The organism is Bradyrhizobium sp. (genome assembly GCF_004799405.1).
GTDB lineage: Bacteria > Pseudomonadota > Alphaproteobacteria > Rhizobiales > Xanthobacteraceae > Bradyrhizobium.
Map to the genome: position 1 here is coordinate 57,672 of NZ_SSMW01000130.1, position 56,174 is coordinate 113,845.

55 protein-coding genes and 1 tRNA gene are annotated in these 56,174 nt (G+C 62.8%); 32 read left to right on the forward strand and 24 right to left on the reverse strand.

Annotated elements, in window-relative coordinates:
• Positions 1-3: 3 nt before the first annotated feature.
• Positions 4-717, reverse strand: coding sequence for a peroxiredoxin (locus E7813_RS20280; protein WP_291576960.1), 714 nt, complete (start codon positions 715-717; stop codon positions 4-6).
• A 165-nt stretch (positions 718-882) separates the two neighbouring features.
• On the opposite strand from E7813_RS20280, the gene E7813_RS20285 reads away from it, so the two are divergent.
• Positions 883-4,626 (forward strand): DUF3971 domain-containing protein, encoded by a 3,744-nt coding sequence (locus E7813_RS20285; protein WP_291576961.1) that lies wholly within the window; start codon positions 883-885, stop codon positions 4,624-4,626.
• A 146-nt stretch (positions 4,627-4,772) separates the two neighbouring features.
• On the opposite strand, the gene E7813_RS20290 is transcribed toward E7813_RS20285, so the two are convergent.
• Positions 4,773-6,020 carry an MFS transporter gene (locus E7813_RS20290; RefSeq protein WP_291576962.1) on the reverse strand — a complete coding sequence of 416 codons (1,248 nt, stop codon included), beginning with the start codon at positions 6,018-6,020 and terminating at the stop codon, positions 4,773-4,775.
• A gap of 55 nt (positions 6,021-6,075) precedes the next feature.
• Positions 6,076-7,329 carry a tyrosine--tRNA ligase gene (gene tyrS, locus E7813_RS20295; RefSeq protein ID WP_291576963.1) on the reverse strand — a complete coding sequence of 418 codons (1,254 nt, stop codon included), beginning with the start codon at positions 7,327-7,329 and terminating at the stop codon, positions 6,076-6,078.
• A gap of 162 nt (positions 7,330-7,491) precedes the next feature.
• On the opposite strand from tyrS, the gene E7813_RS20300 reads away from it, so the two are divergent.
• Positions 7,492-8,595, forward strand: a complete 1,104-nt coding sequence (locus tag E7813_RS20300) for an anhydro-N-acetylmuramic acid kinase (protein WP_291576964.1) — start codon at positions 7,492-7,494, stop codon at positions 8,593-8,595.
• Positions 8,596-8,610: 15 nt separating this feature from the next.
• Here the strand turns inward: E7813_RS20300 and E7813_RS20305 are convergent, their stop codons facing one another.
• Positions 8,611-9,123, reverse strand: a complete 513-nt coding sequence (locus tag E7813_RS20305) for a DUF1697 domain-containing protein (RefSeq protein ID WP_291576965.1) — start codon at positions 9,121-9,123, stop codon at positions 8,611-8,613.
• A gap of 13 nt (positions 9,124-9,136) precedes the next feature.
• Positions 9,137-9,784: an alpha/beta hydrolase gene (locus tag E7813_RS20310; protein ID WP_291576966.1), complete on the reverse strand. Its 648-nt coding sequence runs from the start codon at positions 9,782-9,784 to the stop codon at positions 9,137-9,139.
• Between the two features lie 316 nt (positions 9,785-10,100).
• Between E7813_RS20310 and E7813_RS20315 the strand changes: the two genes are divergently transcribed.
• The 8 genes from E7813_RS20315 (at position 10,101) to E7813_RS20350 (ending at position 17,703) form a co-directional block, all read left to right on the forward strand.
• Entirely contained in the window at positions 10,101-11,267 is a 1,167-nt protein-coding gene (locus E7813_RS20315; RefSeq protein WP_291576967.1) for a cysteine desulfurase family protein, read from the forward strand.
• An 85-nt stretch (positions 11,268-11,352) separates the two neighbouring features.
• Positions 11,353-12,831 (forward strand): Fe-S cluster assembly protein SufB, encoded by a 1,479-nt coding sequence (sufB, locus tag E7813_RS20320; RefSeq protein ID WP_291576968.1) that lies wholly within the window; start codon positions 11,353-11,355, stop codon positions 12,829-12,831.
• Positions 12,832-12,958: 127 nt separating this feature from the next.
• A complete protein-coding gene (gene sufC / locus E7813_RS20325) occupies positions 12,959-13,711 on the forward strand; it encodes a Fe-S cluster assembly ATPase SufC (RefSeq protein WP_291576969.1) in 753 nt (250 codons plus the stop codon).
• A gap of 19 nt (positions 13,712-13,730) precedes the next feature.
• Positions 13,731-15,056 carry a Fe-S cluster assembly protein SufD gene (gene sufD / locus E7813_RS20330; protein ID WP_291576970.1) on the forward strand — a complete coding sequence of 442 codons (1,326 nt, stop codon included), beginning with the start codon at positions 13,731-13,733 and terminating at the stop codon, positions 15,054-15,056.
• On the forward strand, positions 15,053-16,300 hold the full coding sequence (locus E7813_RS20335) for a cysteine desulfurase (protein ID WP_291576971.1): 1,248 nt from the start codon (positions 15,053-15,055) through the stop codon (positions 16,298-16,300). The genes sufD and E7813_RS20335 overlap by 4 nt, the downstream gene beginning before the upstream one ends.
• Positions 16,297-16,668, forward strand: a complete 372-nt coding sequence (locus tag E7813_RS20340) for an SUF system Fe-S cluster assembly protein (RefSeq protein ID WP_291576972.1) — start codon at positions 16,297-16,299, stop codon at positions 16,666-16,668. The genes E7813_RS20335 and E7813_RS20340 overlap by 4 nt, the downstream gene beginning before the upstream one ends.
• Before the next feature lie 119 nt (positions 16,669-16,787).
• Positions 16,788-17,192, forward strand: coding sequence for an iron-sulfur cluster assembly accessory protein (locus tag E7813_RS20345; RefSeq protein WP_291576973.1), 405 nt, complete (start codon positions 16,788-16,790; stop codon positions 17,190-17,192).
• A gap of 115 nt (positions 17,193-17,307) precedes the next feature.
• Entirely contained in the window at positions 17,308-17,703 is a 396-nt protein-coding gene (locus tag E7813_RS20350; protein ID WP_291576974.1) for a TfoX/Sxy family protein, read from the forward strand.
• A gap of 170 nt (positions 17,704-17,873) precedes the next feature.
• Here the strand turns inward: E7813_RS20350 and E7813_RS20355 are convergent, their stop codons facing one another.
• A complete protein-coding gene (locus E7813_RS20355; protein WP_291577063.1) occupies positions 17,874-18,908 on the reverse strand; it encodes a GGDEF domain-containing protein in 1,035 nt (344 codons plus the stop codon).
• A gap of 202 nt (positions 18,909-19,110) precedes the next feature.
• Positions 19,111-20,601, reverse strand: coding sequence for a DEAD/DEAH box helicase (locus E7813_RS20360; protein ID WP_291576975.1), 1,491 nt, complete (start codon positions 20,599-20,601; stop codon positions 19,111-19,113).
• Positions 20,602-20,867: 266 nt separating this feature from the next.
• Between E7813_RS20360 and E7813_RS20365 the strand changes: the two genes are divergently transcribed.
• The 3 genes from E7813_RS20365 (at position 20,868) to E7813_RS20375 (ending at position 24,311) form a co-directional block, all read left to right on the forward strand.
• Positions 20,868-21,455: a TMEM175 family protein gene (locus E7813_RS20365; protein ID WP_291576976.1), complete on the forward strand. Its 588-nt coding sequence runs from the start codon at positions 20,868-20,870 to the stop codon at positions 21,453-21,455.
• A 75-nt stretch (positions 21,456-21,530) separates the two neighbouring features.
• Positions 21,531-23,033, forward strand: a complete 1,503-nt coding sequence (locus E7813_RS20370) for a caspase family protein (protein ID WP_291576977.1) — start codon at positions 21,531-21,533, stop codon at positions 23,031-23,033.
• Between the two features lie 24 nt (positions 23,034-23,057).
• The gene (locus E7813_RS20375; protein WP_291576978.1) at positions 23,058-24,311 is read left to right on the forward strand and encodes an FAD-dependent oxidoreductase; all 1,254 of its coding nucleotides are present in this window, start codon (positions 23,058-23,060) and stop codon (positions 24,309-24,311) included.
• A gap of 20 nt (positions 24,312-24,331) precedes the next feature.
• Here the strand turns inward: E7813_RS20375 and E7813_RS20380 are convergent, their stop codons facing one another.
• The 4 genes from E7813_RS20380 to parE form a co-directional block, all read right to left on the reverse strand.
• Positions 24,332-25,102, reverse strand: coding sequence for a glucose 1-dehydrogenase (locus E7813_RS20380; protein WP_291576979.1), 771 nt, complete (start codon positions 25,100-25,102; stop codon positions 24,332-24,334).
• The gene (locus E7813_RS20385) at positions 25,102-25,287 is read right to left on the reverse strand and encodes a hypothetical protein (RefSeq protein ID WP_291576980.1); all 186 of its coding nucleotides are present in this window, start codon (positions 25,285-25,287) and stop codon (positions 25,102-25,104) included. The genes E7813_RS20380 and E7813_RS20385 overlap by 1 nt, the downstream gene beginning before the upstream one ends.
• A gap of 177 nt (positions 25,288-25,464) precedes the next feature.
• On the reverse strand, positions 25,465-26,274 hold the full coding sequence (locus E7813_RS20390; protein ID WP_291576981.1) for a porin family protein: 810 nt from the start codon (positions 26,272-26,274) through the stop codon (positions 25,465-25,467).
• A gap of 219 nt (positions 26,275-26,493) precedes the next feature.
• A complete protein-coding gene (parE, locus tag E7813_RS20395) occupies positions 26,494-28,551 on the reverse strand; it encodes a DNA topoisomerase IV subunit B (protein ID WP_291576982.1) in 2,058 nt (685 codons plus the stop codon).
• Between the two features lie 220 nt (positions 28,552-28,771).
• On the opposite strand from parE, the gene E7813_RS20400 reads away from it, so the two are divergent.
• From E7813_RS20400 to argC, 3 genes are all read left to right on the forward strand, one after another.
• The gene (locus E7813_RS20400; protein WP_291576984.1) at positions 28,772-29,302 is read left to right on the forward strand and encodes a DedA family protein; all 531 of its coding nucleotides are present in this window, start codon (positions 28,772-28,774) and stop codon (positions 29,300-29,302) included.
• A 251-nt stretch (positions 29,303-29,553) separates the two neighbouring features.
• Positions 29,554-30,237 carry an FMN-binding negative transcriptional regulator gene (locus E7813_RS20405; RefSeq protein WP_291576985.1) on the forward strand — a complete coding sequence of 228 codons (684 nt, stop codon included), beginning with the start codon at positions 29,554-29,556 and terminating at the stop codon, positions 30,235-30,237.
• Entirely contained in the window at positions 30,234-31,241 is a 1,008-nt protein-coding gene (argC, locus tag E7813_RS20410; RefSeq protein WP_291576986.1) for an N-acetyl-gamma-glutamyl-phosphate reductase, read from the forward strand. The genes E7813_RS20405 and argC overlap by 4 nt, the downstream gene beginning before the upstream one ends.
• A gap of 65 nt (positions 31,242-31,306) precedes the next feature.
• On the opposite strand, the gene E7813_RS20415 is transcribed toward argC, so the two are convergent.
• Together E7813_RS20415 and phaC are read right to left on the reverse strand one after the other, a co-directional pair.
• The gene (locus tag E7813_RS20415) at positions 31,307-31,705 is read right to left on the reverse strand and encodes an MAPEG family protein (RefSeq protein ID WP_291576988.1); all 399 of its coding nucleotides are present in this window, start codon (positions 31,703-31,705) and stop codon (positions 31,307-31,309) included.
• 74 nt (positions 31,706-31,779) lie between these two features.
• Positions 31,780-33,585: a class I poly(R)-hydroxyalkanoic acid synthase gene (gene phaC / locus E7813_RS20420; RefSeq protein ID WP_291576989.1), complete on the reverse strand. Its 1,806-nt coding sequence runs from the start codon at positions 33,583-33,585 to the stop codon at positions 31,780-31,782.
• 303 nt (positions 33,586-33,888) lie between these two features.
• Here phaC and E7813_RS20425 point away from each other — a divergent pair, with 303 nt between their 5' ends.
• The 8 genes from E7813_RS20425 (at position 33,889) to E7813_RS20460 (ending at position 41,693) form a co-directional block, all read left to right on the forward strand.
• Positions 33,889-34,164 (forward strand): hypothetical protein, encoded by a 276-nt coding sequence (locus E7813_RS20425; RefSeq protein WP_363331196.1) that lies wholly within the window; start codon positions 33,889-33,891, stop codon positions 34,162-34,164.
• 201 nt (positions 34,165-34,365) lie between these two features.
• Positions 34,366-35,583: an LL-diaminopimelate aminotransferase gene (locus E7813_RS20430; RefSeq protein ID WP_291576992.1), complete on the forward strand. Its 1,218-nt coding sequence runs from the start codon at positions 34,366-34,368 to the stop codon at positions 35,581-35,583.
• Between the two features lie 79 nt (positions 35,584-35,662).
• Positions 35,663-36,982: a homoserine dehydrogenase gene (locus E7813_RS20435; protein WP_291576994.1), complete on the forward strand. Its 1,320-nt coding sequence runs from the start codon at positions 35,663-35,665 to the stop codon at positions 36,980-36,982.
• Positions 36,983-37,061: 79 nt separating this feature from the next.
• The gene (gene glpX / locus E7813_RS20440; protein WP_291576996.1) at positions 37,062-38,060 is read left to right on the forward strand and encodes a class II fructose-bisphosphatase; all 999 of its coding nucleotides are present in this window, start codon (positions 37,062-37,064) and stop codon (positions 38,058-38,060) included.
• A gap of 8 nt (positions 38,061-38,068) precedes the next feature.
• Positions 38,069-38,518 (forward strand): GNAT family N-acetyltransferase, encoded by a 450-nt coding sequence (locus E7813_RS20445; RefSeq protein ID WP_291576997.1) that lies wholly within the window; start codon positions 38,069-38,071, stop codon positions 38,516-38,518.
• Positions 38,519-38,583: 65 nt separating this feature from the next.
• Entirely contained in the window at positions 38,584-39,303 is a 720-nt protein-coding gene (locus tag E7813_RS20450) for a haloacid dehalogenase type II (protein WP_291576998.1), read from the forward strand.
• A 114-nt stretch (positions 39,304-39,417) separates the two neighbouring features.
• Complete coding sequence (gene recJ / locus E7813_RS20455; RefSeq protein WP_291577000.1) at positions 39,418-41,259, forward strand: single-stranded-DNA-specific exonuclease RecJ; 1,842 nt, start codon at positions 39,418-39,420, stop codon at positions 41,257-41,259.
• Between the two features lie 5 nt (positions 41,260-41,264).
• Positions 41,265-41,693: an NUDIX hydrolase gene (locus tag E7813_RS20460; RefSeq protein WP_291577002.1), complete on the forward strand. Its 429-nt coding sequence runs from the start codon at positions 41,265-41,267 to the stop codon at positions 41,691-41,693.
• Positions 41,694-41,704: 11 nt separating this feature from the next.
• On the opposite strand, the gene E7813_RS20465 is transcribed toward E7813_RS20460, so the two are convergent.
• Positions 41,705-42,952, reverse strand: coding sequence for a lytic murein transglycosylase (locus tag E7813_RS20465; RefSeq protein ID WP_291577003.1), 1,248 nt, complete (start codon positions 42,950-42,952; stop codon positions 41,705-41,707).
• 286 nt (positions 42,953-43,238) lie between these two features.
• On the opposite strand from E7813_RS20465, the gene E7813_RS20470 reads away from it, so the two are divergent.
• The gene (locus tag E7813_RS20470) at positions 43,239-44,204 is read left to right on the forward strand and encodes a dienelactone hydrolase family protein (protein ID WP_291577005.1); all 966 of its coding nucleotides are present in this window, start codon (positions 43,239-43,241) and stop codon (positions 44,202-44,204) included.
• A 71-nt stretch (positions 44,205-44,275) separates the two neighbouring features.
• On the opposite strand, the gene E7813_RS20475 is transcribed toward E7813_RS20470, so the two are convergent.
• On the reverse strand, positions 44,276-45,847 hold the full coding sequence (locus E7813_RS20475; protein WP_291577007.1) for a peptidoglycan DD-metalloendopeptidase family protein: 1,572 nt from the start codon (positions 45,845-45,847) through the stop codon (positions 44,276-44,278).
• Positions 45,848-45,925: 78 nt separating this feature from the next.
• A complete protein-coding gene (gene efp, locus E7813_RS20480) occupies positions 45,926-46,492 on the reverse strand; it encodes an elongation factor P (protein ID WP_291577008.1) in 567 nt (188 codons plus the stop codon).
• A gap of 198 nt (positions 46,493-46,690) precedes the next feature.
• Here efp and epmA point away from each other — a divergent pair, with 198 nt between their 5' ends.
• From epmA to E7813_RS20495, 3 genes are all read left to right on the forward strand, one after another.
• Entirely contained in the window at positions 46,691-47,755 is a 1,065-nt protein-coding gene (gene epmA, locus E7813_RS20485) for an EF-P lysine aminoacylase EpmA (RefSeq protein WP_291577009.1), read from the forward strand.
• Entirely contained in the window at positions 47,752-48,888 is a 1,137-nt protein-coding gene (locus tag E7813_RS20490) for a lysine-2,3-aminomutase-like protein (protein ID WP_291577010.1), read from the forward strand. Before epmA ends, E7813_RS20490 begins: the two co-directional genes overlap by 4 nt.
• Positions 48,889-48,966: 78 nt before the next feature.
• Positions 48,967-49,218, forward strand: a complete 252-nt coding sequence (locus E7813_RS20495; RefSeq protein WP_291577011.1) for a hypothetical protein — start codon at positions 48,967-48,969, stop codon at positions 49,216-49,218.
• A gap of 3 nt (positions 49,219-49,221) precedes the next feature.
• Here E7813_RS20495 and E7813_RS20500 read toward each other — a convergent pair whose 3' ends face one another.
• The 6 genes from E7813_RS20500 to E7813_RS20525 all read right to left on the reverse strand — a co-directional run bounded on the left by E7813_RS20500 (position 49,222) and on the right by E7813_RS20525 (position 53,117).
• The gene (locus E7813_RS20500) at positions 49,222-49,794 is read right to left on the reverse strand and encodes an HdeD family acid-resistance protein (RefSeq protein WP_291577012.1); all 573 of its coding nucleotides are present in this window, start codon (positions 49,792-49,794) and stop codon (positions 49,222-49,224) included.
• A gap of 67 nt (positions 49,795-49,861) precedes the next feature.
• Positions 49,862-50,893 (reverse strand): PrsW family glutamic-type intramembrane protease, encoded by a 1,032-nt coding sequence (locus E7813_RS20505; protein WP_291577014.1) that lies wholly within the window; start codon positions 50,891-50,893, stop codon positions 49,862-49,864.
• 110 nt (positions 50,894-51,003) lie between these two features.
• The gene (locus E7813_RS20510) at positions 51,004-51,270 is read right to left on the reverse strand and encodes a hypothetical protein (RefSeq protein WP_291577016.1); all 267 of its coding nucleotides are present in this window, start codon (positions 51,268-51,270) and stop codon (positions 51,004-51,006) included.
• A gap of 117 nt (positions 51,271-51,387) precedes the next feature.
• Entirely contained in the window at positions 51,388-52,620 is a 1,233-nt protein-coding gene (locus E7813_RS20515) for a Zn-dependent hydrolase (protein WP_291577018.1), read from the reverse strand.
• An 18-nt stretch (positions 52,621-52,638) separates the two neighbouring features.
• Positions 52,639-53,022, reverse strand: a complete 384-nt coding sequence (locus E7813_RS20520) for a nuclear transport factor 2 family protein (RefSeq protein WP_291577019.1) — start codon at positions 53,020-53,022, stop codon at positions 52,639-52,641.
• Positions 53,023-53,042: 20 nt separating this feature from the next.
• Positions 53,043-53,117, reverse strand: a tRNA-Glu gene (locus tag E7813_RS20525).
• A 318-nt stretch (positions 53,118-53,435) separates the two neighbouring features.
• On the opposite strand from E7813_RS20525, the gene E7813_RS20530 reads away from it, so the two are divergent.
• Together E7813_RS20530 and E7813_RS20535 are read left to right on the forward strand one after the other, a co-directional pair.
• Positions 53,436-53,690: a PilZ domain-containing protein gene (locus E7813_RS20530; RefSeq protein WP_291577020.1), complete on the forward strand. Its 255-nt coding sequence runs from the start codon at positions 53,436-53,438 to the stop codon at positions 53,688-53,690.
• A 31-nt stretch (positions 53,691-53,721) separates the two neighbouring features.
• Complete coding sequence (locus E7813_RS20535; protein ID WP_291577022.1) at positions 53,722-53,973, forward strand: porin; 252 nt, start codon at positions 53,722-53,724, stop codon at positions 53,971-53,973.
• A 6-nt stretch (positions 53,974-53,979) separates the two neighbouring features.
• Here E7813_RS20535 and E7813_RS20540 read toward each other — a convergent pair whose 3' ends face one another.
• Positions 53,980-54,627, reverse strand: coding sequence for a glutathione S-transferase (locus E7813_RS20540; RefSeq protein WP_291577024.1), 648 nt, complete (start codon positions 54,625-54,627; stop codon positions 53,980-53,982).
• Positions 54,628-54,999: 372 nt separating this feature from the next.
• On the reverse strand, positions 55,000-55,452 hold the full coding sequence (locus E7813_RS20545) for a VOC family protein (protein WP_291577026.1): 453 nt from the start codon (positions 55,450-55,452) through the stop codon (positions 55,000-55,002).
• 191 nt (positions 55,453-55,643) lie between these two features.
• On the opposite strand from E7813_RS20545, the gene E7813_RS20550 reads away from it, so the two are divergent.
• Complete coding sequence (locus E7813_RS20550; RefSeq protein WP_291577028.1) at positions 55,644-55,781, forward strand: peptide ABC transporter permease; 138 nt, start codon at positions 55,644-55,646, stop codon at positions 55,779-55,781.
• A 74-nt stretch (positions 55,782-55,855) separates the two neighbouring features.
• On the forward strand, positions 55,856-56,149 hold the full coding sequence (locus E7813_RS20555) for a hypothetical protein (protein ID WP_291577030.1): 294 nt from the start codon (positions 55,856-55,858) through the stop codon (positions 56,147-56,149).
• Positions 56,150-56,174: the final 25 nt, after the last annotated feature.

Here is a 56,174-nt window from a genome sequence, read left to right on the forward strand (position 1 = left end):
GGGCTATAGCGCGCGGGCGGCCGCCAACACCTCGTCGGCATGGCCGTCAACCCTCACATGGCGCCAGATCCTTGCGACCCGGCCATCCGCACCAACCAGAACCGTGGTGCGAATAATGCCCTGGAAGGTCCTCCCATACATGGATTTTTCGCCCCAGGCACCATAGGCCTCCAGCATCCCGTGCGTTTCATCCGACAGCAGGGGAATGGAGAGCCGATGCTTGTCCCGAAAGGCTTCCTGCGTCTTGGGCGGGTCGGCCGAAATGCCGAGTATCGCGGTCCGGCTTTCGGCAAACGCATCTCCCAACCGGGTAAAGTCGATGGCCTCCCTGGTGCAGCCCGGCGTATCCGCGCGAGGGTAGAAGAACAGCACCAGTTTTTCTCCCGCATAATCGGAAAGCGAGACGGTGTCGCCGCCGTCGCGCGGCAGATGGAAGGCCGGCGCCCTGGCGCCCTCGGCCAACCCCGATTTGCCGGCAGACGGCGCATGAGCTTTTCCGCCTAACGCGTTCCCTGCTGGCTGGTTTCTGGGCTTCGTCGGAGAGGACTTGGATTTGGTCGGGGAAGCGGACTTCGCGGGCCGGGCGGCCTTTGATTTACCTGCCGCTTTCCCGCCGGTTTTCGCGCGCGACGTTTTGACCGACGCCTTCCGTGCCGCCGCGGCGGGGGAGTTCCGAAGAGCTTTCCTGGGTGTTTTCTTGCGCGTTTTCTTGGACATACGCCTTCCTTTCGTCGCTTTCGGCGGGCCAATCATTGGCCATTCCGGGTCTTGTCCTGGCAAGGCCGAATCGAGCTGGCCGCTGGGCAAATCTGATGGCCTCGGAGTATGGTTACAAGATTCGACACATCACCGACCGCTCGTTGAACGTGCTCCTTGGGCCGCATGACGAGTAACGATACGAGTCAAGGATTGGCGGAGCCGGCACAGCAGCGCTCGTTAGGTGTCGACGGGCGAGGCCTTGGCGGCGACTTATCTTACAAACAGCGCCAGCACCGAGAGGCAATGGCAAGGAATACGTCGCCCCAGGGGTTGAATCCGCGTGCTGAAACCCAACTCCCGCAGTGGGACGATGACGCTTGGGATCACGCGCAGGACGAGGCGGCGGGCCATCGTGCGCGCCGGCTGCTGGCCCGGCCGAGCTCCGGCTTTCATCGGCTTGGCGATCGCTTCGAGGCTTGGCGCCGTTGGCTGGCCGGGGAGCGCTGGGTAAGACGCCTCGCCGTCACGGCCGCCGTTCTGATGGCGATCTTTGCCGTGTGCTTCGGCGGACTGTGGTGGCGGCTTGGCGCCGGTCCGATCAATCTCGATATGGCGACGCCATGGCTGGCTGCGGCGATCGAGGACAATATCGGCCACGGCAATACCGTCGAAGTGGGCGGCACGCAGATCGAGCGGGCGGGCCGGATCCGCATCGCGGTGCGCATCCGCGACATCATCGTCCGGGATCGCGATCACGCCATCGTGGCGAGTGCGCCGAAAGCCGAGGTAAGACTGTCCGGTGCCGCGCTGTTGATGGGCCGGCTTCGCGCCGAGAGCCTCAACCTGGTGGGTGCCGAACTGGCGGTGCGCATCACGCGAGAGGGCTACGTTACGGTTTCGACCGGCGACACCTCAAAACCCCTGGCCACCGGCGTCGCATCGAAAAAAGACGCCGGCCTTGCGCCGACATTTCCGCGCCAGGTGCCGTTAACGCCAATCCCCGGACCGGCTTCGCCGACTCCGCCCGCAGCCTTGTCTGGTGCTACTGCGACCGCCGCCGATAGCGCACAAAGCGGATTGCTTGCCGGCCTCGATTGGCTCGACAGCCTGAGCTTGACCGGCCTCGATGGCCAGAACCTCAACGAAATCGGCTTGAAGAACGGCAACCTGGTCGTCGACGATCAGCAACGCGGCAACAAATGGACGTTCGACAATGTCAGTTTGAGTCTTCGCCGGCCGAGCGGCGGCGGGGTGGCGCTCAGCGTTGGCGAAGATGGTGCCAATCCGTGGTCGCTTCGGGTCACGGTCGGTCCGCCCACCAATGGCGTGCGATCGGTCGATATCCGCGCCGACAAGGTCTCGACCACGAACATCCTGCTGGCGCTGCGGGTAAAGGACCTGACCTACAGTGCGGATTTGCCGCTCAGCGGCGAATTGAAGGGCGAACTGGGCCGGGACGGCTTGCCGACCTATTTCCGCGGCAAGATTACCGCCGGTGCCGGAACGATCATCGACAGCGATACGCCCGACTATCCGATGGCGATCGATTCGGCCGAAATGAACATCGAATGGGATTCCGGGCGGCGCGTACTGGTTGCGCCGTTCAAGATCGTTTCCGGCAAGAATCGCATCACGCTGCTGGCCCATCTTGAGCCGCCCAACGACAGCGTCGCCGATTGGCAGATGGGCTTGAGTGGCGGCACGATCGTGCTTGCCGCCGACGACGGCGAACCGGCGCTGATTTTCAATCGCATCGCTATCGGCTTTCGTTTCGACACCACAAGGCGGCGCGTGTTGCTGACCCAGGCCGACATCAGCAACGGCGACATTGGCATCGCCGGCACCGGCAGTGTCGATTATTCGGCGGAGCCGCGCCTGACCCTCGGTTTTGCCGGAACGCCGATGTCGGCATCCGCGCTCAAGCGGATGTGGCCGATCCTGATCGTTCCGGAGGTGCGCGAATGGGTGATTGAACGGGTCGAGCGCGGCTCGCTTCAGCGTATCGAGGTCGGCGTCAACTCGCCGGTTCACAACCTTTCGCGAAAAGGCCCGCCGATCCCCGACGACGGGCTTTCCGTCAATATCGTCGCCAGCGGCGTGACGTTGCGGCCGGTCGACGAATTGCCGTCGGTGCAGGATGCAGATTTGAAAGCCCATGTGACCGGCCGCACCGCGACGGTGACGATCGGGCAGGGGTCGGTCGAGACCAAGGGGCAGCGCAAACTCAACATTACCGATCTGGTGTTCGAGGTGCCGGACATGGCGCCAAAGCCGGCGCCTGCCCGCGTCAAGTTTCACATCGATGGCCCGGTGCCGGCGGCGGCCGAAATTCTTGCGTCGGATCGCCTCAGTGAATTTTCCGGAACCTTGATCGACCCGAATACGAGCAAGGGGACGCTTTCCGCCATGGTCATGCTCGGGATGCCGATCAAGCGCGAACTGACCAAGGCCGACACCAGCTATGCCATCACCGCCGACCTCGTCGGATTTGTCGCCGATCGGCTGGTGATGAATCAGAGGCTGGAAGCCAATACGCTGAAAGTCGTCGCCAACAACGCCGGCTATCAGGTCAAGGGCGACGTCCGGATCAATGGCCAGGCCGCTTCGCTGGATTATCGCAAGCCCAGCGACGGCGACGCCGACATCAAGGTACAGGCCACGCTTGATGACGCCAGCCGCGCCAAACTCGGATTGGATCTTGGCTCCGCCGTCAGCGGCGCCGTCCCGATCAAGCTCAGCGGCAAGATCGGAGGTCTCGATCAGGACAGCCACCTCGGCATCGATTGCGACCTGACCTCGCTGAAGCTCGACAATATCCTGCCCGGCTGGATCAAGCTGCCGGGCAAGTCGAGCCGGGCGGTTTTCAACGTGGTGCGGAAAGCACAGTCGACCCGTCTCGAAGACATCGTCATCGATGGCGGCGGCGTATCGATCAAGGGATCGCTCGAGGTCGATCAGAACAACGACCTGATGAACGTCAACTTCCCGACCTACTCGCCTTCCGAGGGCGACAAGGCCTCGCTGAGGGTCGATCGCGGCGCCGACGGCGTCTACAAGGTGACCATGCGCGGCGATGTGTTCGACGGCCGCGGCTTTCTCAAGTCCACCATTTCGGGCAAGGATCCCGACGCCAAGAGCAAGACCAAGAACCTCGATTACGATCTCGACGTGAAGCTCGGCGCGGTGGCCGGCTACAATGGCGAAGCGGCGCGCAGCGTCGATGTCAAGATGTCCAGGCGCAACGGAATCCTCAAGAATTTTGCGCTCGGCGGCAAGCTTGGACACGATACGCCGCTGACGGGCGATTTGCGGGGGCAGGCGCAAGGTCGCGAAGTGGTCTATCTCGAGACCAATGACGCCGGCGCGTTCTTCCGCTTCACCGACACCTACGCCAAGATGGTCGGAGGCCAGCTCGCTCTGGCGATGGATCCTCCGACGGTCGAGCCGCGCGCCAAAGAAGGCCTGATCAACATCAGCGATTTCTCGATCAAGGGAGAATCGCTCCCGACGGGTACCGCACCCGGCACGCAGAACAGCACGTACTTTTCGAAATTGCGGGCGGAATTCACCCGGCAGAACGGACAGCTCACGATCCACGAGGGCGTGGTGAAGGGACCGACGATCGGCGCGACCATCGAAGGTCGCATCGATTTCCCCGGCAACCAGGTGCGCATGCGCGGCACGTTTGTTCCGATGTACGGGCTGAACAATATGTTCGGCCAGATTCCGCTGTTCGGTCTCTTCCTCGGTGGGGGCAGCAATGAGGGCCTGATCGGGGTCACCTACGAGATCGTCGGGACGCCCGGCCAGCCGGTGCTGAACGTCAATCCGATTTCGGCGATCGCGCCGGGGGTGTTACGGAAAATCTTCGAGTTCGGCCCCAACAAGCAAGACAACCCGGTCGAGCTTCCGCCGAACAACAACTGACCGGCCGCCACGCAGCGCCTTCCCATTTCCCCGATGCAGGCAGGGCCGAACCAGAGCCTGATTGAACTGAGTTGAATCAGGCTCTGAGTCCTTTGTTTGGGCATGTTCTTTTCGGGAAACCGGCTGCCACTTTTCCGGATCATGCTCTAGCGCCGCAGCGCGGGCACCAGCAGGAACGGCAGCATCCCCAGCACCACCGCCACCAGCGAGAACACGATCAACGGATTGTAGCTGTGGGTCCAGTCGTGAATCAGTCCGCCGCTCCAGGAACCGAACGCCGATCCCAGTCCGCTGCCGATCGAAATGGTGCCGTAGATGGTGCCGACCCGTTCGCCGCGAAAGATCTTCATCGCGGTCGCGGTCAACAGCGGGCCGCGCGATCCGATCATGCTGCCGAAGCAAATCACGAAACCCGTCAGCAGCCAGTAGTTCGGGTACCTTTGTATCAGCCAGAGCTGGATGATGCCGATGATCGAAACCGCGTAGCTGAACAGCACCGACGGGCGCCGCCCGATGATGCCGTCGAGCGAGGTGATGCCGAGCATGCCGAACAAAAGCACCACGCCGCTGAAACCCCAGGCGGTCGCCGCCTGCAAGGGCGGGAAGCCTGCATCGATCAGGTAGGCGACGATCTGCGCCGAAATCGCGTACATCCCGATGGCGGTAAAGAAGAACGTGGCGAACAGGGCCCAGAAGGCGTGGTGACGCATCGCGGTGAACAGCGTCCAGCCCTCATCGACGAAATCCGGATCGGTCTTTTTGACGACATGCGGGGATCCGGTCGAGAACAGCCGCCATGGCAGCAGCAGCAGCGGCACCAGCAGGAACAGCGCGATGCCGCCGAACACCTGGTAGGCGCCGCGCCAGCCGATATGATCGATCAGGAGTTGCGAGGCCGGCAGCAGCAGCAGCACACCGGTGCCGGTCGCCGAATACACCACCGCCATCGCGGTCGGCAGTCGCGGGCCAAACCAGCGGCCGAGCAGGATTGAATTGGGCACGTTGCCGATCAACGCGATGCCGATGCCCACGCACAGGCCGATGCTCAACTGGAACTGCCAGAGGTACTGGGCATGGGAGGCGATCAGAAACGACCCGCCGAGCAGCAGCAGGCCAATCGAATAGACGGCGCGCGGGCCGGAATGGTCGAACAGCCGGCCGATCAGCGGCGCCGTCAGTCCGCCGGCCAGCCAGATCAGCGAATAGACCGAGACCACCTGGGCGCGGTCCCAGCCGAAATTCTCCGAAATGGGTTTGAGGAAAACCGTGAAGCTCTCGCCGAGCCCGCGGCCGATCACCGATAGTGCAAAGCACAATGCCAGCACTTTCAGCGCCACGCGCTGCGGTTTCAACGCTTGCGTCGCAGCGCTCTGGCTTGCGGCATTCGGGTCCATGACCACTAGGGAGCGCCTTTCCGCCGGAAGGAGCAGGGGTCTTGGGCGAATACGCCTATGCAGGCCTGAGCAGGACGTGGCGTTTCTTGCCCATCGACAATTTGATGACGCCTTCGGGCGTGAGGTCAGCCGGTTTCAGCACCATCTTCTCGTCGGTCACCGCGACATCGTTGACGCGCAAGCCGCCGCCCTTGATCTGGCGGCGCGCCTCGCCATTCGACGCGACGAGGCCCGCCTTGACGAACAGCGCCAGCACGCCGGCGCCGGCTTCCAGTTCGGCGCGGGAAATCTCTATCGCCGGAAGGTTTTCGGCGATCGCGCCTTCCTCAAACGTCTGCCGCGCGGTTTCGGCGGCGGTGCGGGCGGCCTCCGGTCCATGCAGCAGCGCGGTCGCGGCGTCCGCAAGGGCCTTCTTGGCTTCGTTGATCTCCGCACCGTGCAATTTGCCTAGCCGGGCGATCTCGCTCATCGGCAGGATCGTGAACAGCTTGAGAAACTTGACGACGTCGGCGTCTTCGACATTTCGCCAGTATTGCCAGAAGTCGTAAGGGCTGCATTGATCGGCGTTGAGCCAGATCGCGCCTTGCGCGGTCTTGCCCATCTTGGCGCCCGACGCCGTGGTGAGCAGCGCCGTGGTCAGCGCAAACAATTGCGGCGTTCCCATGCGCCGGCCGAGGTCAACGCCGTTGACGATATTGCCCCACTGGTCCGAGCCGCCCATCTGCAGCCGGCAGCCGACCCGCCGCGACAGTTCGACGAAGTCGTAGGCCTGGCAGACCATGTAGTTGAACTCGATGAAGCTCATCTCCTGCTCGCGCTCGAGGCGCAGGCGCACCGAGTCCATCGCCAGCATGCGGTTGACCGAGAAATGCCGGCCGACGTCGCGCAGCATTTCGATCCAGTTCAATTTGGTCAGCCATTCGGCATTGTCGAGCATCACCGCATCGCTGGCGCCGGAACCATAGCGCAGCACCTTGGCGAACACGCCGCGGATGCTGGCCTTGTTAGCCTCGATTTCCTCGAGGCTTCGCAGCGCGCGCGATTCGTCCTTGCCGGAGGGATCGCCGACCATGGTGGTGCCGCCGCCCATCAGCGTGATCGGCTTGTTGCCGCTGCGCTGCAGCCAGTACAGCATCATCATGGTCAGGTAGTTGCCGATGTGCAGCGACGGCGCCGTGCAGTCGTAGCCGACATAGGCCGTCGCCTGACCCTTGGCGGCGAGCGCGTCGAGGCCCTCAAAGTCGGAACATTGATGGATGAAGCCGCGTTCCTGCAGAATATTCAAAAAATCCGATTTAAAGGCGGTCATTTGTCTGCGACTCTGATCATTCTTATTTCACGCTATTTCTATCTAGTTGCGGAACCAAAGCGGATTTTGCTGCCGCTGCCCGGCATGTTGTGGCATTATAAGATGTGCTGGTTCGACACAAGCAGGGCGTCACGGGCAGGGCGTCGAGAAGGCACCATTTCGATGATGATGACGGCGATCGGTCTGATGAGCGGCACCTCGCTCGACGGGGTCGATGTCGCCTTGATCGAAACCGACGGCAAGCGGGTCCAGGCGTTTGGGCCTTCCGGCTATCGGCCGTACACGGAAACCGAGCGCAGCCTGCTGCGCCAGGCCCTGACGGAAGCCATCCATTTGCCGCAGCGCGATGCGCGGCCGGGCATCCTGCGCGAGGCCGAGCGGGCCGTCACCATTGCCCATGCCGAGGCGGTCGCCGCCTTTACCGCGCAGAACCATATTACATGCGAGGACGTCGATATCGTCGGCTTTCACGGCCAGACCGTGCTGCATCGTCCCGCGCAGAAAATGACCGTGCAGATCGGCGATGCGGCGGCGCTGGCGAAAGCCATCCATATCCCGGTCATGCATGATTTTCGCGCGGCCGATGTCGCCGCCGGCGGCCAGGGCGCGCCTTTCGTGCCGGTCTATCACCGCGCGCTGGCGCAATCGCTGGAGCGCGAAGGACCGGTGGTCGTGGTCAATATCGGCGGCGTTTCCAACATCACCTACATCGACGGCGCCGACACCTTGATCGCCTGCGATACCGGGCCCGGCAACGCGTTGCTCGACGATTTCATCTTCCGCAAGACCGGCCAACCGTTTGATTGCGAAGGCCGCATGGCCGCCCAGGGCGCCGCCGACGAGGCCTGGGTCGCCCGTGGCCTGCAGCATCCCTTCTTTGCGCTGCCGCCGCCGAAATCGCTGGACCGAAACGACTTTGCCTCGCTGGCATTGCCCGATGTTCCGCCGGCCGATGGCGCGGCGACCCTGACCGCTTTCACCGCGGCGGCCATCGCCCGAATCGTGCCATTGCTGCCGAAGGCGCCGCGGAGCTGGATCGTTGCCGGCGGTGGCGCCCGCAATCTCACCATGATCAGGATGCTGCGCGAGCGGCTACAGCCTGCCACCGTCGAATCCGCGGACTCGCTGGGATGGTCGGCCGATTCGATCGAGGCGCAGGCGTTTGGTTTTCTGGCGGCGCGCGGCCTGAAAGGCCTGCCGCTCAGCTATCCCGCAACCACCGGCGTTCCGATCCCGATGACGGGCGGGGTGATCGCACGGCCCTGATCGCGCGATCCGTTGTCAGGCCTCGGCAGCCATCCGGGCAAGCGTCGCAACCGTATTCATGTTACGCGCGGTTCCTGTCCTGGCCGCGGGGATGACGAGTTTCGACGTGCCCATGCCTTGGCCGTAGTGGATGTAGATCTCGCGACGCCCCAACTTGACCTGTTCGTCCCGCTGGCCGCGAATGCCTGCCAGCGTGTCCGCTGAAGGGGCGCGATCGAGAAACACCGCCATGGTGCGGTTGGGCGCTGCTTTCGGAAATGGATTGTCGGCGAATACTTTGGCCATTTCGGCGGCGGTGCGCACCAGCACGCCGAGCGGCTTGCCGGCATAGGCTTCCAGCCGCTTTTCAAGGGCGGCCTTGATGGCGGCTTCGGGCTTGCGGCTGGTGAAGACGACATTGCCGCTGGCGATGTAGGTCCGGACGGCGCCGAACCCCAGCTCCTCGCAGATGTCCTTGAGATCGCTCATCGGCAATTTGCCGGTGCCGCCGACATTGACCGCGCGCAGCAGCGCCACGAACGAGCCCATCGCCGTCCGACGCTCAGCGAACGTTGGCGAGGCGCATGTCGAGATAACCCGTCACCGTTTCCATCAGCGGCTCCAGTTTGCCGTCGAAGAAATGGTTGGCGCCGGGAATGATCTGCTGGTCGATCACGATGCCCTTTTGGGTCTTGAGTTTTTCGACCAGCGTGTTGACGTCCTTGGGCGGCACCACGGCATCCTTCTCGCCATGCACGATCAGCCCCGACGAAGGGCAGGGCGCGAGAAACGAGAAATCGTAGAGATTGGCCGGTGGCGCAATCGAGATAAAACCTTCTACCTCCGGACGGCGCATCAACAGCTGCATGCCGATCCAGGCGCCGAACGAAAAGCCGGCGACCCAGCAGGCGCGCGCTTCCGGATTGATGGTCTGCGCCCAGTCGAGCGCGGACGCCGCATCCGACAGTTCGCCGGTGCCGTGATCGAACGATCCCTGGCTGCGGCCGACGCCGCGAAAATTGAAGCGCAGCACCGAGAAGCCGCGATGCGCGAACGCGTAATAGCACTGGTAGATGATCTGGTGGTTCATCGTACCGTGAAACTGCGGGTGCGGATGCAGTATCATCGCAATCGGCGCATTCTTCTGCTTGGCCGGATGATAACGGCCTTCGAGGCGGCCTGCGGGGCCGGTGAAAATGACTTCAGGCATCGATGGTCCCTGGCAAAATCAACCGCCTTTGTGCCGGTTCGTCTGACGCTTTCGCGAGACGAACCCTTGAGCAGATAAAGGGGCGGATCAGGCGCCGCTGGCTTGAACGGACGGCGCCCGGTGAACTGGAGGCCGCGTTCTAGCATGAGGCAAGGGTCAAAAAGCAAGCGTCTTGAACATCCGGCAATGCGTTCAAGGCGTTAGCTGTCCGATTGCCCGCGGACGCGCGGATCGCCAATTGCCACAGCGTCTGAACAGGCCGACAAGATTGCCGACAAGTCTCACAAACCGTCTTTAAGGTATTATCATACTTCATATGCCCAACCGCGTTTATCTCGACTGGAATGCGACCACGCCGCTGCGCCCTGAGGCCAGGGAGGCGATGGCCGCGGCATGGGAGCTAAGCGGCAATCCCTCGTCGGTGCATGCCGAAGGCCGCCAGGCCCGCAGGCTGGTCGAGGAAGCGAGGACCCTGCTGGCGGACGCGATCGGTGCCCTGCCGCGAAACGTCATCTTTACGTCTGGCGGAACCGAGGCCAACGCGCTGGCGCTGACGCCCGGGTTGCGGCGGGGTTCCGCGCCTTCGGTCGGAAGGTTGCTGGTTTCGGCCATCGAGCACGCCTCGGTCCTCGCGGGCGGGCGATTTCCGGCCGAGGCGATTGGCACCATCGGTGTGACGCCCGCTGGCCTTGTGGATCTAGACAGCCTGCGCGCGATGCTCGATGGCGGCCCGCCGGCGCTGGTGTCGGTGATGCTGGCCAACAACGAAACCGGGGCGGTGCAGCCGGTCGCGGAGGTGGGCGAGATCGTCCATGCCGCCGGCGGATTGCTGCATGTCGATGCGATCCAGGCGTTTGGGAAAATTGCTTTCGATATCAATGCGATGAATGCCGATCTGATGACGCTATCGGCGCATAAGATCGGCGGGCCGAAAGGAATTGGCGCGGTGATTTTGGCCGAGGGGACGGCTGGACTTGAACCGCTGCTGCGCGGCGGCGGCCAGGAACTGGGACGCCGGGCGGGAACCGAGAACGTGGCGGGAATTGCGGGGTTTGGCGCCGCCGTCGGGGCTGCTATGGCCGCGTTATCGGTTGACGCGATCCGCGTCGAAAGCTTGCGAAACCGGCTGGAGCGGGGCCTGCGGCAGGCCCCCGAAGTCATCGTATTCGCCGAAAATGTGCCGCGGCTGCCGAATACCACGCTTTTCACAGTGCCCGGCCTCAAGGCGGAGACCGCGGTGATCGGATTTGACCTCGCGGGGATCGCGGTATCGTCCGGTTCGGCATGTTCCTCCGGAAAGGTGCAGCCATCCCACGTGCTGGAATCCATGGGATTTGGCCCGAAACTGGCTCAGGGAGCCGTGCGGCTCAGTCTGGGCTGGTCTACGTCCGAGGGGGACATCGATCGCTGCCTGCAGGCTTGGCGAAAGCTCCGTGGCACCTTACTTAAAGGGAGCGACGAAACACGGCTTGAACGATTCTAAGCAGGTGATTTCGTCCCGGAAACATCGTAATAGTCTTTCGGAATTGATCCACCGCGGTCCTTGAAACCGCGAGCGGAGGAATGGAATGTCGGCCGTACAAGAGACCGTCGATCGCGTCAGGCGTATCGACGTCGATCAGTATCGATATGGATTCGAGACGCTTATCGAGTCCGACAAGGCCCCAAAGGGGCTGTCGGAAGATACCGTCCGGTTCATTTCAGCGAAAAAGAACGAACCGGCCTGGATGCTGGAATGGCGGCTGGAAGCCTATCGCCGCTGGCTGACCATGACCGAGCCGAAGTGGGCGCGCGTCCACTATCCCAAGATCGACTACCAGGATCTCTATTACTATTCCGCGCCGAAGAAGAAGGAGATCGGCTCGCTCGACGAGGTCGATCCGGAGATCCTCAAGACCTACGAGAAGCTCGGCATTCCCTTGCGCGAAGTCGAGATGCTCGAAGGCGTGGTGCGCCCGGAAGGCGAACGCAGGATCGCGGTCGATGCGGTGTTCGATTCCGTCTCGGTTGCGACCACGTTCCAGAAGGAGCTCAAGCAGGCCGGCGTGATCTTCATGCCGATCTCCGAGGCGATCCGTGAGCATCCTGAACTGGTGAAGAAGTATCTCGGCACGGTGGTGCCGACCTCGGACAATTATTTTGCCACCTTGAACTCGGCGGTGTTCTCCGACGGCTCGTTCGTCTACGTGCCGCCGGGCGTGCGCTGTCCGATGGAACTGTCGACGTATTTCCGCATCAACGAGCGCAACACCGGCCAGTTCGAGCGCACCCTGATCATCGCCGACAAGGGCGCCTACGTCAGCTATCTCGAAGGCTGCACCGCGCCGCAGCGCGATGAAAACCAGTTGCACGCCGCCGTGGTCGAACTGGTGACGCTTGACGATGCCGAGATCAAGTATTCGACGGTGCAGAACTGGTATCCCGGCAACTCCGAAGGCAAGGGCGGCATCTACAATTTCGTCACCAAGCGCGGCGACTGCCGCGGCGACAATTCGAAGATTTCCTGGACCCAGGTCGAGACCGGTTCGGCCATCACCTGGAAATATCCGAGCTGCATCCTGCGCGGCGACAATTCGCGCGGCGAGTTCTACTCGATCGCGATCTCGAACGGTCACCAGCAGGTCGATTCCGGCACCAAGATGATTCACCTGGGCAAGAACACCACCTCCCGGATCATCTCCAAGGGCATCGCCGCCGGCGTGTCGCAAAACACCTATCGCGGCCTCGTCACCGCGCATCGCAAGGCGACCGGCGCGCGCAATTTCACCGCGTGCGACTCGCTCCTGATCGGCGACAAATGCGGCGCGCATACCGTGCCCTATATCGAGGCCAAGAATTCTTCGGCGCTGTTCGAGCACGAGGCGACGACGTCGAAGATTTCCGAGGACGTGCTGTTCTATTGCGTGCAGCGCGGGCTGTCGCAGGAAGAGGCCGTCGGCCTTGTGGTCAATGGCTTCGTCAAGGACGTGCTGCAGCAACTGCCGATGGAGTTTGCGGTCGAGGCGCAGAAGCTGATCTCGATCTCGCTCGAAGGATCAGTCGGATAAAGGGCATCATCCTGAGGTGCTTGCGAAGCAAGCCTCGAAGGATGGCGGCAGCGAAAACCAACGATCATCCTTCGAGGCTCGCCGAAGATGGCTCGCACCTCAGGATGACGGAGAAGGATAGACGAGAATGCCACTACTCGAAGTAAGAAATCTGCAGGTCCGTGTCGAGGAGCGTGAGATTCTCCACGGGCTTTCGCTTGTCGTGAACAAGGGCGAAGTCCACGCCATCATGGGGCCGAACGGCTCCGGCAAATCGACGCTGAGCCATGTCATCGCCGGCAAGCCGGGCTATGAAGTCACCGGCGGCGAAATCCTGTTCGAGGGCGAAGACCTGCTGGCAATGTCGCCGGAGGAGCGTTCCGCCAAGGGCGTATTCCTCGCGTTCCAGTATCCGGTGGAAATTCCCGGCGTGACGACGATGACCTTCCTGCGCACCGCGCTCAATGCCCAGCGCAAGGCACGGGGTCAAACCGAATTTCTGGTACCGGACTTTCTCAGGAAAGTGCGCAAGGTGGCGGACTCGCTCAATATTCCCATGGACATGCTCAAGCGCGGCGTCAATGTCGGGTTCTCCGGTGGCGAAAAGAAGCGCAACGAGATCTTGCAGATGGCGCTGTTCGAGCCGAGCCTGTGCATCCTGGACGAGATGGATTCCGGCCTCGATATCGACGCGCTGCGAGTTGCCGCCGACGGCGTCAACGCGCTGCGCTCGCCCGACCGGGCGGTGGTGGTGATCACGCATTACCAGCGGCTGTTGAACTACATCGTGCCCGACTTCGTGCATGTGATGTCGAAGGGACGGGTCGTCAAAAGCGGCGGCAAGGAACTGGCGCTGGAGCTCGAGGCTTCCGGCTACGCCAGGTTCGACGACGCGGCCTGAGCTTTGAAGCGGATTTGAAATGAACGTCGTACTGGCCAAAACCGACACCGGACGCGCGCTGAGCGACAGCTTTGCGCTAGCACGTGCGCGGCTGCCGGGCGCGGGCAAGGTCGCCGATCTCAGGCGGCAGGCGTTCGATGCCTACGAACGCGCAGGGCTGCCTCATCGCCGGATCGAGGACTGGAAATACACGGATTTACGCGTGCTGATGCGCGAGGTATTGCCGCTCGCGGCAGCACCGGATCGGGCCGCGTTGACGCGCGCGGATGCGGCCTTGAAGCTGCACGCGATCAAGAGTGTGCGCCGGCTGGTGCTGGTCGACGGCGTATTCGCGCCAAAGCTGTCCGATACGGCCGATCTTGAAAACGGCCTTGGCATTCGCACCCTGCGCGAGGTGCTGGAAGGCGGCGACGCGGCGCTGCAGGCGCAATTGTTCACCCCCGATAACTCCGATTCCATGGTGGCGCTGAACAGCGCGATGGTGACGGACGGACTCGTCATCGAGGTCGCCGATGGCGCCGTGCTCACGCAACCCCTGCATATCGTCCATATCGCCAGCGGCGGCACGCCCGCCGCGATGTTCACCCGCTCCTTGCTGCGTCTCGGCAAGGCCGCAGGCGCGACGCTGGTGGAAAGCTATATCGCCACTGAGGGCGCCAAAGCCTATCAGGTCCACGACTCGCTCGTGATCTCGATCGGCGACGATGCCCGGCTCCACCATGTGCGCCTGATCGAAGATGGCCGCGAGGCCTTCAACATTTCCTCGGCCGTGGTCACGCTGGGTGCCCATGCGCATTTCAATACCTTCGGCATGACCAGCGGCGCGAGTGTCAGCCGCTACCAGGCGGTCGTGGTGTTTGCCGGCAAGGGCTCGCGAGTCGAGACCAACGGCGTCAACCTGCTCAATGGCCGCCAGCATGCCGATACCACGCTGTTCCTGGACCATGCGGTGCCGAACTGCGCCAGCCGCGAGATCTTCCGCGCAGTGGTCGACGACCGCGGCCATTCGGTATTTCAGGGCCGCATCATCGTCCGCCCCGGGGCGCAGAAGACCGACGCCAAGATGATGACGCGGGCGCTGTTGTTGTCCGACGAGGCCGAGGCCGACAACAAGCCCGAACTGGAGATTTTCGCTGACGACGTCACCTGCGGCCACGGCGCCACCACCGGCGCGCTCGATGAGAGCCTGCTGTTTTATCTTCGCGCACGCGGTCTTTCGGAGACGGAAGCGCAGGCGCTGCTGATCCAGGCCTTTGTCGGCGAAGCCATCGAATCCATCGTCAATGACGACTTGCGCGAGCTTGCGATCGCAGCGGCGCAACGCTGGCTGGCGGCACGGGGTTGATCATGCATCCGGCGGTCTCAAACGGTTCCTATGACGTCACCCGGGTGCGGCAGGATTTCCCCGCACTGGCGCTGAAGGTCTATGGCAAGCAGCTGGTCTATCTCGACAATGCCGCATCGGCGCAGAAGCCCTATGCGGTGCTCGATCGCATGACCGAGGCCTACAAAAGCGAATACGCCAATGTGCATCGCGGGCTGCATTACCTGGCAAATGCTGCGACCGAGGCCTATGAGGGTGGCCGCGCCAAGGTCGCGAAATTCCTCAACGCCAGGCGAAACGAGGAGATCGTCTTCACCCGCAACGCCACCGAGGCGATCAACCTCGTGGCGTCGTCATGGGGCGAACCCAACATCGGGGCCGGCGACGAGATCGTGCTCTCGATCATGGAGCATCACTCCAATATCGTACCCTGGCATTTTCTCAGGGAACGTCATGGCGCCGTCATCAGGTGGGCGCCGGTCGACGACGAAGGCAACTTCCTGATCGAGGAATTCGAAAAGCTGCTGACCGATCGCACCAGGCTGGTCGCGATCACGCAGATGTCGAACGCGCTCGGCACCCTCGTTCCCGTCAAGGACGTGGTGAGACTGGCGCATGCCCGCGGCATTCCGGTGCTGATCGACGGCAGCCAGGCCGCCGTGCATCTGGCGATCGACGTGCAGGATATCGACTGCGACTTCTACGTCTTCACCGGCCACAAGCTCTACGGCCCGACCGGCATCGGCGCGCTCTATGCCAAGCACGAGCATCTGGTGGCGATGCGGCCCTACAATGGCGGCGGCGAGATGATCCGCGAAGTCGCCCAAGACTGGGTCACCTATGGCGATCCCCCGCACAAATTCGAGGCGGGCACGCCGGCGATCGTCGAGGCCATCGGGCTCGGCGCCGCCATCGATTACGTCAATTCGATCGGCAAGGAGCGCATTGCCGCACACGAGCATGGCCTGTTGACCTATGCCCAGGAGCGCCTGCGCGAGATCAACTCGCTGCGCCTGATCGGCACCGCCCGCGACAAGGGACCGGTGATCTCGTTCGAGATGAAGGGCGCACATCCCCACGATGTCGCGACCGTGATCGACCGGCAGGGCATCGCGGTGCGCGCCGGAACCCATTGCGTGATGCCGCTTTTAGAGCGGTTCAACGTGACGGCCACCTGCCGCGCCTCGTTCGGGATGTATAATACCCGCGAGGAAGTCGACCATCTGGCACAGGCGCTGATCAAGGCGCGGGAATTGTTTTCATGACCGACACAGCCGAAGTCAAAACCAGCAACATGCAGACCAATTCGGCGCTGCCGCCGGAGGAGACGGAACGGCTCGGCGGCGAGATCGTGGCTGCGCTGAAGACCGTGTTCGATCCGGAAATTCCGGCCGATATCTACGAACTCGGCCTGATCTACAAGGTCGATATCAAAGACGACCGCGCCGTCGACGTCGAGATGACGCTGACGACGCCGAACTGTCCGGCGGCCGGCGAGTTGCCGACGATGGTCGAGAACGCGGTCGCCAGCGTGCCCGGGGTCGGCGTGGTCAATGTCAATCTGGTCTGGGACCCGGCATGGACGCCGGACCGGATGAGCGATGAAGCGCGCCTCGTGCTCAATATGTGGTGAGGCAGCAGGGCGTTTTCGAGCGCAACGGATACCGGTTCGGGTAAAGAAAAAAGAGTGGATTAGCGGCTAACTTCTCACAATATAACGACCGGCATTGAATTGCTGTCAGGACTGAACACATGTCAGACATGACGCCCACTTCCAACACTCCCGCATCCAAGCCGAAGCCGCGGCCCCGTCCGCAGGTCATGAAGCTCACCGAAGCCGCCGCACAGCGGATTCAGGAGCTGACCAAGCGCGCCGATTCCGAGATCGTCGGCCTGCGCGTCGGCATCAAGAACGGCGGCTGCGCCGGGCAGTCCTACACCGTCGAATACGCCCACGACATCAAGCCGACCGATGAGGTCGTCGAGGACAAGGGCGTCAAGATCCTGGTCGATCCCAAGGCCGTGCTGTTCCTGCTCGGCACCGAGATGGACTACAAGGCTGACAAGATGCAGTCACAGTTCATCTTCAACAACCCCAACCAGACCGGCGCCTGCGGTTGCGGTGAATCGGTGCAACTGACCGCGGCGAAGATCTAACACGGCTGTCGTCCCGGCCTTACGAAGTCGTCGAACATCCCGCTAAACGTGAAGCCGCGGCGTATAGGTCCCGGCTCAAGACCGGGACGACGCGTTGAGGTGTGAGCGGAATCCGATGGACCGCGATTTCCTGATCGACCTGTTCGCCGATTTCGGCCCGGTGACGATCCGCCGGATGTTCTCCGGCTTCGGCATTTCCGCGGATGGCATTCACTTCGCGCTGGCGCTGCGTGGCGGTCTTTACCTGCGCGCCGACGACCAGACCATTCCGCGATTCGAGGCCGAAAGGTCGAAGCCGTTTCAATATCAAACCAGGGTCAAGACCGTCACCGTCGGTTCCTATTGGCAGTTGCCGGAACGCTTGTATGACGACCCCGAGGAACTGACCGATTGGGCGAGGGCGGCGTTGGCCGCCGCACAACGCGCGGCTTTGCGCAAGCGGCCGAAGAAGCGAAAGGCCGTGAAGAAGGCGGTCAGGAAGAAAGCGCCGAGGAAAAAGTCCGCATCCTGAGAGAGACTGGGTCTTTCACCTCTCCCCGCTCGCGGGGAGAGGTCGGATCGCGTAGCGATTCGGGTGAGGGGGACTCTCCGCGAGTCCGGTGGTTGAGAGAGCCCCTCACCCCAACCCTCTCCCCGCAAGAGCGGGGCAAGGGGGGAAGAACGTCCTCATCCTGCGTAACATCACGCCACCTGGCTGTGGGCCTCGGCGGCGTATTCGGGATCGGCTTCGCAGATGACGCGGTTGCGGCCGTTGCGCTTGGCGGCGTAGAGGCAGGCGTCCGCGCGCTCGATCAGCGAATCCGTATCGTCGTTCGGTTTCAGCATGGAAACCCCGACCGAGATGGTGACGCGGCCGAGAATTTCGCCGGTGGACTTTTTCTTCAGTTCCTTGGCCATCACGGCGCGGCGGATGTGATCGGCGACCGTGAGCGCCTGGCGTAGCGCAGTGTTGGGCAGCACCACCGCGAATTCCTCGCCGCCGTAGCGGGCGGTGATGTCCTGGCCCTTGATGGTCTGCTTCAGCGACATGCCGACCAGCCGCAGCACCTGGTCCCCGGTGAGATGGCCGTAGCTGTCGTTGAACGATTTGAAATGGTCGATATCGAACATCAGCAGTGAAAGCGGCTCGCCGTTGGCGAGCGCGTTCTGGACCGCCATGTCGATCGAGCGATCGAAATATTTGCGGTTGCCAAGGCCGGTCAAGGGGTCGGTGAGGCTTTCGGCCCGGATCGCTTCAAGGCTCCGCTGGAGGTTGCTGATTTCGGATTTCGACAGCGTCAGCCGGTCCTCGAGCGCCTTGTTGGTGTCGCGCATCTCCTGGGTGGATTTCACGAGCGTCTCCACGATCGCTTTGACCTGATCGCGGTTCTGGGCGACCGACAGCTTTTGGGTCGCTCCGCTCAGACTGTCGTCGTAGCTCGCCGACATTCCAAGCGCGTCCGTGATGAGCGTCATCACGTCGTCGATCTCGCCGATCACGCGCGCGCCGACCTTGTCGATGCGGTCGGTGGTCTTGACCTGGGAAAGATAGGTCTCGTAGATCTGCTCGAGATCGGCCTCGGTCAGCTTGCCGTTGCGGGCCAGCGTCTCGTTGATGATCTTGTTGAGAGGCGAGTTATATCCGGTGGCGTAGACGTACCAGATTTCAAAATTGCGGGGCACGGCGGTTTGCCGGAGCGATCTGATCTGGCCCAGTGCGACTTCGGCAAAGGCCATCGTGCGTTCGTATTCGTCGAGCACCTTCACTGATCGCGTCCCCAATAGCGAGCGTTCTGCCCGCGGTCCCCGCCGCAATGCCTAAAAATATCGCGGTCAAGCTAACGGACGAGAATGAACGACCGGTAAACGGGCTTCCGGGCCTCTTGGGTGTCAGCGCTTCTGATTCGGATTCTTGTAACGTTCAGACCCTTGCAAACGTTTAGACTCTTGCCCGAACAGGTCGCAACAGGAACGCCGGAAGGTGCGAGTGATCGGCAGGTTCCGCAGCCTGCTCGCGCGGGATCTGCGGCGCCTCGGCGCGGCCGATCGAAGGTGTCCGCGAGGCAATAGGTGCGGATGGCGGCGTGAATGCAGCCGGTACCTGCGGTTGCGGGCTGGAGTTGCGGCTACCACCCGACGCATGTCGCGGTCCGCGATCGCGGCGCGGCTTGCGTCCGTCGCGTGACCCCTCACGCGAAGCTTCTTTTGCTTCCCCGCGCCCACGCCGGTGGCGGGGTTGCTCGGTCTCGGTGCTGGACGCAGTCGCCGGATTATCGAGAGGCTCGTGATCGACCGACCTGCTCGCAATGCCGCTTTCGGCGCGGGGGATAGTCTGCCCGATCAGCTTTTCGATCGCGAGCATGGATTTCTGGTCGAGCGGTGTAACGAGGGAGATCGCGGTGCCGGCACGGCCGGCACGGCCGGTACGGCCGATGCGATGGACGTAGTCGTCGGCGTGATGCGGCACATCGAAATTGAAGACGTGGCTGGTCTCGGGAATGTCGAGGCCGCGGGCGGCGACGTCGGAGGCGACCAGCAGCGGAATCTCGCCCGTGCGGAATTGATCGAGAGAAGCGGTACGGGCCGATTGATCCATGTCGCCGTGCAGCGCGCCGACGCTGAAACCGTGCTTCTGCAGCGATTTGTATATCAGCGCGACCTCGCGCTTGCGGTTGCAGAAGATGATCGCGTTCTTGAGATCCTTGGCGTCGCGCAGCAGCCGGCGCAGGGTCTCGCGTTTTTCGTGCGGCTCGCGGCCGACCGAAACCTGAAACTGCGACACGCCGACGGCGGTCGTTGCGGGTCTCGAAACTTCGATCTTCTCGGGATTGTGCAGGAAGGTTTCGGTGATGCGGCGGATTTCGGGCGGCATGGTCGCGGTGAAGAACAGCGTCTGCCTGGTAAAGGGGATCATCTTGCAGATGCGCTCGATGTCGGGAATGAAACCCATATCGAGCATGCGATCGGCTTCATCAATCACCAGCAACTCGACGCCGGTGAGCAGAAGCCCGCCGCGCTCGGTATGGTCGAGCAGCCGGCCGGGGGTTGCGATCAGCACGTCGACGCCGCGCGTCAATTTGGTGTCCTGGTCGCCGAACGAAACGCCGCCGATCAACAGCGCCACGTTGAGTTTCTGGCCGGCGCCGTATTTGTCGAAACTCTCCTTGACCTGGGCTGCGAGTTCGCGGGTTGGCTCGAGGATGAGGGTGCGGGGCATTCGGGCGCGGGCGCGGCCCTTTTCCAGCATGGTGAGCATCGGCAGGACGAAGGCGGCGGTCTTGCCGGTGCCGGTCTGGGCGATGCCGAGAACGTCCCGGCGGGCCAGCACGTGAGGAATCGCCTGTTCCTGAATGGGGGTGGGGGTGGTGTAACCGGTGGCCGCGACGGCGGCGAGCACCTTGTCGGACAGGCCGAGATGGGAAAAAGACATTGAGCTTCTGGGAGCCTCTGATCGAAACCGCCGCTTGGATTCTCGAAAAATGACTGTCGCGCTCAACCCCGGAACGGCACGCAGATTTGCACGGGATTCTTGGATACGCAGACAGGCGGCTTATTCGGGGCATCGCGTTTCGATACCGGGCCGCGTCGAGCCGGAACATAGGGACGAATTGGACAAAGTCAATGGAGCACATGCGGGAAGCGTTGAAAAAGCTTAATGTTTTTGCATGAATGCCGTGAAAGCGGACAGGAATCACCATGTTCTCGAAAGCGCGCCTCGATACCCTCAGCGATGGAATTTTCGGCGTCGCCATGACGCTGCTGGTTCTCGACGTACGGCTGCCGGATGATTTTCATCCCCAAAACAACGGTGAGTTGCTGCAGGGCCTTGCCGATCTGTGGCCGAAATTCCTGCCCTATGTGATTAGCTTCGGCGTGCTGGGATTGCGCTGGCTTTCCAATATCGAACTGCGGTCGCGCGCCGAATACGTCGAGCGCGAATACACCAATTGGTGGTTGCTTTATCTGTTGCTGATCACCTGCGTGCCGTTCTCGACCATCGTGGTCGGTCGCTTTGCGCATTTCGCGCCGGCGATCTGGCTTTATGCCGGTCATACGCTGCTGATTGCCGCGGTCGGATTGCGGCTGTTTTCCATCACGCCGCACCTGGAGGCAGGCGACCATCTGCGTCACCGACAGTTGTCGGCGGTGCTGCTGATCGTTACCTCGGTGCTGGCGATTGTGCTCAGCTTCGTCAATTCGAGGGTGGCGCTTTGGGCGCTCGCCCTGAATTTCGCCGCACCGCTGCTTCGGAAATGGCGCCGCCGGGCCGGCGCGTCCGATTGAACCATCGGCCCGGCTTTGCCGACTACGGCATAGGCGGAGCCGCGCCAGCGGCGGGCCGTGCAAGCGGGGAATTCGATGAAGATATGGCTTTCCAGACTGGCCGCGGTGGTCGGCGCCATTGCCGCGTCGGTGGCGCTTGCTGCGCCTGCCTATGCGGAGAAGCGCGTCGCACTGGTGATCGGCAACAATGATTACAAGAACGTTCCCAAGCTGCAGAAGGCCGTCAACGACGCCCGCACCATGGGCGACACCTTGAAGCAACTGGGTTTCAGTGTGATGCTGGCGGAGAACCAGACGCGCCAGGCGTTCAGCCAGACCCTGCTGGCGTTCGACGCGGCCGTGGAGCCCGGCGACACCGCGTTCTTCTTCTATGCCGGCCACGGCTTTGAAATCGCGGGACAGAATTTCCTGCTGCCGACCGACGTGCCGGCGGCAAGCGAGGGCCAGGAAGAACTGGTGCGCGACGCCTCCGTGCTGGCCGACCGAATCATCGAGCGCCTGCAGAACAAGAAAGTGCGCACCGCCATCCTGGTGTTCGACGCCTGCCGCAACAATCCGTTCGAACGCTCAGGCACCCGCGCGGTGGCCGGCGGCGGCGGCCTCGCGCCGATGACGCAACTGCCGGAAGGCGTCTTCTCGGTGTTTTCAGCCGGGCCGCGGCAGACCGCGCTCGATCGTCTCTCCAACAATGACGACAATCCCAATTCGGTGTTCACGCGAACCTTCGCCAGGGAACTGCTGCAACCCGGCGAAAACCTCGTTCAGGTGGCCCAGCACACGCGCCGGCTGGTCAGCGAGATGGCGGAGACGGTCAGCCACAAGCAGATTCCGGTTTATTTCGACCAGATGGTCGACGACGTGTTCCTCAATGGCGTGGCCAAGGGAGAACCCGAACCCGCAAAATCTGCCGAGCCTGCGCAAAAGGTCGTGGCGTTGCCGCCGGTGTCGGTGCCGCGCACGGCGCCCTCGAACGATTCCGTCAACGCCCCGATCGCGATGTTCTCGCGCCACAATGGCGGGTGGACCGTGGTGTTCTCGATCGCCGATCCGACCCTGGGAATTTCGTGGCGCATGGGTGACGCCGGCGAATTCCGCGAAACCGGGTTCATGGACACGCTGGATCCGCGTACGCGCAAGCGGATGCCCAACCCGTCGATCGAACTTGCCGCCGACGCCCCGGCGGCCACCATCGAGGTCCGTTATGTCGATGCGTCCGGCGAATTGCAGGGCCCGTTCCCGATAAAGTTCGATCCGGAGGCCGCACTCATCCACGATCAGCGCAAAATCCTTGACATGACCGCGACGAGCTGGCTGTCGTTTCGCGAGTTCAACGGGCTGCTGGTCTACTACACCCAGCTGATGTCGTATCGCTGCGCGATTCGCGAAGCGCGCGTCGGCATCGACACCGCGGTGCCGGACAAGGTCCTGAAAATGCCGCCGTGCGACCCCAGGGATCCCTCGGCCATCCCGCACGAGGCTTTGCCCTATCTCAAGCTGCCGCCTGAAACCAAATCGGTCTCGGTGGAGTTGACCTATCGCGACGGCAGCGTCTCGGAAATCAAGAGCTTCCGGCGCTGAACCTCGATCAACGAAAGCCGGATCATGGACGCGGGTACTTCTTCGGAACGGTCATCCCGGCTCGATACGCGATGCTGCATTGTCGGCGGCGGGCCCGCCGGCATGATGCTGGGATACCTGTTGGGGCGCGCCGGGATCGACACCGTCGTGCTGGAAAAGCATGCCGACTTCTTCCGGGATTTCCGCGGCGATACCGTGCACCCCTCGACGCTGCAGGTGATGGACGAACTCGGCCTGATCGACGGCCTCCTGAAGCTTCCGCACCAGCGTGTGCAAAAGATGGACGGCAAATTCGGTGACACCTCGATTCGGGTCGCCGACCTCAGCCGTGTGCCAACCAAATACCCGTTCATCGCGCTGATGCCGCAATGGGATTTTCTTAATTTTCTGCGCGAGAGCGGCAAACAGTTCGCCTCGCTCAAGGTCATGATGAATGCCGAGGCGGCCGATCTGGTCTGGTCGGGCGACACCGTCGCAGGCGTCAAAGTGAACACGCCGGATGGACCGGTCGAAATCCATGCCGATCTCACGATCGGCTGCGATGGGCGGCATTCGGTCGTTCGTCAGCGGGCCAACCTCGAACTGACGGAGATCGGCGCGCCGATGGATGTGTTGTGGTTTCGCGCCGGCAAACGCCTGGGCGAAACCGAAAACCTGTTTGCCCGGGTTGAGACCGGCAAGATGATGGTGACTTTCGACCGCGGCGATTATTGGCAATGCGCCTATGTGATCGCGAAGGGACAATATGAAGCGGTGAAGGCGCGCGGCCTCGAGGCATTTTTGGATGACGTCAAGCGCATGGCGCCGATCCTGAAGGAGGGGGTCGCCGAGGTCAAAACCTGGGACGACGTGAAACTGTTGACGGTGGCGATCGACCGGCTCAAGCACTGGACGCGGCCCGGGTTGCTTTGCATCGGCGACGCCGCGCATGCGATGTCGCCGATCGGCGGCGTCGGCGTCAACCTGGCGGTTCAGGACGCGGTCGCGACCGCGAACCTGCTGGCCGCGCGATTGACCAAAGGGCGTCCTTCGGAGGATGAACTCGATGCGGTGCGGCGGCGCCGGGAATTTCCGGTGCGGATGACGCAGGCGATGCAAGTCATGGTCCAGAATAATCTGATCAGTGCCGCGCTCAGCCCCGGCGATCGGCCGCTCAGCGCTCCGGTATTTTTGCGTATCATAAGTGCGGTGCCGTGGCTGCAGGGTCTCACCGCGCGATTCGTCGCCGTCGGCGTGCGGCCCGAGCATGTGCAATCGCCGGAAGCTGCGCGATCGTAACGCGGCGGGGTTTTTCGCGTCTAACCCATCACCGAGAAACCGCCGTCAACGGGAATCGCAGTCCCCGTGACAAAATCCGATGCGCTCGAGGAGAGAAACACCGCGATCCCCGCGAAGTCGGCGATCTCGCCCCAGCGTGCCGCCGGCGTGCGGGCCAAAACCTTGTCATGGAGGCCCGCGATCTCCTGACGGGCGCGCTTGGTCAAGTCGGTATCGATCCAGCCCGGCAGCACCGCATTGACCTGGATGTTGTCGCCGGCCCACGCCACCGCGCAGGAGCGGGTGAACTGCACGATGCCGCCTTTGCTGGCGGCATAGGCCGGCGCGAAGCCGGCGCCGAAGATCGACATCATCGAGCCGATATTGATGATCTTGCCGCCGCCTGCCGCCTTCATGGCCGGATAGACCGCCTGCGAGCACAGGAAGGCGCTGGTGAGGTTGGTCCTGATCACGCTGTCCCATTCGGCGATATCGAGGCTGTGCGGGGGTTTGCGGATGTTGATGCCGGCATTGTTGACGAGGATGTCGATCCGCCCGAATTCGCGCACCGTGCGCTCGACCATGGCGGCGACGGCGGATTTGTCGGTGACGTCGGCGACGACCGAGATCGCCTTGGCGCCGCTTTGCCTTAGGTCCGCGGCCGCGGCGTTCGACTTGGCTTCGTTGCGGCCGGCGATGACGACCGCAGCACCCGCTGCCGCCAATCCGCGCGCCATGCCAAGGCCGATGCCGCCATTGCCGCCGGTGACAACAGCGACCTTGCCGGCGAGATCGAATAGCAGGCCCGCCATCAGCGCTTGCTCTGCCAGATCAAAACGAGGCCGAACATGGCCAATGCTGCGCCGTATCCCGCCCACTGGATCTGGCTGATCATGAAACTCGATTCCGGCCATTTGACCGCGCCGGTACCCTGGCCGATCCAGAGCAGCCCGATAGCGAGCGCAATCAAGCCGACGACCAGAAGCAATGTGCGCATGGGATTTTTCCTCGTTCGCCTTGGCAGCGCCGGTGCTCCCGCGCCACGAGCGACACAGTGGCGCGCCCGCTGCCGCGGAGCAAGGGCGGGATTTTGCTGGATTGCCGTTCGTCCAGACACAAAAAAGCCCCGGACGATGCCGGGGCTTTTGAGTTATCTGATTTCAGCTCGGACGTTTTAGTGCCACATATTGAACTTGTAGATCAGCGACGTCGTGGCTGCTTGCACGTCTACCTTGGAATGTTCCGAGAGGAAAACCGGAACTCCCGTGAAGGTGTTTATGCCCGTTCGATCGGCCCCGTTGAAACGGGAGTAGCGATATTCGTTGCGCCAGTACAGGCCCGGAATGCTGGGTACCGCAAATTCGGTACCGCTGCCGAGGAACCAGCCATGGAACGTGGTGGCGGCCAGTGACGACCCCAAAGGCCCGAGTCCACCGCTCACGTTCAGATCAACTTGACCGAAGTGGGTTTCGGTGTAGCCCCCGTTGAAATAAGTCAGCAGCGACGGCGTGACCAGAATGCCGATCCGCGGGCCCACTGCCCACGACCAGTTCTGCTTGTCAGATCCAAAAACGGTGGCAACTCCAAATGGGGGAGCGGCAGTGAAGAGCGGCACAGAGCCTTCGAAGTTGCCCTTGGCACCCCCAAAATCATAGTCGCCCATAACGCCGAAAACGACACCGTAGCCTAACGCTGTAAACTGGTAGTCGCAGCCAGCGCCAACCATGCCGAGCCAGCCTCTTCCGCCGGTGGTGGTCGTGTCGGTGAGCGGGGTGTTGGTGGGATCGCCAGTTAATACTCCATAGTGATCGTCATAGGACATGCTGTAGCCGCCGCCGCCGCTAATATAGCAGCCAGTCCATGTCGCGACCGGCGGCGCTACCACAGGAGCCTTGGTGTAGCGGGGGGCCGGGGCCATGTCGGCTGCGAACGCTGATCCCGTCAGGGCGGCCAAGGCGGACAAAGTCATCGCTAACTTTTTCATTTTCAATTCCTCGCTGAAAGCGCTCGGACCCATTCGCGGGCAAAAGGACGCTGGACTTCAAAACCTGTCGCGATTTATAACCAGCTCTGGCCAAAATGCTGTTGCACAAGCGCAACAATCGCCAGGGAAAGAACAAGGTATTGTTTTTATTGTAGTTTTTATGTGGAAATAAAGTGAAATAGTCCGTGCGGGGCGATTAGCGTCGGCTAAGCGGCGCCTTCATACGTCCAGCAGGTCCTCGCGGGCGAATTCGGCCTTGTCGGAAATGAAGGCGAATCGGGCCTCGGCCTTGGCGCCCATCAGCCGCTCCACGGAATCGGCGGTGCCTTCGCGATCGTCCGCCAGCAGCACCACGCGCAGCATGGTGCGCTTGGCCGGGTCCATGGTGGTTTCCTTCAATTGCGCCGGCATCATTTCGCCCAAGCCCTTGAAACGGCCGACCTCGACCTTGGCGTTGGCGTTGAACTCGCTTTTGAGCAGCGCGTCCTTGTGGGCGTCGTCGCGGGCGTAAACCGTCTTGCCGCCGTGGGCGAGGCGATAGAGCGGCGGCACCGCGAGATAAAGATGCCCCTCATCAATCAGGCGCGGCGTCTGCCGGTAGAAAAACGTGATCAGCAGCGAAGCGATATGCGCGCCGTCGACGTCGGCATCGGTCATGATGATGATGCGCGAATAGCGCAGGTCCTCTTCGCGGTAATGGGCGCCGGCGCCGCAGCCGATCGCCTGCATCAGGTCGGCGAGCTGCGTGTTGGCGGTCAGCTTGTCCTTGGTGGCGGATGCGACATTGAGGATCTTGCCCCGCAACGGCAGGATGGCCTGGGTTTTGCGGTCGCGCGCCTGCTTGGCGCTGCCGCCGGCGCTGTCACCCTCGACGATGAACAGCTCGGAGCCTTCGGCAGCGGTGTTGGAGCAGTCGGAGAGCTTGCCGGGCAGGCGCGCTCTCTTGGTCGCGGTCTTGCGGGAAATTTCCTTTTCCGCGCGGCGGCGCAGCCGCTCGTCGGCCCGCTCGATGACGAAATCCAGCAGCTTGTTGGCCTGCACCGGATTGCCCGACAGCCAATGGTCGAACGGATCCTTGATGGCCTGCTCGACGATGCGCTGGGCTTCGGTGGTTGCCAGGCGGTCCTTGGTCTGGCCCTGGAATTCCGGCTCGCGCACGAACACGCTGAGCATCACGGCTGCACCCACCATGACGTCTTCGGAAACGATGGAGGCGGCACGCTTGCTTTGGCCGACGCGTTCGGCGTGATCCTTCAGGCCGCGCAGCAGCGCGCTGCGCATGCCCGATTCATGGGTGCCGCCATCCTGGGTCGGCACGGTGTTGCAATAGGACGACAGGAAACCATCGGCGTCGGCGGTCCAGGCGACGGCCCATTCGCAGGCGCCATGGGCGCCGACGCGGCCCGATCGGCCGGAGAAGATATCTGGATGCACCAGAGTGTCGGCGTGAACCGCGGCGCTGAGATAATCCTTTAACCCGCCGGCGAAGTGAAACCTGGCTTCGGCGGGAACGTCTTCGACGCCCTTCAGCAAGCTTGCGTCGCAGCGCCAGCGGATTTCGACGCCGCCGAACAGATAGGCCTTCGAACGCGCCATCTTGAACAGGCGCTGCGGCTTGAAGGTGGCCCTGGCGCCGAAAATGTCGGTATCGGGCTTGAACCGGATGGTCGTGCCGCGGCGGTTGTTGATCTTGCCGAGTTCTTCGAGCTTGCCCTTGGGATGGCCGCGCTCGAAGCTCATGCGATAGAGTTTCTGGCTGCGCGCGACCTCGACTTCGAGCCGCGAGGACAGCGCGTTGACCACGGAGACGCCGACGCCGTGCAGGCCGCCGGAGGTCTCATAGACCTTGGAGTCGAATTTGCCGCCGGAATGCAGCGTGCACATGATGACTTCGAGCGCGGATTTCTTCGGAAACTTCGGATGCGGATCGACGGGGATGCCGCGGCCATTGTCGATGACGGTCAGAAACCCGTCTGCGCCGAGTTCGACTTCGATGAAATCCGCGTGCCCCGCCAGCGCCTCGTCCATGGCGTTGTCGATGACTTCGGCGAACAGGTGATGCAGCGCCTTCTCGTCGGTGCCGCCGATATACATCCCGGGGCGGCGGCGCACCGGCTCGAGGCCTTCCAGCACCTCGATATCGCGTGCGGTGTAGCCGGCCTCGGCGCTGGAGGCGCGGGAGGCGACCTTGAGCGGAGCCCGGGCCTTCGGCCCCGGGGCGCCAAACAGGTCGTCCGTGGTTTTGTTTTTTGCAGCGGATTTCAAGGGTTTCGGCATGGTTCTTTATGTGTTTTGCGCGCCGTGGGCGCCGCGAATCGGCTCCCATGACTATGCCACGGATGGGCTGCAAATGTGACTGTGGTCCGCGCGCAGGCACGGGCTCGCCTTTGTGACTTGATGTCACGCCGGTGGCTGGCTTACCTGTTCGGGACATTGGGCGAGCAGAAGGTTCACGCCTCGTTAAGGGCGAGCGAAGGGCCGCAAAGGGCGTGTTGGGATGGAAGATGCGTTTCGCGGCGTGGCCGATTTTGTCCGCGACCATGAGGTGTGGGCCGCGCCCATCGTTCTGGCGCTGGCGTTCGGGGAGTCGCTGGCTTTCATCTCGCTGCTGATTCCGGCCTGGGGAGCGCTGGTCGCGATCGGCGCCCTGATCGGCGTCAGCGGCATCAGCTTCTGGCCGGTCTGGATCGCCGGCGGCATTGGCGCCGCGCTGGGCGACTGGGTCTCCTACTGGTTCGGCTTCAAGTACAAGGAACACGTCGCGCAGATGTGGCCGCTGTCGCGCTACCCCGCGCTGCTGCCGCGCGGCGAAGCCTTCGTGAAAAGTTGGGGCGTCCCCTCGATTTTCATCGGACGGTTTTTCGGACCCCTGCGCGCCTCGGTGCCGCTGGCGGCAGGGATTTTCGAAATGCCGTATTGGAGTTTTCAGGCGGCGAATTTCATCTCCGCGCTGGTGTGGTCGGCGGCGCTGCTGCTGTTCGGCGACGTGATTTCACAAATCCTCGAATGGATCTGGCGCACGGTCTAGGGTCGCCGTTTTTTGATCCGGGGCGTGACGCTGGTTTGTCTTGACGAAAACCGGGCGCGGCCTTATAGCCCGCTCCATGATCGACGCCGCGACCATTCTCATCGCTCGCCGCCGCCGCAGCATCTCTGCGGTACGGGCGGACATCTGCGTTTAGATATCAGCCCCTGCCGCCGGATCCGGTCCGCGGCACTTCATTTCCAAAACAGCGCGATCTGAACCGGCGGCTCCCCTCAACGAAGCAGGAGCAAGCCATGTTTACCCGACCTTTTTTCGAGCCCGATCGAGCCGCGAGCCTGGCGTTTGCCGACGCGCGCGGATTCGGCACGGTCTGCGCCTGCGACGGCGGCAAGCCGGTCGCGTCCGCGCTGCCGTTCTGCCTCGAATATTCAAGCGACGGCACGCCCCGCGTCTCGTTCCACGTCGCTCGCGGCAATACGCTGGCGACGCTCGCCGACGGCCGGTCAAGCTGGTTGTTTGCGGTGAACGGCGCCGATGCCTATGTCTCGCCGCATTGGTACGCCTCGCCGGACCAAGTGCCGACCTGGCTGTATCAGGCCGTGCATCTGTCGGGCCCGGTTCGCACCATGACGGCACAGGAATTGGCCGGCCATCTGGATGCGCTCAGCGCCAAATTCGAAAGCTGGCTGGCGCCGAAACCGTCATGGACGACAGGCGAAATGACGGCGGGGCGGCGTGAAGCGATGATGCAGGCGATCGTGGGTCTTGTCATGACGGTCGAAGGGATCGAGGGCAGCTTCAAGCTCAACCAGCACAAGTCCGACGTCGATCACGCGGCGATCAGCGATGCACTGGCGCAGCAAGCCGATCCCGCCGCGCAGGCGATCGGCAAACAACTGGTCGCGCTGCGGCCGCAGTTGGATTACAAACAACCGCTGTCTGTCAGCGGTCTCGCCGATTCAAGGAACGCACCATGACCCTCTCCGACACCAAGCAGCCGGGAGTCCCGGCACCGACCTTGCACACCAAGGCGGCGAAGCCCGCCGTGTTCGTCGATGGCGCCGCCGGAACAACGGGGCTGGGCATCCGTCAGCGTCTTGACGCGCAGAACGACGTCGCGGTGCGAAGCATCGCTGCGGAAATGCGCAAGGATCCAGGCGCCAAGCGCGCGCTGATGGAGGAAGTCGACCTTGTCATCCTCTGCCTGCCGGATGATGCCGCAAGGGAGACCGTCGCGCTGATCGACGGCATGGGAGCCGCGGCGCCCAAGGTGCTGGACGCTTCCACGGCCTTTCGAGTCGCGTCCGACTGGACTTACGGATTTCCGGAGCTTGCGCCGGATCAGGCCGACAAGATCCGCTCGGCGCGAAAAGTCTCGAATCCCGGCTGCTATCCGACCGGCGCGCTGGCGTTGCTGCGGCCGCTGGTCGATGCCGGCCTGGTGCCGGTTGACTACCCCGTGACGATCAACGCGGTGAGCGGCTATTCGGGCGGTGGCAAGTCGATGATCGAAAATTTCGAATCCGGCACCGCGCCGGCCTTCGAACTCTATGGCCTCGGCTTCGAGCACAAGCATATTCCGGAGACGCAGCGTTACGCCAATCTGACGCGGCGGCCGATCTTCGTGCCTTCGGTTGGCAATTTCCGGCAGGGCATGCTGGTGTCGGTGCCGCTGCATCTCGACACCTTGCCGGGAAAGCCCGACGCCGCCGATCTGCAAGCCGCGCTGGCGAAGCGCTACGCCGGAGCCATCTACGTTTCGGTGATGCCGCCGGGCGATGCCGCAATACAGAGCGGCCGGCTCGAGCCCGAGGCACTCAACGAAACCAACCGGCTGGAACTCTATGTCTTTGGCAGCGACAAGCACCGCCAGGCGGTGCTGGTCGCGCGACTAGACAATCTGGGCAAAGGCGCTTCCGGCGCGGCGATCCAGAACATGCGGCTGATGCTCGGATTCCCCGAGCCCACCGGGCTGCGCTAGGTCGCGGTTTCCATGGAAGCAGCGCATCGTGAAGACGATGCGCTGCTTCCGGGACGAGCCAAACGTCAAAGCACCTTGAAAATCGCCAAGGCCAGCACGGCTTGCGCGAGGAAACCGACGGTGAAGGCCAGCGTGCGAAACACCGGCAGGCCCATGGTGTAGACGACCACATGCGCGACGCGAGCCCAGAAATACACCGCGCAGGCATAGGCGGTCCACTTCGTCGAATAATCGATCTGGGCCAGGATCAGCACCAACGGCGCGAAGATGACGAGGTTCTCGACCGCGTTGTCATGCGCGAACATCAGGCGGGTGGCCCATTCCGCATGCGGCTTGTCGTTGCGCGACGGGTTGGCCATGGCGCCGCCGAGACCGCGAACCTGACGGCGATTGAGGATGTAGGGCACCCACAGCAGCCCGGTCAGAATAACCGTCAGTGTCAGCCAGAAGAGTTCGCGTGTCATGGTTTCCCCCTTGGGTCATTTTCGAATCCCGTCCCGGCGGGACGGCCTGTTATATTCAAACCCGCATCGTTGCGCTACGCGCGGACTCGCACATAGCTGCCGGGCGCGTCCTCGATCGGGGGCAACGCTTCGGTTCCGACCGCGCGCGCCGGCACTTCTTCCGCGTCGATGCTGCCGAGCCACTCGCGCCAGTCCGGCCACCACGATCCCTTGTGTTCCTGCGCGCCCTTGAGCCATTCCTCAAGGGTCCCGGTCGGCGGGTGATCGTTGGTCCAGTACTGATATTTGCCCGACGCCGGCGGGTTGACCACGCCGGCGATATGGCCGGACCCGGCCAGCACGTATTTCACCGGCCCCCCGAAAAACTGCGAGCCGTACAGCACCGATTCCGCCGGCGCAATATGATCCTCGCGGGTCGCCATGTTGTAGACCGGCACCTTTACTTTCGACAGGTCGAGCAGGGTGTTGTCGAGCACCATGCTGCCGGTGGAGAGCCGGTTCTCCAGGTAGCAGTTGCGCAGGTAGTAGGAATGGTTCGCCGCCGGCATCCTTGTCGCGTCCGAATTCCAGTGCAGCAGGTCGAACGAGGAGGGCGGCTTGCCCTTCAGGTAATTGCTGACGACATAGGACCAGATCAGGTCGTTCGAGCGCAGCATGTTGAAGGCCATCGCCATCTTGCCGCCTTCGAGCACGCCGGTTTCCTGCATGTCGCGCTCCAGCGCCGAAATCTGGTCTTCATCGACGAACACCAGGAGATCGCCGGCATGGGTGAAGTCGACTTGCGCCGCAAAGAAGGTCGCCGACGTCACCCGCACCCGCCGGTTTTCCGCAAGCCACGCCAGCGTCGAAGCCAGCAGCGTGCCGCCGACGCAGTAACCGGCGGTGTGAACCTTCATCTCGCCGGTGGCCTGCTCGATGACATCCATCGCCGTCAGCGGGCCCTCTATCATGTAATCCTCGAAGGTTTTCTTGCCGAGTTGCTTGTCCGGATTGACCCAGGAAATCACGAACACCGTGATGCCCTGATCGACGCACCACTTGATGTAGGATTTCTCCGGCTTGAGATCGAGGATGTAGAACTTGTTGATCCACGGCGGGACGATCAGAAGTGGCGTACGCAGCACGTTCGGGGTCGACGGCTGATACTGGATCAGTTGCATCAACTCGTTCTGAAAGATGACCTTGCCCGGCGTCGTCGCCATGTTGACGCCGACCTCAAGATTGGAAGGGTCGGACTGGCGAATCCGCAAGCTGCCATGTCCGGCCTCGATATCCTCCGCCAGCATTTTCATGCCGCGAACGAGGTTGTCGCCGCTCGATGCCAGCGTCTCGCGCAGGACTTCCGGATTGGTGAGCACAAAATTCGACGGCGCCAGCGCGTTGGTGATTTGCTGGACGTAGAACTCGGCCTTCTTGCGGGTGTGCGGATCGAGGCCTTCGGCGTTGACGACCAGATCCCGCGCCCATTGCGCGGTGAGCAGGTAGCCCTGCATCACAAAATCGAAAAACTGGTTCGATTTCCACTCGGGATCCTTGAAGCGTTTGTCGCGCGGCGATGGCTCGATCGCAGGCGGGGCCTGTTCGCCGGCGAGCCGGCGCATCGATGAGCCCCAGAGATCGAGATAGGCCTTGCCCATCTTGGTCTGCAGTTCTGCCGCCCGCGTTTTGTCCGACAGCCAATATTCGGCCACCGCGGTGAGGGTCTTGATCACCTCGCCGAGTTCGCTGGGCGGTTTATCCTTGAATTCGCCGCTCTCGCGCGGCTTGAGATAGGCCGCGAGCGCCTGGCCGCTGCTTTCCATCGCCCGGGCGAGGTTCATCGCAAAGGCTTCGGGGTCGAATTTCTTCGCGACCTGGGTTTCGGTGGTAACGTCGTTCATAACTGGACACTATAGCTTCGTTGGGAGTTCGTCACCGCGCAGTTGGCAACGGCATTTTCGGTGTTAATCTCGGTAGTCGTGCGTGCTGCACTGCGATAGGGTAGCTCGGTTCCGTCACATTGAAGCCTCAACGGTCCGATCTGTTGTTCAGGCTTTAATCGTTTCGGACGACAATGGTTTGAACGATTGCAATGGAATCTGACAACGTAGTGTCGCTGCAAGGCTCATACCAGCGACGGTAGGATTACCTGGCGGATGTCGGTGGATCGAAGAATAAGCATTCTGTCTGCGGCAGCGCTGTTGGTGGCGGCGCTGGCGCTTGGCGGCTGTTCGACGTCGATTGCGGATATGCCGCTGGCCGGCACGCCAGCCGATGCGCCGGAGCGCCCAACGGAAACCGGCGTCTTTCTTCCGATTCATGACCTGCCGCCGCCCCGTGACGAGGCCACCATGGAGCCGGCGGAACGGGCGAAGATGCGGTCCGAATTGGTGGCCGCGCGCGACCGCCAGGCCGCCTTGGCGGCGACCCAAAATCCGGCGACCCAAAATCCGCCCTCGCAAAACCCGGCCGCGAAATGACCTGACGGCGCTGTTACGGGTGGCGCTGCGGTTCGTCCGTGATAAAAGAACCCAATTCAACCGCAGATCGGGACGAAGCCGTCAATTATCCCCGAATTCGCGCTAAATCATTGATTGAGCGTGATTTCCGGACGAGGCCGAATGCGGCTTCGTTACCAAATGTGTCGGCGATTCCTCTCCCGGTTGCCGGAGCAAGGTTCCATGGAAGATTTCTACCGCATCCGCCGTCTACCTCCTTACGTGTTCGAACAGGTCAATCGGGCCAAGGCGGCTGCACGCAATGCCGGCGCCGACATCATCGATCTCGGCATGGGTAATCCGGACCTGCCGGCGCCGCCCCATGTCATCGAAAAACTCAAGGAAACGCTGGGCAAGCCGCGGACCGACCGCTATTCCGCCTCGCGTGGCATTACGGGGCTGCGCAAGGCGCAGGCGGCCTATTACGCCCGGCGTTTTGGCGTGAAGCTCAATCCCGAAACTCAGGTGGTGGCGACGCTGGGCTCGAAGGAGGGCTTTGCCAACGTGGCCCAGGCGATCACCGCGCCCGGCGACGTCGTGCTGTGTCCGAATCCGAGCTATCCAATTCACGCCTTCGGATTTCTGATGGCCGGCGGCGTGATCCGTTCGGTGCCCTCGGAGCCGACGCCGCAATTCTTCGAGGCGGTGGAGCGCGCGATCGTTCATTCGATCCCGAAGCCGCTGGCGCTCGTGGTCTGTTATCCCTCCAATCCGACCGCCTATGTCGCAAGCCTGGATTTTTACAAGGATCTGGTGGCGTTCGCGAAGAAGCACGAGATCTTCATCCTGTCGGATCTGGCCTATGCCGAAGTCTATTTCGACGGCCACCCGCCGCCCTCGGTGCTGGAGGTGCCCGGCGCGATCGATGTAACCGTGGAATTCACCTCGATGTCGAAGACGTTTTCGATGGCCGGCTGGCGGATGGGATTTGCCGTCGGCAACGACCGCATCATCGCCGCGCTGGCGCGGGTGAAATCCTATCTCGACTATGGCGCGTTCACGCCGATCCAGGTTGCCGCGACCGCGGCGCTGAATGGTCCTGAGGATTGCATTCGCGAGATGCGCGATAACTACCGCAAACGCAGGGACGCGCTGGTGGAATCATTCGGCCGGGCGGGGTGGGAGATTCCGCCGCCCAGCGCCTCGATGTTCGCCTGGGCGCCGCTGCCGCCGGCCTTCAAGGATGTCGGCAGCATGCAGTTTGCCACCCTGATGGTCGAGAAATCAGGCGTCGTGGTCTCCCCGGGGGTCGCCTTCGGCGAGCACGGCGAGGGCTATGTTCGCATCGCCATGGTGGAAAACGAGCAGCGTATCCGCCAGGCCGCCCGTGGCGTGCGCCGCTTCCTTGAAAGCGGCATTGAAACGTTGCACAACGTGGTTCCTCTCGCCAACCGGCGGTAGGCATGATCCCGAAAAGTGGAATCCGGTTTTCGGACCAGATCATGCCTGGTTATGGTCTTTCCAGTAGGCTCTTCGCGTCATGGTCGCACCCCTGAAAGTGGGTATTGCGGGGCTCGGCACTGTTGGCGCCGAAGTCGTCCGCCTCATCGAGCAGCAAGGCCGGATTTTGTCGGCGCGCTGCGGACGCGGCGTGCGCGTCGTCGCCGTCACCGCGCGTTCGAAAGTGAAGAAGCGCAGCATCGACCTGCGCGGCATCGCCTGGGCCAGGAATCCGCTGGATTTGGCCAACGATCCCGGCATCGATTGCTTCGTCGAACTGATGGGCGGGGCCGGCGAGCCCGCGCTGTCGGCGATCGAGGCGGCGCTGAAATCCGGAAAATCGGTGGTCACCGCCAACAAGGCCCTGATCGCCAGGCATGGATTGCGGCTGGCGAAGTTCGCCGAAAAGCACGGCGGCGCGCTGAATTTCGAGGCGGCGGTGGGTGCTGCCATCCCCGTCATCAAAACCTTGCGCGAAGGCCTGGCGGGCACCGAAGTCAATCGCGTTTACGGCATCCTCAACGGCACCTGCAATTACATCCTGACCCGGATGGAACAGGAAGGCTTGTCGTTCGCCGAATGCCTGAAGGATGCGCAGCGCCTCGGTTACGCCGAGGCCAATCCGTCGTTCGACGTCGACGGCCACGACACCGCGCAGAAACTGGCCATTCTCGCCAGCCTCGCCTTCGGCACCAGGGTGGCGCAGAGCGCGGTTTATGTCGAAGGCATTTCCTCGATCAAGCCGGAAGACCTGCGCGCCGCGGAACAGCTCGGCTTTCGCGTCAAGCTGCTCGGGGTGGCGGTGCGGACCGCCAAAGGCATCGAACAACGCGTGCATCCGACCATGGTACCGAAATCGTCCTCGATCGCTCAAGTTATGGGCGTCACCAATGCGGTCACCATCGATGGCGAGGGCATCCCGCCGATTACGCTGGTCGGGCCAGGCGCGGGCGGCGCGGCAACAGCATCGGCCGTGGTCGCCGACATCGCCGATGTGGCGCGCGGCATCCGCGCCGAGCCGTTCGGGCGTCCGGTGGCACGGCTGCGCGCGATCAAAAAGGCGCCGATGGAGCGTCATGAGGGCGGCTACTACATCCGCCTGATGGCGCGCGACCTCGCGGGCACTGCGGCCGCGATCGCCACGCGGCTGGCCGAACAGAAGATTTCCATCGAATCCATTGTGCAGCGCCACCCCGACGGCGTTGACGTTACGGGTGCCACAGGGAAAACTTCCCCAGTGCCGGTCATCCTGATTACCTATGCGACCAGCGAGGATGCGGTTCATCGTGCGCTGCAGGCCGTGCAGCACGACAAGGTGATCAGCGGCCGGCCGCAGGTAATACGGATCGAAAAAAACTAGCGTAAGGTCCGAACCGACGATGCGCGAAACCACTATTTGCGGGCCGAAAGACCCGCGGTGACGTCCCAGGGAGTTTACGATGTCGACCCATATTTCCGTTCCCCCGCAGCTGTTGCTGGAGCGCATTCTGACGCTCGAAATCGTGCGGGTGACGGAGCGCGCCGCGGTTTCGGCCGCGCGGCTGCGCGGCCACGGCAACGAGAAAGCGGCCGACCAGGCCGCGGTCGACGCGATGCGCCGCGAGCTCAACAAGCTGCCGATCGAAGGCACTGTGGTGATCGGCGAGGGCGAGCGCGACGAGGCGCCGATGCTGTTCATCGGTGAAAAGGTCGGGATCAATGCCGGCCCGCAGGTCGATATCGCCGTCGATCCGCTGGAGGGCACCACGCTGTGCGCCAAGAACATGCCGGGCGCGATCGCGACCATGGCGATGGCGGATGCCGGCACGCTGCTGCACGCACCCGATGTCTACATGCAGAAGATCGCCGTCGGCCCGGGTTACGCCAAGGGCGTCGTCGAGCTCGATGCTTCGCCTGCCGATAATGTTCGCCGCCTGGCCAAGGCAAAAGGTGTCGACGCTTCAGCGATTACGGTCCTGGTGCTCGATCGTCCGCGCCACTCCGATATCATCAATGGCGTGCGCGGCACCGGTGCCGCGGTTCGCCTCATCACCGACGGCGACGTGGCCGGCGTGATTCATTGTGCCGATCCTGACAACACGGGTGTCGATATGTATATCGGCACCGGCGGCGCGCCGGAGGGCGTGCTGGCGGCGGTGGCGCTGCGCTGTATCGGCGGTCAGATGCAATGCCGGCTGATTCTCGACACCGAGGAAAAACGCGAGCGCGCCCGCAAGATGGGTGTCACCGATCCCCGGATGATCTACGGCATCGAGGATCTTGCGAAGGGCGACTGCCTGTTCGCTGCAACCGGCGTCACGACCGGCTCGCTGTTGTCGGGCGTCAAGTTCCGCAAGGACGTCATCGAAACCGAGACCGTGGTGATGCGCTCGGTCACCGGCACGGTGCGCTATATCAAGGCCGAACACCGGCAACTCGACAAATTTCACCTCGATTGAGCAAAGCGATGGATACCGATGTGGTGATACGGCCGGTCGGCGAAGACGAGCGGGAAGCCTGGAATCCGCTGTGGGCCGGCTATCTCGCCTTCTACAAGACGGCGCTGCCGCAGGATATCAGCGATCTCACATGGACCCGGTTTCACGATCCGGAGGAGCCGATCTTTGCGCTGGGCGGTTATGTCGACGGCGAACTCGCGGGGTTCGCGCATTATCTGTTCCATCGCTCGACCTGGGCGACCCACCGCTATTGCTACCTGGAAGATCTGTTCGTGGCGGAGACGGCGCGGGGCTGTGGGCTCGGTCGGGCCTTGATCGATGCGGTCTGCGCCAAAGCGCTGGCGGCGAATGCGAGCCGGGTTTACTGGCTGACGCAATCCGGCAACGCGCAGGCGCGCGCGCTTTACGACAAGATGGCCGACAATCTCGGCTTCATCCAGTATCGCAAGGTGCTCTGAACAATAGGCGTCATTACGGGATGCCAACGCTTCATCCCGCAAATGACGAAAGAACAGGGAGTGGTATGTCCGATATTTTCGCAGTGAAGGCGCTGGTGTTCGATGTGTTCGGCACCGTGGTCGACTGGCGCTCGAGCCTGATCGCGGATTTCACCAAATGGTCGCAGATACGCGGCATCAAGGCCGACTGGACCGCCCTGGTCGATGGCTGGCGCGCTGCCTATACCGCGTCGATGGATGAGGTGAGAAAGCATCCGGAACGCGGTTATATCATACTGGACAGACTGCATCGGCAGTCGCTGGAAAAGCTGGTCGCGCAGTTCTCGATCCAGGGATTGACCGACGCCGACCTGGATTACCTCACCCGTGGCTGGCATCGGCTTCATGCATGGCCGGACAGCGTGGCCGGACTGGCCCGGCTGAAGACGAAATACATCATCAGTCCGCTCTCCAACGGCAATGTCGCGCTGCTCACGAACATAGCTAAATTCGCCGGCCTGCCGTGGGACCTGATCCTGTCGGCCGAACTGTTCGAACACTACAAGCCCGACCCCGAAACCTATCTCGGCGCGGCGCGGTTGCTTTGCCTGCCGCCGGAGCAGGTGATGATGGTGGCCGCGCATAACAGCGACTTGAAGGCCGCGCAAGAATGGGGATTGAAGACCGCCTTCGTGGCACGACCGACCGAATACGGCCCGTTGCAGAAACGCGATTCCAAGGCTGATGGCGATTGGGACATCGTTGCCAAGGATTTTGGCGGGATCGCCGACCGGATGGGGTGTTAGGCTGCGGCCGCGCCCAAGCGCCCGGCCGTCGTGCGGGGATGACGGGTATAAGTCAGGACCGGCGCGCACGAATCATTGAACCTGCGCCGATCTCGCCTATCTGCTGCAGGTATCATGACGCTTCCCGCATCCGTACTTCCCGTTGAAACGCCGCCGGCGTTTCTCGGCGTTTCGCATTCGGCGACGGGCAAGGTGTGGCGCGACCGGCTCGATGCGCGCGGCACGGCGCGGGCGCTGGCGATCGCGCAACGCTACCGGTTGCCGGAAATGCTGGCGAGGGTGCTGGCCGGGCGCGATGTCGAGATCGACGCGGTGGAGGACTTCCTCAATCCGACCATCCGCAAGTTGATGCCCGATCCCCATACCGTGACCCAGATGGAAACCGCCGCCAGACGCATCGCGGATGCGGCCACCCGAAACGAGAAGGTTGCAATCTTCGGCGACTACGATGTCGACGGCGCGACCTCGGCGGCGCTGCTGGCGTGGCACCTGCGGCATTGCGGGCTCGATCCGCTGATCCACATCCCCGACCGGATTTTCGAAGGCTACGGTCCCAACGTCGAAGCCGTTCGCATGCTGGCGGGGAAGGGCGCGACGCTGCTGGTGACCGTCGATTGCGGCACCACCAGTTTCGAGCCGCTGGCTGAAGCCAAGCGTCTCGGCATGTCGGTCGTCGTCATCGACCATCATCAAAGCGGCGACGAATTGCCCGAGGTCGAGGCGCTGGTGAATCCGAACCGGCCCGACGACCTGTCGGGCCTCGGTCATCTCGCCGCGGTCGGCCTCGTCCTGGTGACGCTGGTCGCGGTGAACCGTGAACTTCGCGCGCGGGGCTTCTGGACCGGCGAGATGCCGGAGCCGGATCTGCTCGGCATGCTGCATCACGTGGCACTCGGCACCGTCGCCGATGTCGCACCATTGATCGGGCTGAACCGCGCCTTTGTCGCCAAAGGCCTGATCGCGATGCGCCGCCGCGATCATGTCGGCCATACCGCGCTGATGGATGTATCGCGGCTGAACGGGCCGCCGGAGGCCTGGCATCTCGGCTTCATGCTGGGGCCGCGCATCAATGCCGGCGGCCGCATCGGGCGTGCCGATCTCGGCGTGCGGCTATTGCTGGAGGGCGACGTCTCCGAAGCCGCGCGGATTGCGGCCGAACTCGACCGGCTCAACACCGAGCGTCGCCTGATCGAACAAATGGCGGAAGCACAGGCCGAGGCCGAGGCGCTGGCTTCGCTCGGGCTTGAGGACAAGGGCTCTGTCATTGTTACAGCCTCCGAAGGCTGGCATCCCGGCGTGGTCGGTCTCGTCGCATCGCGCCTGAAGGAGAAATTCTCCCGTCCCGCGTTCGCCATTGCGCTGGAGCCGGGCGGCATCGGCACCGGCTCGGGCCGTTCGATCTCCGGCGTCGATCTCGGCAAGGCCGTGCGTCAGGCGGTAAAGGATGGATTGCTGATGAAGGGCGGCGGGCATGCCATGGCGGCCGGCGTGACCTTGCGCAAGGAACGTCTGGCCGAATTCCGCGCCTATATGGAAAGCGCGCTGGCGGACGATGTCGCCAAATCGCGCCACGAAAATGAACTGTTCATCGACGGGGCGGTCAGCGCCCGCGCAGTCACGCCGGAACTGGCCGCAACCCTCAATCGCGCCGGGCCGTTCGGGTCCGGCAATCCTGAGCCGGTGGTGGCGTTGCCGTCGCATCAACTGGTCTACGCCGATGAAGTGGGGCAGTCGCATTTGCGGGTGCGGTTCAAGTCCGGCGACGGCGCTATCGTCAACGGCATCGCGTTCCGTTCGATCGGCCAGAAGCTCGGCAATGCCTTGACGCAGCATCGCGGCCAACCGCTTCATGTGGCCGGATCGCTTGCCGTCGACCGCTGGCAGGGCACCGAGCGGGTGCAGTTGCGGGTGATGGATGTTGCCGTCCCGGATCAGGGACCGGCGGTGATCAGGTAAGACAAATGCCGGAAGAGATCGCGAGAACCGTGGGAGCGCTGTTTATCGGCCGAGACGGTAAAGTGCTTCTTGGCTTGCGAGCGCCATCGAAGAAATCATGGCCGCTGCATTGGGACACAATCGGTGGGCGCGTTGAGGACGGCGAGAGCCTCGAAGACGCGCTGGTCCGCGAGGCCCAGGAAGAAGTGGGCGCAACGCCGACACAATTCAGATTAATCGCAAGGGTGAAAGAGCGGCAGCCTGAACTCTACGGCGAGGCATTGCATCATGTTTATGCTGTCACATCCTGGCGAGGCGGCGAACCCGCTAATGTCTGCGATGAGCATACAGAACTACGCTGGTTCAGCGTCAGCGAGATGCGCCTGCTAAAAAACATCGTCGATAGCGACTATCCCCTGTTCGCACAGCGGGCGTCGGTGGGCGAGACGGACTGACCACCGGCGCACTAACTGCCTTGTCTCAGCCGCGCCAGCACCTTCAATCCAGCGTAGCCGTCCGCGGGCAATAGCCCTATCCTGGCCTGATAATCCTTTACCGCCTGCATGGTGTCGTTGCCGACACGGCCATCGGTGCCACCGGTATCGAAGCCGGCTTTGGTCAATCGTGTTTGCACTTCCTGCACTTCGGCCAGCGTCAGCGCGCGCTCGGAGCCCGGGAACGATTGCAGGAACGGCGGCGCGCCCAGAATGCGATCGCCGAGATGGCAGATCGCCAGCGCGTAGTTCATGGAAGGGTTGTAGCTGCGCACCGCATAGAAATTCGGACCGAGCAGGAAAGCCGGCCCGCCCGGCACCGGCACCCACATCTTCGCACTCGCACCCGGCTGCGGAAACGGCTGGCCGTCGGCGCGCGAGATTCCGGCGCTCGACCATGCCGCATAGGTCCGGTTGCCGCCGGACGATGGACCGGGCGCACGCACCTCATGGCCCCAATGTTCGCCGCGGTGATACTTGCCGCGATCGACCAGAAAACGAGCGGTGGAACCAAGCGCGTCATCCGGTTTGCCGAACGGCGAAACCCGGCCGTCGCCATCGTAGTCGATCCCGACATTGAGCCAGACTTCAGGCATCCACTGGGTATGCCCCATCGCGCCGGCCCACGATCCCCGCATTTCCGCAGGACTGCTCCAGCCGCGATCGACGATCTTCAGCGCGTTGATCAGTTCGGTTTCCCAATAGGCGCGGCGGCGCGGCGCATTCCAGGCGAGTGCAGCGAGCGACGGAAACACCGGTCGCATATGATTTTCCTGCACCTGGGGATCGCCGAACGCGGACTCCACCCCCCACAGCGCCAGCAGCGTGCCGCGCTCGACGCCGAAATCATGTTCGATCCGCGCGAACAACGCCTGGTTCTTCCGCAGCGCTTCCTTGCCGGCGATGATGCGCCAGTCGGAGACGCGGCGGTTGATGTATTGCCAGATCTGCTCGTCGAATTCGGGCTGGCTTTTCATTTGATCGAACACGGACATGTCGGGCTCGATGCGGCCCATCACGCGAGCGTATGTCGCGTCCGAAATGCCTTTGGCCCGCGCCCGCGCGCGAAAGCCATCGCGCCATCGATCGAAACCGGGCGGCGCTGCGGCGAATGCGCCCGGTGGGTGCGCGAGCAGGGCGCCGGCGCCAAGGCAAAATCCAAGGCATGATCGAAGCAGCGCGCGGCGCGTCAAGGTTTTACGAGAATCAGATTGTTTCATCGATTCAGTCTAGCGCAGGTCTGCGGCAATTTTGGACCGGCTATGAATCTGCCGGGCGGACGGCTTGCCGGAGTCCTACGCCCGATAGCGAGCATATTCTGCAGCGCACCGAAATGACGCGGCCGGGAGATTGCACCCCTTGCCAAGTGCCGGGCCAGCGATGATCTTCGTCCCGTTCAGCCTGTCAGGCCTCTCCAGGATGGTTGCGCCGCGGAGTGCGCATGTAAGTCTGCCGGATCGTGGCGAAGCAGAGGGCGCTCTCATGTACCAGGTTTTATGCGTCCTGATGGCGACCATCGCCTATGGAACAGCGGTTGGACGTTGCCAGCAGGCAGGCACCACCGTCACGTTTCAATCTGCCACCTACGGCGACTTTCGCCAGATTCTGACGCGAGAGGCCGCAACCGGAACGGTTACGGTCCGGGCGAATCTCGAATTTCCGGAAGAGGCAAGGGATCAGCATCCCGCCGTCGTCGTCGTTCACACGCTTGGCGGCTATCGTGATGCCAATGAAGGCTATGTCGCTGCCGAATTGCGCAAATCAGGCTTCGCCACCCTGACCTATGACAGCTTTGCCGCGCGCGGAACGACGGGGGCTGCGATGCAGGGGTTGCCGGGTTATTTCCCCGCCGGTGTCGCCGACGCTTACGCCGCGCTACGGCAACTCGCGAGCGAGCCCAGGATCGACGCCGATCGAATTGCCATCCTGGGCTTCTCGTTCGGTGCTGAAGTGGCTCATCTGACGGCATTTGAGCGGATTAGATCGGCGCTAAATCCCGGACAAAGTCGATTTGCCGCGCACGTCGCCTTCTATCCCGCCTTGAGTTATGGCGCGATTGCCGAATCCGGCGCCTATACCGGCTCGCCGGTGTTGATGTTGCTCGGCGAAAAAGATGACAATCTGCCGGTGGCGAAGGTCGAGAGTTATCTCGGTTACGCTCGAGCCGCTGGGAATCCGGCCCCGATCGAAACCGTGACCTACCCTGGAGCGTACCATGCGTGGACGGCTTCCAACCTGGTTACCTTGCGCTTTTACCCAGAGTTGGTCAGCACGAAGAAATGTCCGGTTATTCTGTTCGGGCCAAACCGGCCGATGTTGCTCGTCGACGGCCAAACAAAGCCGTTTGACCCAGCCACCTTCGGCGCCTGCATGGGTGAATCTCCGGGCTATTCCATGGCATTTGATGCTGCGGTTCGCGCACAATCGATCGCCGATGCGGTGCGGTTTCTTCAGCGAAATCTCCAACGGTAGGGCGTACTGATTGAGATCAGATTTGAGGCTCGTAGATATCCGCATCCCGCGGCATCATTATGAATCCGCGCCTAGTTCTCGCTGCCCTCGTGCGGGTCGAGACGCAGCACATCCTCGGGCAGTGCGTGCGCCACGGCAGGAGGCGTGGCGAGCTCGGGCCCGAACTCGCTGCCGCGCCCGCGGATCAAACGCTCATAGGCCGAAATCAGCGTGACGTAAGGATTGACCCAGAGCCAGCCGTCCCGCGTAAACACCTGCACGTCGAAATGCAGGTGGCGCGTGGTACCGTTGGGATGGTCCAAATAATTTGAAACGACGCCGATTTTTTCGCCTTCCTCGACCTGACGTCCGTTGAGGACGCCGTCGGCGTCCAGGCGCGCCGGGTTCATGTGCATGTAGCGAAAGCGGATGTGCTCGTTGCGGGTGTTGATCTGCAACATCGCCGCCTGCTGTTTGAGCGAGCGGACCACCACACCATCGCGGACCGCGACGACCGCCTGCTTGTCAAGCTCGCAACGTTCGCGCTCGCTGTCATGCAGCGGGCAGGCGGTAGGGCGGATGTCCTGGCCCTGATGCCCATAGCCGTTGGCGCATTGTCCCACCTCGAAGTTGCGGGCCTCGCAAAAATTATCCCGCCATGGATAGGCGTAATTTCCGGCTGGCCCGCCGGACGCCGGCTTGCGACGGAACGATTGCGAGTTGGCGAAGGCGGGGGACTTTTCCAGCGGAAAGCGGATCTGCGAATAGGCGGTGAGGTCGGCATGCCCGCTTTGTTTGTGATAGCCGCTGTTGGCGACGATGTCGCCGCTCGGGCGATAGGTGAAATCGGACGAGAGTTCCGCCGGCCGTTCGGCAATGTCGGACGGAATATCCATTCGCGGCCGCGAGGGCTGGCCACCGGCGATGCGCAGTGCTTTCAGGAAACGCTCGGCGACTGGATAGGCCTCGCGACAGGCGAGCCGCTTTGCGCGCGAGGTGCTGTCGAGACACTGGATCGACACCACGTAGGGAATGCCGAAGCGCGTAAAGGCGTAACGCACATAGCCTTCGCGGATGAAACGGCGCAGATCGGGGAATTGCGCCGCCAGCGCCTTGACCGGTTCGCCCTTGCCGCCGCGGGGATCGGCAATGTCGTAGGTCAGGATCGAGCCGGTGATCTGCACTTCGACGGGTTTGGCAAAGGTCCGTTGCGGCATGCCTTCGCCAGCGCTGGGCTCCAGCGAAAACACCGCGTCGTAACCGGCAGGCCCCGCGTCAAACAGGTCGACGGGTCGGAAGTCGGCCTGATAGTGCGAGATCGGAAGGCTGGCAGAAACGCCATTCAGCCGCGCCTCAACGAACGCCGCGGTGTCGAACGGCAGCAGCACCGGCACCGGACTGCGCCCGATACCTGTGAATATCTCCGAGCTAATCGCGTTCAATTGCACCAGCGCCGGCGTCGAACGTGGATCGTAGGCGGGCACCCGGCGCTGGCCGGAAAACGTGAAGGCGGATACGACCGCCGGCTCGATGCCGATCTCGGACCGCAGCTGATCGACGACGGCGCGCCATTCGACGCGCGCCGCTGAAATTGAAGGTGTGCGGAACTCGTCGGCGGAAAGCCTGCTTGTCCCGGCGATCAGTGAAGCCGACAGGCACGCCATCAAGCTTAGACCGCAAACCCCAGGAACCTTCGGTCGCAATGGCGTCGCCTCCGGCGTCACGTCAGGTCCGGCCGCTCCTCAATCCTTGGCGCGTTCGACGTAAGATCCGTCCTCGGTCATGACCACGATCCGCGTCCCCGTGCCGATATGGGGAGGTACGTTGGTGCGCACACCGTTGGACAGTTTTGCGGGCTTGTAGGACGAGGATGCGGTTTGCCCCTTGGTCACCGGCTCGGTCTCGACCACCTGCAGCGTGGCGCGCTGCGGCATCTGGATCGCCACCGGAATGGCGCCGTGCAGCGACAATTTGACGGTCATGTTTTCCTGCAGGTAAGCCGCGGCGCTGCCGATGATGTCCTCGGGTACCTGGACCTGATCGTAATTGTCGTTGTTCATGAAGTGGAAGCCGTCGGCATCCTTGTAGAGGTAGTTGAAATTCTGGTCCTCGATGGTCGCCTTTTCGACCTGATCCGTGGTCTTGTAGCGTTCCGAGATCTTCACCCCGTCGCTGATCCGGCGCATTTCGATCTGACTGACCGGGGTTCCCTTGCCGGGATGGATGTTCTCGGCGGTCAGGACCACGTAGAGCTTGCCGTCTTGCTCGATGACGTTGCCCTTGCGAATAGAACTGGCGATGACTTTCAAAGCTGTTTTTCCTGATATTCTGGCCCGGGACCGATCCGGACATGATCGTCCCGAGGCCGGCGAAGCGGTTTCGGGCTGCAACATACTGATTTTGCCGGTCGATGCCAGCGTTTTACGGGGCCGCCGGCGGACGACTGAAGGGGCGAAAAATGGCCGACGTTCGTCCCACCCGATCGCTTCCTGGCACACATGGATCGAATGACTGAAAAACCCGCAAGCGAATCCGCACCATCGCCATGGTGGACGCCGGCCCGGCACGCCGACGTCCGGCCGTTTCTGGCCGCGCGCGGGGCCATCACCAAGGCCGTCCGGGTATGGTTCGACGAACAGGGTTTTGTCGAAGTCGAAACCGGCGTTTTGCAGGTTTCGCCCGGCAATGAGACCCATCTGCATGCGCCTCGCACCGAACTCAACCGCGCCGACGGCACCCGCGCGACGCGGTACCTGCGGACGTCGCCGGAATTCGCCTGCAAGAAACTGCTGGCCGCCGGCGAGACCAGGATTTTCGAGCTTGCGCGGGTATTTCGCGACCGCGAGCGCGGTGACCTGCATCTGCCGGAGTTCACCATGCTGGAATGGTACCGCGCCAATGCGACCTACGACTTCGTCATGGCCGATGCCGTTGTCATCATCGCCCATGCCGCGCAAGCGACCGGCATCGGGCGATTTTCGTTTCGCGGAAAGACCGCCGATCCCTTTGCCGAGCCGGAGCTGTTGACCGTGGCGATGGCATTCGACCGCTTCGCGGGCATTGATCTGCTGGCGACCATCGCCGACGGCCGGGGCGATCGCGATAGTCTGGCGGCGGCGGCACGAGAGCGGGTGCGGATCGCGGACGATGACACCTGGTCGGACATCTTCAGCAAGATATTGGTCGAGCACGTCGAACCGCAACTGGGGCAGGGGCGCCTGACGGTGCTGTTTGAATATCCGGCGCCCGAGGCAGCACTGGCGCGCGCAAAGTCGTCCGATCCGCGCGTCGCCGAACGCTTCGAGATCTATGCCTGCGGTGTCGAGGTTGCCAACGGATTTGCCGAATTGACCGATGCGGAAACCCAACGCCGCCGCTTCATCCGGGACATGGATGAAAAAGAGCGCCGCTATGGCGAACGCTATCCGCTCGACGAGGATTTCCTGAATGCGCTGGCGCAGATGCCGGACGCCAGCGGCGTCGCGCTCGGGTTCGACCGGCTGGTGATGCTGGCGAGCGGTGCGCGCCGGATCGATCAGGTGGTATGGACGCCGCCGCCGGGTGACGCATGAGCCGGACCAGTCTCGATCTTGCCGCGACGTTGCGCCAGCCCGAGGAGCTGATCGCGCTCGGCCTGGCGCCGGCTTCGGCGCTTGCCGATCTGGAAAAGGTGGCGGCACGCTATGCGATCGCCGTCACGCCCGATATTGCCGCGCTGATCGACGCTGACGATCCCGACGATCCGATTGCGCGGCAGTTCATTCCGAGCGCCGAGGAACTGGTGATGCAACCGGGCGAGAGCGCCGATCCGATCGGCGATCGCGCGCATTCGCCCGTTCCCGGCATCGTGCATCGCTACCCCGATCGGGTGCTGTTCAAGCTGGTCCATGTTTGCGCGGTGTATTGTCGTTTCTGTTTTCGCCGCGAAATGGTCGGGCCGGGCAAGGCGACCGCGCTGACCCCTGACGTCTATCGCGACGCACTCGACTATATCCGCGCGCATCCCGAAATATGGGAAGTGATCCTGACCGGCGGCGATCCCTTGATGCTGTCGCCGCGGCGGCTTGCCGAAGTCATGGCCGACCTCGCCGCGATCGATCACGTCAGGATCATCCGCCTCCACACCCGCGTGCCGGTGGCGGATCCCGCGCGTGTCGGTCGCGAAATGGTCGCGGCGCTGAAGGTCGGCGGGGCCGTGAGCTGGGTTGCGCTGCACGCCAATCACGCCAGGGAATTGAGCGCCGCCGCCCGCGCCGCCTGCGCTGCAATAATCGATGCCGGTATCCCCATGGTGAGCCAGTCGGTGCTGCTGCGCGGCGTCAATGACAATGAAGCGGCACTGGAAGCACTGATGCGGGCGCTCGTCGAATGCCGGATCAAGCCCTATTATCTGCACCACGGCGATCTCGCGCCCGGCACTGCGCACCTGCGCACGACGTTGGCGCGGGGGCAGGAATTGATGCGAAACTTGCGCGGGCGGGTGTCCGGACTATGCCAGCCGGAATATGTGCTCGATATTCCCGGCGGCCACGGCAAGGCGCCGGTCGGGCCGAATTATCTCTCGCATGCGGATGTTTTTTCCCACGCAAATTCTTCATCCGGGACAAATTCTTCTCCCGGGGAACGTGAACCGCATCCTGAATCGCGCTATCGTGTCGTCGACTATTGCGGTGACGTTCATCTCTATCCTCCGGCGCCCGACTGACGGACGGCAAGCGGAGGAGGGGCGAGAGTCCGGAACCGCCGGAGGCGGGTTGCGTTTCTCTGTTGGTGGAGAACTCAGATGCGAAAGCTGATCGCAGCGGCAGCGCTGGTGCTTTTCAATTCAATGGCGTTGGGGCAAACCGGCGGCATGGGTCCCTCGACCCCCGCTGCAAGCCCGGCCCGCCCCGGTCACGAAGCGCCGGTCGGTCATCGCCAGCCGCGCGCCGATCAGGTGCCTTCCGAGAAAAACCTCAGCGACCCCAACGATCCCGTCAATCGCGAGGACGCCCTTCTCGACCGCAAGCTCAAGAGCATTTGCCGCGGTTGCTAGACTTTAACCCTTGCGGGCTGCGGCCGCCATTCCGATCAACGACGCGCCGCCGAACACCAGGTTGATGCCGACCAGGAGTCCGATCGCCCATTCCGCCGAACCCGGCAACCCCGTGATGATCATGGCCGAGATCAGGATATCCAGCACGCCGGAGAACAGCATCCAGCTCCAGCGTTCGGACAATTCGCGGCGATGCTCCAGCGCATACATGATGGTGGCGACGCCTTCGGCGAGGAAATAGGCGCCGATCACGATGGTGAGGGTAAGGACGCCTTGCGCGGGCCGCGCCAAAAGAATGATGCCGGCGCCAACGGCCAGCACGGCCGAGAGCAGCGACCACCAGAAGCCCGGCATCTGCCGCGCCCAGAACGTCATCACCAGCCCGGCGACGCCGCTGATCAGGAACATCCAGCCAAGGAAAATCGTGAACGCGAGGCCCGCGATCAGCGGCGCGATCATCGCCGCCAGTCCCAAAATCACCAGCAGGATACCTTCGAACAGAAAGGCCTTCCAATGCTCGCGAACGGCGGCGCTCATTTTGGATTGCAGATTGGTGATGTCCTGGGGAAGGGTCATTTGAAATCTCCCGATGCCGGCACGGCGGAAATGACGCGCCAGTATAGCGCGCGCAAACCCCGCGGGGTCAAATTTGTTCGGATGAAAAACCCCGTGGCGCGTTGCGCATCCGGTTGCGGCCGAGGATATAGATCGTGGTGGTGACCACCAGGAGCGCCGAGCCGATCAGGATCGACAGCAGGCCGAGCGGGACCAGAACCAGCGCCGTGTTGCGTTCGGGATTCACCAGCCAGTGATGGATCGACGACAGCACGAAGGCCAAGCCGGCAAATCCCGCGCCGCCGCCCGTCACCAACAGCGCCCACATCCGGCGCAAATGGCTGAGCCGCTCGCGGGCGGTGTCGGTGCGCGGGGCGTGATGGCGGCCGACCCGCCGCACCAGCCTTGCTGCAAATGCGATGGAGCTGAACCCGATCAGCACGCTGACGGTGCCCAGGATGACTCTGGTGGTTGGATCGAGGTCCGGATGTTGTTGCAGCGTCAATAGCGGGAAATCGAAGCCGGAATGGAGCGCCAGCGGCCCCAGCAGGATCAGGGTCCTGCTTGAGATGCGGGCCCAATCGCGGTGGTGCCGGTGGGCGCCAAGGGCGGTACCGGCGCGCGCGATCGCAAGATAGGCGCCGGCAATGACGCCGAGCGAACCGTGGAACGGCACGGTCAGGACGCTGCGCAGCGCCGCCAGCGATTGCCATATCTCCTGATGCTGCACCAGATAGGCCAGGTTTTCGTAGGCCGCAAAGCCGAGGCCTGCTGCCGCGCCATAGACCACGGTGTCCATCGGATCGGCGAAACGCGGACGGCGGGCTGAAACCGCGACGATGACGAGAATTTTGACGATTTCCTCAGGAGCTGCGACCCCGAATACCGAATTCACCACCTGCGTGACCCAGGGATTTTCAGGCGCGTTCAGGATCGGCATGAAGGGCGCGCGTGCCACGCCCAGCAGCGAGATGCTGGCCGCGCCGAGCAGAAACGCGCTCCAGACCTTGACGGGCGGTCCGGGGCGCTCGTCGGCGGCGATCACCAGCCATAACACCATTAGCGCCGGTGCGACCGCCGCGGTGCCGACAACAGTGGGAAGCGAGGCAAGGATATTCATCGTGATGGCAGATATGCCGTTTTTTCGCGTTATCTACCGCTCATAACGCCGATGTGCACGCGCCGCCGGCGGCGGCCTGTCCGGGAACCCGCACCCGGAGCAGCATTTGCTCAGCAGCCGCGGCAGATATTCTTCAGCCTGGCGTTCATCAGGGCGTCTTCGGCGCTGATCGAATCCACGAATTTGTTGCGGTCGACTTTCGCGACGGGCGCCCGCGACGCCGGCTTTGCCGATGATGCAGGAGACGCCGCTTTATCGGCTTTGTCGTAGCAGGCCAGTCTTGCAGTGGAATCCGGGATCGATTTGCATTCCGAGGTCTGGGCGGCCGCAGTCTGCGACAGCGCACAAATCGCGACGAGCAATGCAAAGCGTCTCATTTCAGTTCCTTGTTGGCTGCAGAACCAGGCTTTGAAATGCCGGCGCTCCCGAACGAAGGAAGACTATTCAACAAAATCAACAAGTTTGCCAGCGTTTCCCGACCTTAACGTTAGGGCTTATTTCGCGAGCAGTCTGCGGCAGGCGTCAACGAACACCTCGGCACCCCTGACGATATCGGCATCGGCGGTGTTTTCGGTCCAGTGATGGCTGATGCCGCCGATCGAGGGCACGAACATCATGCCCGCAGGCATGATGGTGGCGAGAACCTGGGCATCGTGACCGGCGGAGCTGGGCATGCGGATCGACTTGCCGCCGGCATAGGCTGTGCTCGCCTCCTCGATGGCCTGCTGGAATCCGGCGTCCATCATGGCGGGAGCGCCGGTGCGAATGCGCTCCACCGTGACATTGCAGCGGCCTTGAGCGCTGAACTCCGCAGCCATGCTCTGCAGTTCCTCCTCCAGCCGGCCGATCACCTCAGGGTCGGCGTCGCGAATCTGGAACAGCATTTCCGCGTGTCCCGGGATGATGCTGGGTGCGCCGGGGTCGAGCGTGATGCGGCCGGTGGTCCACACCGTGCGCGGTCCGCTGAGCTGCGGGAACCGGTCGTCGATGGCGACACAAAACCGGGCCAGCGCCAGCCCCGCATCCTTGCGAACGTCCATCCGGGTCGTTCCGGCATGATTTTGCTCGCCGCTAAAGGTGATGCGGTACTGCCAGATACCGACGATGGAGGTGACGATGCCGATCGCAAGGCCGCCGCTTTCAAGCGTCTGTCCCTGCTCGATATGCGCCTCGAGATATCCGATGTGTCGGCCGCGTTCCGCTGTTACGCGCGCCAGGCCGGCAAGGCCCACCTCGCGCAACGCTTCCCGCATGGTCTGGCCGCTGTTGCGATCGCGTGCCGCGTCGATATCGGCCTCGGTCACCGCGCCGACATAGGACCTGCTGCCGAGGAAACTGCCGAAATGTCCTTCTTCATCGCACCATGACGCCACTTCAACGGCGCCGGCCGCGCTGGCGTCGGGATTGATGACGCGGGCGGCTTCGAGCGCATAGACGACGCCGAGCGGCCCGTCGAGCCAGCCTGCGTAATTCTGGCTTTCGAGATGCGAGCCCGCCAACAGTTTCGGGCCGGGTTTTTCGCTGGTGCCCAGCACGTTGCCGATGCCGTCGATTGTGGCGGCAAGCCCCGCCTCGGCAAGCCGCCGCGCAAGCCACTGCAGCGAGCGCATGTGGGGTTCGGAAAAAGTCGGCTTGTGGACGCCGGTCTTGTAAGTGCCGATGGCGCGCAGCGCATTGAGATCCGAAAGAACCCGGGCTCCGTCGACTTGAAACGGATGGTCAGGCATGGGCCGCGCTCCGCAAGATCAAGACAATATCGGCTTGCGATAAACGTCCTTGGTCGCAAGCTTGCCATCCCTGAATGTATAACTTTCGATGCCGCGCTGCTCGCGCCGTTCGCCGCTGGCGCGCAGCGTCTCGCTGACGCGGAACGTCATGAAGCTCAACTCCACGGCATGATGGTAGGCCACGTCGTGAAAACGCTGGGCTGAAAACAGCGCCTTCTGTTCGGCCAGGTGCCCACGAATGGCGGAGGGGCTTGCGAGCGACTTGGTCACGACAACACCGTCGTGGAAACTCCAGATAAAGTCAGGCGTGACCACCCGGTACAGCGCGTCCATGTCGCCCCTGAACAAAGCGCGCGCGAAATCCCTGAACAGCTCATCTCTTTCTGCAGGTGAAGGAGCCATGGCTATGCACTTGAAGGCGCTGGCGCTCCCTAGCGGAATCGAACCGCTCTCTCCACCGTGAAAGGGTGGCGTCCTAACCGATAGACGAAGGGAGCGAACACGTCAGGCTTGCTGCGACCGGCCGGTCGCGGCACTTCCGTCTCGCAATATTTCACACACAAATATGACCGGCAACTCAACGTCTTGAAGGGTTGTGGAGGCGCCGTGCCGAACCCGAAGATAGTGAGTTGGTATGGGTGGCGGCGGCCGAACGTATAGTGGCGTTTAGGCTGCCGGGCAAGCCGTCGAAAATCCCGTTTTGAGGGGTGGATCGAGCACGGTCCGTGGACCGCAAAACCCCTAAATTCTGCTCGGATCGCAACGGTTTCTAAAGCCCGACCGGGTAGGGATAAGGCAGCTTTGGAGCCACCGATATGGCCGTCACCAAAAAGCGGGATGCCCGCAAATCCGTCCAGCAGCCCGGCTGGATCACCCTTGATGGCGGCTTCGCAGCACGCCCCTGCACGGTGCGGGACATGTCCGCCACCGGCGCCAGGATCACGGTCGACGATCCCAACGCGTTGCCCGGCAGGCTGCGGCTGGCATTTACCCGCGATACCCGGACCGGACGCAACTGCGCCGTGGTCTGGCGCCGCGGCAAGTCGCTGGGCGTCAAATTCGTCCGGTAGCAAAACCAGATCACAAGCGATAAAAGGCCGGATGCGAAACATCCTGCTTGCGATCGCCGTTGCGGCGCTGCCGGCCGCCGCCGCCGCGGCCGAGCCATCCAGCATTCTAAAGCCGGACAAGCCCACCGCCTCGGACAAGCTGCTCCCGATCAAGCAGCCGGGCGCCGGCAATTCCTGCGCGGCGTTCGGTCCGGGTTTCGTCAAACTCGCGGGTTCGGATACCTGCGTGAAGATCGGCGGCGCGGTGAGAATCGATGGCGGCAGCCACGGCGGTTCGCGTTGAGCCGCATCAACTCATCGGCGGCGCGATGAATTGCTGGAATCCCGGACGGCCGGCAAATTCCGCAAACCAGCGCTCGAGATTTGCCAGCCTGGGTTTGCTGACGCCTTCGACTCCGAACCAGCGCCTGGCGTAGGCGCCGAGCGCAATATCGGCGATGCTGAAATCATCGCCTTCGATGAAGCGCCGGGTCGCCACCTGGTTATCGACGATCCGCCATTGCACGGCTTCCGCATCGACATCCTTCTGGATAGCCACCATGTCGCGCTTTTCGACCGGCGTGCGCACCAGCGCCCAGAACACCGGGCGATCGACCGGCTGCATGGTCGAGAGCGTCCAGTCCAGCCAGCGGTCGACGCTGGCTCGCCGTTTCGGCTGTTGCGGATAGATCGGCGAACCCCGTCCGTAGGCCATGACCAGATAGCGCATGATGGAATTGGATTCCCACAGCACGAAATCGCCGTCCACCATGGTCGGCACGCGTCCGTTGGGATTCATCGCGAGATAATCGGGTTCGGTATTCCGGCCGAACGCCATGCCGGCATCGATGCGCTCATAGGTGAGATCGAGCTCGCGCAGGCACCACAGCACCTTCTGCACGTTGACCGAATTGGCCCGGCCCCAGATCTTCAGCTGATTTTGAGTGTCGTTCGGCACGCGCTTTCACTCCCGATGATCCGTTCTCACGGTTCATATCGGAATATCAGCCAACTTAAAAACGATTCATTTTCGCGTGATGCCCGGTTCGCGTAATGGCCGGCACCGTCCCGCCCATCCACGCCTTCGGCTTGCCTGACTACATTAAAAAAAACGTGGATGCCCGGCACGTGGCCGGGCATGACGAGCTCTGCGAATTGCGATCGGCAACGATCAGCGGCCGAAGAACAACCACAACAGGATAATCACCGGTATCGGCACGCCCAAAAGCCAGAGCAAAATTCCTCGTCCCATCTCAACCTCCATAAACTGCCCGTGCATGGAGAACGCGAGGAGGGACGATGGGTTCCGGCAATGGAAACTGAAAATGCCTCACCAGTGTCCGGTGTTGGGCATCGACGACCATGGCTCGGCCGCAGGCTTGGCTTCGCCCTTCTGCAACAGTTCGATCGAATGCAGGTCGGGCGAGCGCACGAACGCCATCATGCCGTCGCGCGGCGGCCGGTTGATCGTGACGCCCATTTTCATCAGCCGGTCGCAGGTCGCGTAGATGTCGTCGACCTCATAGGCGAGATGACCGAAATAACGATCCTCGCCGTATTTCTCTTCGTCCCAGTTGTAGGTCAGTTCGACCAGCGGCGCGCCGCGAGTCTTGGGCAGGTTCTTCAGCAGGGCTTCGTCCTCGGCCGCGCACAAAAACACCAGCGTGAATTTCGCCTTTTCATTGTCGATGCGCCGGACCTCCTTCAATCCCAGAGCATCCCGGTAGAATTTCAGCGCGACATCGAGATTGCGGACGCGCAGCATGGTGTGGAGGTAGCGCATGGTTGTTGTCTCCCTGAAAGCTTTTCGCGGATTTGAATTCGGCTAGGACGGGACGGAGCGTTCAATAGCAGTAAAATGTGGGCGAGGGCAGGGGCGTTGCGCCCGTCGGGATCGGGGATTTTTCAGCGGCCGCAGTGCGTCCCGCCGGAACCCGCCGCGCTTCTCGGCCTTTAATGACCAGGAGGTGTCCCATGGCTGAAAAACCCTATCCCGCTGAAAAAGCGCGGGGCGGCGAAATCATTCTGAACACGCCGGCGCGCCGCGCGATCTTCCTGTCAGGTTTGATCGGCGCGGTGGTTCTGGTGCTCATTCTGGCGATGGTTCGCTGACCAAACCCCGGTTCCCGCGGCAACTTTTGTAAAACACCAGCGTTATCCCGCCAGCCGCTATGGAGGAGATGCGCATGAGAAAAGCATTGGCAATTATGGCCGTGGTCGCCGCTGTCGGCGCAACCGCCGTAACCGCGCCTGCGCAAGCGCGCGGCTGGGGCTGGGGGCCGGGTATTGGTCTCGGCATCGCAGCCGGCGCGCTGACGGCGGGAGCCCTTGGCGCTTACGGACCCTACGGCTATTACGGGCCGTATCCGTATTACGGATATTACGGACCGCGCTATTACGGGCCGGCCTATTACGGACCCGGACCGTACGCCTATTACGGCGGACCGTATTACCGGCATCGCTACTACAGGCATTGGTAACAAGAAGAAGCCCGGAGCGTTCCTC

Coding starts and splice junctions, on each gene's coding strand:
- E7813_RS20535 (WP_291577022.1), top strand. CDS start 53,722: ATGCGAAACATCCTGCTTGCGATCGCCGTTGCGGCGCTGCCGGCCGCC.
- E7813_RS20465 (WP_291577003.1), bottom strand. CDS start 42,952: ATGAAACAATCTGATTCTCGTAAAACCTTGACGCGCCGCGCGCTGCTT.
- sufD (WP_291576970.1), top strand. CDS start 13,731: ATGAACGTCGTACTGGCCAAAACCGACACCGGACGCGCGCTGAGCGAC.
- E7813_RS20415 (WP_291576988.1), bottom strand. CDS start 31,705: ATGACACGCGAACTCTTCTGGCTGACACTGACGGTTATTCTGACCGGG.
- E7813_RS20380 (WP_291576979.1), bottom strand. CDS start 25,102: ATGGCGGGCCTGCTATTCGATCTCGCCGGCAAGGTCGCTGTTGTCACC.
- tyrS (WP_291576963.1), bottom strand. CDS start 7,329: ATGACCGCCTTTAAATCGGATTTTTTGAATATTCTGCAGGAACGCGGC.
- E7813_RS20550 (WP_291577028.1), top strand. CDS start 55,644: ATGGCTGAAAAACCCTATCCCGCTGAAAAAGCGCGGGGCGGCGAAATC.
- parE (WP_291576982.1), bottom strand. CDS start 28,551: ATGCCGAAACCCTTGAAATCCGCTGCAAAAAACAAAACCACGGACGAC.
- E7813_RS20495 (WP_291577011.1), top strand. CDS start 48,967: ATGCGAAAGCTGATCGCAGCGGCAGCGCTGGTGCTTTTCAATTCAATG.
- E7813_RS20435 (WP_291576994.1), top strand. CDS start 35,663: ATGGTCGCACCCCTGAAAGTGGGTATTGCGGGGCTCGGCACTGTTGGC.
- E7813_RS20450 (WP_291576998.1), top strand. CDS start 38,584: ATGTCCGATATTTTCGCAGTGAAGGCGCTGGTGTTCGATGTGTTCGGC.
- glpX (WP_291576996.1), top strand. CDS start 37,062: ATGTCGACCCATATTTCCGTTCCCCCGCAGCTGTTGCTGGAGCGCATT.
- E7813_RS20555 (WP_291577030.1), top strand. CDS start 55,856: ATGAGAAAAGCATTGGCAATTATGGCCGTGGTCGCCGCTGTCGGCGCA.
- E7813_RS20430 (WP_291576992.1), top strand. CDS start 34,366: ATGGAAGATTTCTACCGCATCCGCCGTCTACCTCCTTACGTGTTCGAA.
- E7813_RS20340 (WP_291576972.1), top strand. CDS start 16,297: ATGACCGACACAGCCGAAGTCAAAACCAGCAACATGCAGACCAATTCG.
- E7813_RS20515 (WP_291577018.1), bottom strand. CDS start 52,620: ATGCCTGACCATCCGTTTCAAGTCGACGGAGCCCGGGTTCTTTCGGAT.
- E7813_RS20520 (WP_291577019.1), bottom strand. CDS start 53,022: ATGGCTCCTTCACCTGCAGAAAGAGATGAGCTGTTCAGGGATTTCGCG.
- E7813_RS20310 (WP_291576966.1), bottom strand. CDS start 9,784: ATGCCTGAAGTCATTTTCACCGGCCCCGCAGGCCGCCTCGAAGGCCGT.
- recJ (WP_291577000.1), top strand. CDS start 39,418: ATGACGCTTCCCGCATCCGTACTTCCCGTTGAAACGCCGCCGGCGTTT.
- E7813_RS20385 (WP_291576980.1), bottom strand. CDS start 25,287: ATGCGCACATTGCTTCTGGTCGTCGGCTTGATTGCGCTCGCTATCGGG.
- E7813_RS20490 (WP_291577010.1), top strand. CDS start 47,752: ATGAGCCGGACCAGTCTCGATCTTGCCGCGACGTTGCGCCAGCCCGAG.
- E7813_RS20350 (WP_291576974.1), top strand. CDS start 17,308: ATGGACCGCGATTTCCTGATCGACCTGTTCGCCGATTTCGGCCCGGTG.
- E7813_RS20345 (WP_291576973.1), top strand. CDS start 16,788: ATGTCAGACATGACGCCCACTTCCAACACTCCCGCATCCAAGCCGAAG.
- E7813_RS20475 (WP_291577007.1), bottom strand. CDS start 45,847: ATGGCGTGCCTGTCGGCTTCACTGATCGCCGGGACAAGCAGGCTTTCC.
- sufC (WP_291576969.1), top strand. CDS start 12,959: ATGCCACTACTCGAAGTAAGAAATCTGCAGGTCCGTGTCGAGGAGCGT.
- E7813_RS20400 (WP_291576984.1), top strand. CDS start 28,772: ATGGAAGATGCGTTTCGCGGCGTGGCCGATTTTGTCCGCGACCATGAG.
- E7813_RS20280 (WP_291576960.1), bottom strand. CDS start 717: ATGTCCAAGAAAACGCGCAAGAAAACACCCAGGAAAGCTCTTCGGAAC.
- E7813_RS20355 (WP_291577063.1), bottom strand. CDS start 18,908: ATGGCCTTTGCCGAAGTCGCACTGGGCCAGATCAGATCGCTCCGGCAA.
- E7813_RS20360 (WP_291576975.1), bottom strand. CDS start 20,601: ATGTCTTTTTCCCATCTCGGCCTGTCCGACAAGGTGCTCGCCGCCGTC.
- sufB (WP_291576968.1), top strand. CDS start 11,353: ATGTCGGCCGTACAAGAGACCGTCGATCGCGTCAGGCGTATCGACGTC.
- E7813_RS20505 (WP_291577014.1), bottom strand. CDS start 50,893: ATGAATATCCTTGCCTCGCTTCCCACTGTTGTCGGCACCGCGGCGGTC.
- E7813_RS20290 (WP_291576962.1), bottom strand. CDS start 6,020: ATGGACCCGAATGCCGCAAGCCAGAGCGCTGCGACGCAAGCGTTGAAA.
- E7813_RS20405 (WP_291576985.1), top strand. CDS start 29,554: ATGTTTACCCGACCTTTTTTCGAGCCCGATCGAGCCGCGAGCCTGGCG.
- E7813_RS20445 (WP_291576997.1), top strand. CDS start 38,069: ATGGATACCGATGTGGTGATACGGCCGGTCGGCGAAGACGAGCGGGAA.
- E7813_RS20300 (WP_291576964.1), top strand. CDS start 7,492: ATGATGATGACGGCGATCGGTCTGATGAGCGGCACCTCGCTCGACGGG.
- E7813_RS20470 (WP_291577005.1), top strand. CDS start 43,239: ATGGCGACCATCGCCTATGGAACAGCGGTTGGACGTTGCCAGCAGGCA.
- E7813_RS20530 (WP_291577020.1), top strand. CDS start 53,436: ATGGCCGTCACCAAAAAGCGGGATGCCCGCAAATCCGTCCAGCAGCCC.
- E7813_RS20460 (WP_291577002.1), top strand. CDS start 41,265: ATGCCGGAAGAGATCGCGAGAACCGTGGGAGCGCTGTTTATCGGCCGA.
- E7813_RS20315 (WP_291576967.1), top strand. CDS start 10,101: ATGCCCAACCGCGTTTATCTCGACTGGAATGCGACCACGCCGCTGCGC.
- E7813_RS20390 (WP_291576981.1), bottom strand. CDS start 26,274: ATGAAAAAGTTAGCGATGACTTTGTCCGCCTTGGCCGCCCTGACGGGA.
- argC (WP_291576986.1), top strand. CDS start 30,234: ATGACCCTCTCCGACACCAAGCAGCCGGGAGTCCCGGCACCGACCTTG.
- E7813_RS20365 (WP_291576976.1), top strand. CDS start 20,868: ATGTTCTCGAAAGCGCGCCTCGATACCCTCAGCGATGGAATTTTCGGC.
- E7813_RS20305 (WP_291576965.1), bottom strand. CDS start 9,123: ATGGGCTCGTTCGTGGCGCTGCTGCGCGCGGTCAATGTCGGCGGCACC.
- E7813_RS20370 (WP_291576977.1), top strand. CDS start 21,531: ATGAAGATATGGCTTTCCAGACTGGCCGCGGTGGTCGGCGCCATTGCC.
- E7813_RS20510 (WP_291577016.1), bottom strand. CDS start 51,270: ATGAGACGCTTTGCATTGCTCGTCGCGATTTGTGCGCTGTCGCAGACT.
- phaC (WP_291576989.1), bottom strand. CDS start 33,585: ATGAACGACGTTACCACCGAAACCCAGGTCGCGAAGAAATTCGACCCC.
- E7813_RS20545 (WP_291577026.1), bottom strand. CDS start 55,452: ATGCGCTACCTCCACACCATGCTGCGCGTCCGCAATCTCGATGTCGCG.
- E7813_RS20285 (WP_291576961.1), top strand. CDS start 883: ATGACGAGTAACGATACGAGTCAAGGATTGGCGGAGCCGGCACAGCAG.
- E7813_RS20500 (WP_291577012.1), bottom strand. CDS start 49,794: ATGACCCTTCCCCAGGACATCACCAATCTGCAATCCAAAATGAGCGCC.
- E7813_RS20375 (WP_291576978.1), top strand. CDS start 23,058: ATGGACGCGGGTACTTCTTCGGAACGGTCATCCCGGCTCGATACGCGA.
- epmA (WP_291577009.1), top strand. CDS start 46,691: ATGACTGAAAAACCCGCAAGCGAATCCGCACCATCGCCATGGTGGACG.